This window comes from Lunatimonas lonarensis (assembly GCF_000390185.1).
Classification (GTDB): Bacteria; Bacteroidota; Bacteroidia; order Cytophagales; family Cyclobacteriaceae; genus Lunatimonas; species Lunatimonas lonarensis.
On record NZ_AQHR01000022.1, the window covers coordinates 1 to 57,671 of the forward strand.

Here is a 57,671-nt window from a genome sequence, read left to right on the forward strand (position 1 = left end):
AATATAGGCAGATTTTGATCATTTACAAAATGCCTAATTCAATTCTTTTATTTGCTTCATCTACGGTAAATGCACTGATTGGGGTGTTCAGGTTAAACAGTGCCAGGGCTTCCCCATATTGATCAAACACGAAGATTTCGGTTTATCCTCTTCCCAATTTCATTATTTCCTGGTCTGTGTTTCCGGAATATAACCCAAAGACCAAATCATCCCCCAGAAGCGCGTCCATATAAGCCAGAGGCTGATCCGACTGAACAATGGGAGATTGGTTTCCTGGTGAACCTACAACTATGAATTGAGGTATATGATTTGGAGGCCCGTCGATGGAAATAATGTCTCCAGTCTTTTTGTCAAAAATTTCCAGACGATCCCTAAGAATACATGCTTTCAGATATTTGTTGGTTTTTGGGTTTCCCATTAACTTCCCTTGGTGCAAGGAAGCTATAATTTCGGAAGAGTAATTTCCCGGTATTGGTTTTTCCCATTTCCATTTAATTTTGTGCCATCTATTTTATATTCCACAAATTTGTCCTCACCCCTTACCAAATAGGTCATCAGTGTACTATCTGAGCTCCATGTCAATCCCATGGCCAGAAAAAAAACTTCTTTTTATTTTATTTGACGAACGGATAGCTTTTCAGATGTTTCCTACAAAGGGAATTGGGATAAGGTCTTCGCTGAAAGCCCGTAAGTCCAAAAGTAGTCCGGTTCAAGACCACTTTCCATCGTCCAGACCAAAGGCGTCTCCCCAGGCCCATATCCAACCATCCCCATAGGATAGAGGCATTCCCAACTATCTGTGCCGATAATATGAGTAAGGTATCCAATCTCCGATTCATCAGAAATCACCAACTTGTTTTGTTTAAACAGTATGCTTCCCGGCGTTACTATTTCTTCAAAAACATGCTTTACTCCCGTAAGGGAAGAGACTGTGGTAATACTGGGTCTGTCAATTTTTTTTTTGTGGAACCCTGATCTGAATTTGGTTCCGAGCAGGCAGAAATCAAGAAAAAACAACCTATCCAGGTAAGCCGATTTTTGCCAAAACTAGCACAGCATTTATTCTTTAAATAAAAATAATTGCTGTGCTTAAAGGTTTCAATCCCATTCATGACAGGTACAGGTTGTGACTCCATCGATTTTTTTTGATTTCTCCCAAGCATTTCCATCTTTATCTTCACAGAAAATGGTATAATTTCTAGCGCAACAAACAAATTGACATCCTCCATCTGCTTCGGCATCAAACGAACTGAACAACCCAATACTCATGGCCACCACACCCGCAACTCCCGTGGATTTCTTAAAAACTTGGCACGGCTCTTTGACTCAAAGCAAAATGTCCCCAAGATCAAATTCCACCAAAGGGCGTTCTTCCAAGTAGTTAATGCCATATATTCGGTTTGCCTTACGATCCACACTAATATCAGTGACCCCAACTTCGAGTTTTATTTTTTTTAGAGGGTTGCCCAGGTGGTCGAATACATGAATCTCATCACAGATAGTTGCCCTATGAACATTTTTTGAGGGGTCCTTCCCGTAAAACAAACCATATACATATTTCTCATCACTGCTCAGCCTGACATACATTGAGTTTCGGGGGCCCTTAATCATTCTGCCATCTTCAAATGTGACCTTACCTTCATAGTTGGTCTCCAGGTCCAATCTATTGGTATTTAGTTCATTGCCAAGCGTATCGTAGACGCTTATCATCCCAAAATCCCTGTATACCTTGAAGATTCTATCTTGCCTAGGGCTGATGGTATAAATTCCAGTGTAATAGTCGCCATACGACATATTGGAAACCTGTTTCAATAGGGGATTTTCGGGAAAAACACCTAACTCGGCAACTGGACTTCCGCTGTGGTCGATTTTGATAAAATGCCTTTTTTTGTTGAAGGTAGTCAAGATATAACCGGATGGAACGGGCAAAAAGTACCAAAGGAACTCTTGTACCCTAGGGTGCTTGATAGAGGCTATGGGGTGAAAGGCCCGTTGCATTAGGATGGAATCCAGGCTGTATTTTACCATTTTTGTGGATCCATCCACGATGTAGATGTCTCTATTATGGGTATGTAATGAAATAGGCGTCATGATTTCTTCAGGTCCCTCCCCTAAAGGTATTCCATCAATGACATAAGAAAAATCGCGTTTGTTGTAAATAGATAAATTGGATTTACTGTTTATCGAAGACAAAACGATTAGATAATCGTCAATATGGCTTAATCTAAGGTCATCACGGATTTCAAAGGTTGGATGATTTGACAGTACAACTAAAGAGACTTCTTCGGGGAATTGGATAAGCTGTTCCTTGGGGTCTCCACGCGCGCATGACCATAAAATCAAAATGGCAAAGATATTAATAATGATTGCTCTAGAATTGAGCTTAGGGAAAATCCCTACGGGATTTTCCCTAAGACGGGCTTGATGCAAGGCATCCGCTCGGTCATCAAGCACCCCGCTGTTAACAATTGGGGGAAATACTGTTTTGTTCATTCTTTATTTTCTTCTATAATTCCAGAAACTCACAGGGTGTCCGCCTTGCTCCACATCGCACCGATCACTATCATCAAATTCACAATAACTACTTTTACATTCTTCAAAGCCCATGTGGCTGCAGTTGGGTAAGCTTCCGCCAAACAATTCGGTTTGGAAGGTGCTAAATAACCCGACACTCATAGCTGCCACCCCTGTCGCCATGGCGGCTTTTTTCAATGTCATTTTCTTTTTCATGGTTTTAATTATTTAAAGTTAACATGTGATAAACCTACACATAAAAAACAAAAACAAAAATAGGTTTAAGGCTATTTCCCGCGAACTGACCGCTTTTTCCCGTGAACTGACCGTTTTACCTTTTAAACGAAAGGGCTACTACAGTTACCTCCCTTGATAAATAAGGGAATCGATATGCGACCGCTTATGTCTCCTGTTTTGTCTTGGCAATCCGTAGCCCGAGGGGCTACCACCACCATACCCCGGGGCTGCCGCCTCGGAAAAGCCATCTATTACCTCCCTCCCAACCCCAAAGTAGGTTGAATGGATGCCTACCCAGGAGGAAAATGCTTCGAATAGGGAGTCCCATTCACACGACCGTTGTGTATGGAAAACTGCGAACGGTACTGCAGAAGGGTTCAACCCCGCACGGGGTTGGGGGGCGCTGTGCCTGTTATTGCCGTGGGTTGGCACCCACGGTTATTGTTGGAACGGCCCTTCGGGCCTGTAGTGAACGGGAATACTTGGCGTATAGGTATTGCCTAACTTGAAAATTTTAAACCAGATGGTCTTCCACTCCTCGGGTACTGCACCTTTTGTTAAGCCTATGGGTTTATCTAGGAAATCTATGGTAATCTGTGTAAACCTGTGGTTAACAAAAAATATCCAACCTGGAGATCAAAAATCAAATAGTATAGATACCGCATAGATATCCTTTTTTTAATTTTTAATTCAATATTTGGTACTTCATTTACGCTGTTAACGCGATCCGGAATGATGGCCGCTTATCTGATGAACTTGATGAAGTTTAGGACTTGGGTTATACTAAGAGCCTCTAACGGAGATAAAAGGATTTGCTTCGTCTTAATATTTCCATCAACGACACGCTAAAGAACCCCCAGAATTGTGTCAGTTGATTGGTAAAGGCATTACGGTTACCCCTCTTCCCTCGTTACGCAGTATGGCAATTGTAATGCTTTGTTGCCTGTTTTCACGAATAATGTGTCCCATATTCGAAATCAATTCGGCGGGATCAATGATCCGCAATTGCTCAAAGATAATGGCTTCAAAGTTCTCGGGAGCGATCTTGGTGATTTTCCCATCTTTTTCAATTATGTTGTTGCGTCCAAAGAATACCTGTACCTTGTGAGCACTCGGATATTCAGCTTGGACAGCTGTAATTTTTTTCACTGCCTTAAAAAATTTTCCATGAAAATATTCATGGGTCATCAGTGATACATTGTAGGCCGCTTTTTTTAGAAAACCTCTTTTCTCCGTTTCACGAACTAGAAACATGGCAAAATCTTCCGGTTGGTAATTGGTCAACTCCGACACCTCTTTTTCTATATGATCAATGGTCAATGAGATATTCTTTGTTTTTTTCCACTCTTCGAAAACCTCCTTTTTGATTTCCTTTTTTTCGGGGGACCTTTCATATAAAATGCTCGTTTTTACCTTGGGATAAGCTTGCTGCAACGCTACCATCTTCTCAAATGCCAATTCGTCAAAAAACGGAAACTCTGTACCGGTAAACTTTTCATTTTCATCCAAAGCAAAATAGGCCTCCCGGAGTGCATACAAGTCCAATTTATTCAGATCCAATTCATACTGATCTCCGTCTTTAAATCCCTCGGATAGCAATTGCTCAAAATTGTTTGAGTATTGAGATGGCGTGGATTGAAATGGGGTGGATTGAAATGACGGGGATTCAAATTGTCGGCTGGATGATAAAAAAACGGTCAAGAGAGCAGCTATCAGCATACTGACCGATTTGAGTACACTGGATTTTAGAGGTGAACTGATTTTGCCCATCATAATTATCCTGCTTTTGGTGGCGGAAAAATTGAATGGACTGCTCATGGACATCGCACCCTGCTTGCCGGAAGTTTTATTTAACAAAAGCCACTGGTATGCTGCTTTTTCCCGGAAGGTGGCATTAACAGCCTCATCTGCCAGAAACTCGTGATTAAGCTGGATCGCCTGCTTATAAAGTAGGTATAGAGGATTAAACCAGAAAACAATTTTAAGACATTCCACCAGCAAAATATCCCAACTGTGTTTCTGGCGAATATGGGTCAGTTCATGGCATAGGATCTCTTTTTCAATCCGTTGGAAAGATTCCTTTTCAACAAACAGAAAGTTCAAAAATGTATAGGGTATGGTTTTATCGGCTAGCAGCACATAGGTGCATTCAGTATCCTTTCGGGTCGGATTAGTTCGTATTAACCGAATGAGTTGGGCCAGTTGTAGCATAAAGCGGATTGAAAAGAAGATTAATCCGATTAAATACATGCCCAAGAATATAGCATTCCAGTTTAAGGTAGTTACGGTTGGAACTTGGGAGTTCACCTCATTTCCCCCCTGATCCAAGCCGTATGGCTGTGTTTGAATTTCAGCGGGACTCTCCTCTATCTCCACAGAGGTGAATGGCGCAGCAGGCTCAAAAAGTAAGCTTTCCGTGATTTGGACACCAAATGGCAATTCAAGAAACGGAACAATCAGTGAAAAGCTGAGCGCAAATAGCAGGTAGAATCTATTGAACCGGAACATGCTTTCTTTGGCCAAAAAGGCCCGGTAGAAAACATAGAAGATAACCAAGGCAATACTGGCCTTAACGATATACGCTATCATGGCTTTTGGGATTTAAGTTGTTCTTCGATTATTTTTTTCAGTGCTTCCAACTCTCTCATATCCAATTCCGTCTCTTGGGTGAAAAAGGAAGCAAATTGGGCTGGGGAATCGTTAAAGAAGTCTTTGATCATGGTGTTTACCTTTTTGGAGAAATAATCGTTTTTTTCTACCAATGGGAAGTACGCCCTGGAGTTGCCGTACAGTTCAAAGTAGATGGCGCCTTTCTCTTGCAGCCGCTTCAGTAATGTGGCCACAGTCGTATTGGCTGGTTTGGGATCGGGATAGGATTCCAAAATATCCTTCATAAAGACTCTGCCTTTTTTTTCCCAAATCAAATTCATAAGTTGCTCTTCAGCGTTTGAAAGATTCATTCTCTATTTTTATAGAATTCGTTCTACAAATATAGAACATAAAATAAGAATTAAAAATTACGGACTAAAAATTTCGCAACTAACTGAGGGGAATTTGATTCATGCGCTATTTTCACTCCGTTTAGTTTGTTTAGTTTGCTATTGGCAAAGAGTAACGGGTACGGTTTTGCCGGAATGGGGCTGCAACTTCAATCAATGCCGCTGCCAACACAAAAAGGTTAAATACATCCGATAAACCAAGGGCTTCGCCCTCGCTAGATTTTTGACTCTTGTATCCAATTCCTTTATTGACTTTGTATGGAGCGTGGTGATAAAGGCAGGTTTAAGGGGCGTGGTGTCTGTCAGTGAAAATTCGTTAAAAATCTAAAAGCTATTATATTGAATTTACTCATTATATTGAGTATTTTTACTCAATATAATGAGTAAAATATTATGACCTATCAAAGGACAGAAAAAGCAGGTTTGTTAAAACGGCTGAAAGACGAACCCAGGAGATTTATACAGGTCATCTACGGACCTCGACAGGTAGGTAAGACTACCTTAGTAAGGCAGGTGATGGAAGATCTTGATTTCCCTCACTTGTCGGTGGCCGCCGATGCAGTTCCTGCCGGAGATGGTATGTGGATTGCAATGCATTGGGAAACCGTCCGGATCCGACAGCAACAGCAAGCTGACAAACCTTTTCTTTTGGTAATCGATGAGGTTCAGAAAATCAACAATTGGTCCGAGCAGGTCAAAGCCGAATGGGACAAAGACACCGCAGATGGCAGGGATATCAGGGTTGTCCTGTTGGGTTCATCCAGGTTGATGCTACAGCAGGAACTCACCGAGTCTTTGGCAGGTAGGTTCGAATCCACTTACTTGGGGCATTGGTCCTACAAGGAAATGAAGGATGCATTTGGTCTCACAGCTGAGGAGTTTGTGTGGTTTGGAGGATATCCGGGTGCAATTACGCTAAAAGAAGATGAAGACCGATGGAAAAGCTATGTCCGTGACGCACTTTTGGAAACGAGTATATCAAAAGACATCCTTATGCTAACCCGGGTGGATAAGCCTGCCTTGATGAAGCGTTTGTTTGAGTTGGGCTCAGCCTATTCCGGACAGATCCTGAGCTATACCAAAATCATGGGACAACTAACCGAGGCAGGCAACACCACCACCTTGGCCAATTACCTGGAATTACTCCATGATGCCGGCCTACTGGGAGGCATTGAAAAGTATAGTCCCAATATGATCAGGAAACGCGCTTCCAGCCCCAAGTTTCAGGTTCACAATACAGCGATCATGTCAGCGATTTCCAGCGAAAGTCTTGACACCATCCTTAAAAACCAAGAAGCCTGGGGAAGGTGGGTGGAATCTGCCGTAGGTGCTCACCTGATCAATCAGGCATTTAAAAACAAAAAACTAACTATCCACTATTGGCGGGAAGGCAATGACGAGGTGGATTTTGTAGTTGCCTACAAAAACCAAGTGATTGCCCTTGAAGTGAAATCCGGAAAAACAGGAAAGCTATCCGGTTTGGGCGCTTTTGATGAAAAATTCAAACCTGCAAAATCCCTCTTGATCGGGGAGACGGGGATTCAATGGCAGGAATTTTTGCAAATGGACGTGTTGGATTTGTTTTAAAAGGCAGACCTTGTGGCTGTAACTATCGGGTGTATCAGGGATAAAAATATTTTGTACCCACTTGGTAATCATTACTTAAAGGGATATTTTAAAATTTTACTCAATATACTGAGTAAAATTACGCAAGGGAAGGTCATAGGTATTACCGAAAATCTAAACCAGGCATTTCGTTTCTGTAAAAACACCTAGATGGCTGGGTAATCCATTGACGGAAAGTAACATACCGGGAGATATTGATCCGTTTCACTGCAAAAAAGAACGTCCACTATTTCTGGGATAGTATCCGGTAAAACAGGATCATTGGATTTCTTTCCTCTTCCCCATCATGAACCCTCAAAATAGAATAATACAGGTCCCCCTTCATCGGCTTTGGAATGATTTCTTCTGTCAACTCCCGATCAAATAGCTGCCTTAAATGAATCAGGGGACGGTTGTTCTCCAAATCAATTACCACGTAATAAGAACGATTTTCATATACAACACGTAAAAATGCATAGCTATCGGAGATGACTACATGGTTTATCGCCAACTGATGTATTTTGTCAAATCCAGTCAAATGAAGCAGGTATTCCGGAACCAAGTAATCCTCCTCCTTTCTAAAAATAGTATCGCTGTTATTGTGCGATGATATATCTTCCCGTATGATTGGCAAATAAAACAAGTTCGCGTTTTTTACCCGACTTAATATCCTAGGGACTGGATGGATAATGGTGTAATTTGAGTGATAACCGTAAAGCGGCCTTTCCCAGTGTGTGACTTCAAGGGTTTTTGGTTCAATTGAGCTTACCAGTACCTGACGAGGTTTTTCCTTGGTACCATGGAGCGTCTCCTGAACGACCAATAGGGTGTCATCGTCCTTAAAAAAAGAAATTGGATGTCCAGGCAGCCTTTGGCTTGAGGAATAGTAATCACCATCCAGGTCATAGGAAATCACCATCCTTTTTTGCCAATCTGCCACAAATACAAAATTTTCCTTTTCATCCAAGTGAATCGCATAGGGCATACTGTATTCGGCGGGACCTTCTCCCGTCTCTCCGATTGTTTGGAGAATACTACCGGTGTAGTCAAATTTCAAAAGTCCCTGTTTATTGTCTAACAGGAGAAAGAAGTTCTCTGAGAAGGCTATATCCTGGACTCCTGTAAGTGGAGGATTTCCCGGAGCCTCAAGGTTTATGGTGTCTAGAATTTCGATTTGCAATTCCGGTGAATCGCCCAACAAAAAATCCTTCTGGATCGCTATGGCTTGAGGAGACAGCACGGCATCTGACATGTCTTTATCTCGACAGCTTTCCAGTAGAAAAACGAGCAACAAAAATCTGGTATGCCTCATGTTAAATTATTGAAATCGTAGGTTGCCGCTGTTTCTTTCAGGTGGCGTTTCCAAAGGATTTACAAACTACTTGAATGACACTGCTTTTGTATGCTAGATTGTGTACGTTGGCAATCCCCAGCCCGAAGGGCTGCCACCACCATAACCCGGGGCTGCCGCCCCGGAAAAATCCTCTCCCCCCACCCTCCCAACCCCGAAGTGGGTTGATTGAATGCCTGCCACCGAGGAAAATGCTTCGAATAGGGAGTCCCTTTCACCCGAACGTTGTGTATGGAAACCTGCGAACGGTCCTGCGGAAGCGTCCAACCCCGCACGGGGTTGGGGGGCGCTGTGTCTGTTTGTACCGTGGGTTGAATAGAGCTCATTGTTGTTAAGATGGTAAAGGAATGCGGATACACACCTATGCCTTTGGTGGATTCAAATACATACTTTTATTTTGGAATTAAGGAGTGAAAGAGGCGTTGTTTGTGGATAAAATTAGATAGAAAGGTTTTATATTTTTCATAATGAAACATCACTCTATTAAAGGTAAATTAAAAACTGCAATTCCAGGATTTTCATCTGTTGTGAGGCCATACAATTGGTTTGTCGTTTCATTTACTACAATTCCCTCAATCGAACGGTCTAGGTTTAGTTGCACCAAGGGCTTTCCAGTATGAGTGAATACATATATTTTTTTGGCCAATACACTAGTTTCCCGGAATTCAAATTCACCGATACCACCATATAAGGCAAAAATATAACTTGACGTGATTGTCAGATCTCTGTATCGATACCTATTTTCCTCTAGTGGAATATATAGACTAGCTGAATTATCCTTCCCCATCATTTTGAATGTAGGCAGCTCTAGGTCTGGCCCGTCGACGGTGATAAATTCTTTAGTCTGATAATCGAAGATTTCAAGTCTGTCTCTAAAAATACATGCGTGCGCATAAATTTTATATCTTGAATTGCCCTTGAACCATCCATCATTCAATCTAAAAAGGTCGAAAAAATCAAGGTAGGGATGTTGACTCACTTTTTCCCATTCTCCATAGCTATTCAATTCTACTCCATCTTTAGAAAATTCAATTAGTCTATGCTTATTTTCCACAGAAATCCCCAAATAACTTGTGTCTGATAAAGGTGAGATTCTAACTACTTTAAACATAGATGATGGTTGCCTATATTCATTATTGGCTAGTCTACTCGAATCGTGCAAATTGAATTCCAAAAACTTCTTATCTTGCGAGCTATATGCCCAAAAGCTATCTGAGCTTTTTCCCTCAAAAAGAACTTGTGCTCCAGCTAGTTCAAGTGGGCCAGTTCCTCTGATCCCTTTCGCTCGGTAATAGGACCAACTTTTTGTATCAATTACATGTATGGGTGGGTTTTCCAATGACCCTCTATTACTTTCAAGAATAAAAAGGTAGTTTTCAATTATTTCTACTTTACTTGGGTTTAATATTTCGTCAAAGCTTTTTTTGGTTGAAGATATATTTATTGATTCGAGGTCTGTTTCTTTAAATATTTTATAATTATGACTCTCTTTTTTTTCTGAACAGGATATAAGAAATAAAAATGTAATTGTGTATATATGATACTTGTTCATATTTTTAAATTTTAATAGCTGAATTATTTAAACTTGGGTTAAACGCTCTTATCTTATTAAATTCGAAGATCAACCAAATGCTATCGTATGACTGATGTTCGAATCTGTAATTACGGACAAAACGTACAGTAACAGACATTTTCAATCTGAAATTCTGCACTAGAACGAGCTACACAGCCAGTACTTTTGATGTGACAACAAACATACGAGCATCCTTCATCCGCCTCCACGTAAAAGGGATTAAACACCCCTATATTCATAGCCAACACACCTGCACTCAATGTGGGTTTTTAAATGTCATTCTCCTTTTCATGTGTCTATAATTGATTTTCAAAGGTCACATGGAATCTCGCATTGCGGATAGTCATCCCAGTGTGTGTCGCTTGCGTCATGCTCGATTTCATGTGTTTATAATTTGCTCTTTAGCGGTCACAACTTAGTCCCGGTTCGTCGGAATGCATGCCTAAAGGTCGGCAGGCAGGGAATCTCTGTATGCCGGCAGGTCGCGTGGTTGCCCCGTGTAGCTATCGGAGCATCCCAGTGTGTGACGGCTACGTCATGCCTGCTAGTCTGGTAGGCAGGCTCGATTTCATGAATTTAATAATTTTGGTTTAACAAATAAATAACTCCCAAAAAAAAATACTAAAAATTTAATAGGTTTGAGGAAGATTAATGTAAACTGACCAAATTCTCCCGTGAATTGAGCGTTTTACCTTGTGAACGAAAGGGTACCTAAATCTAACTCCTTAATGATGTGGGAAAAAATATGTAACAACTTATGTCTACTGTTTTGTCTTGGCAATCCCCAGCCCGAAGGGCTGCCACCACCATAACCCGGGGCTGCCGCCCCGGAAAAATCCTCTCCCAAAGATTACAGGGGCCTTATTTCCAACGTTATGGTATCTTTGAGGCGGTTCGGCAAATAGGTAAAGGCAATTCGATAAAGCGTATCGCCATGGTTGCTCGCCAACCTAGGGTCACTTATCGGGATGGTTTCTTTCTCAAAGTGGAGTTGTTTAGGATCATAAAAAAGCATAAGATCAGCACTTTCGGTTTTGATGACCACTCTACCAGGTTCAGATACTTCACATGGTAGGCCGGTCATTAGATGCAGGATGATTTCCCCCTTTCTGCTTTTCAATTCAAACGCATCAGAAACAGTGACTTTCTTCCCCGGCACTAATTCATAGCTTCGCAGCCAATGCGTTATTTCAGCTTCCGGGGGATATGCCCCTGAGATATCCGATTGAAAAACGGGATATTTTCCACTCTTGGTAAACCTCGTGTCCCGCGCCTTAAACTGACTTCCCGCCTTTTGAGCCATTCCGTTGATCAGAGGAAGGTTGTGATAATTGGACTGCATGGTCCAAATGGAATACCTATGTTCGCTAAAGGTCTCCCTTGTATAGGTTCCCACCCCTACATCCAAGAAAACCGGATACCCATCATAATAAAGCATAAAGGATCCCACGTCGTTGTGGTTGTGCTGTTCATTGTTGTTCCCCCCTTTTGCGGCAAGGTAAAATCCATCGGTACTGCCTTCGTTTTCCCGCACCAGAAAGGCCTCCAGGTTTTCGAAATAATGATGGGCAATTAAGGGCTCATTAGCAGGGGTGGACTCCCACTCTCCCAAATAAAATAAGTTGAGCAGCGCTTCACCCAGCCTGCTTTCTCTAATACTTTCACCATGGGACTGCTCTTTCAGCAAAAAGGCTCCAAATTGCTCCATGGTCTCGTCCTCGATGGCTTTTCCAAATCGAAAAATCCTTCCTGCATCGTGATTGATTTTCAGTTGGGAATCGGCAAAGTTGAGATAATAGTTGCCATTGGAGATATAGGCCCTATAAATATAGCGTCCCATATCTTTGATGATAGGATGGTCAAAGATGGAAATTTCACCACCGGAGAAAAGGCTCAAAATCTCCAGAAAGTCAAACATCTTTCCACCCGCATGAGACCAATACCCCGGCCCTTCACTACAGGCCCCATCATCAGGATACGAATTGATGAATAAATCCAATGACTGCATCGCCTTGTAGATTCCATCCAGCTTTTGCCGGGGATCTTCTTCCATTATCAAAATCGTGACCAGCATGTTGTAGCTGCACCAAGGTGTCCAGTTGTTCACACGCCCTTCATCCCATCCGGTGATCCACCAGAAATCATTTCTATTGTAGTAGGGAGTTAGTACTTTCCGATAAATCTCACTTTTCAATCTATTGGCAATTACAGGACTAATTTCATCAAAAGCTTCTTTGAAAAAATAGTAAACCCATGCCAAGTCGGTACCCATATCACCTACCATAAGGTCAATGATGGGATTATCCATATCAGGAACCACGGTGGTGGGGTTGGATATATTACCTTCAAACCCATAGAGGTAAAAATGGGCTGAACTCCCCCAGTAGGTCTGCTCACAAAGTGCAAATACACCGTTGACAAGGTCATCCAAAAACCTGCCATTGCCCTCTATCAACTCAGCCATTGCCAAGCTGAACAGGGCTCTTCTTCGCTGACCCATGGTACCGGCATCCTGGCTTCGGTCTCCAGACCTTGTAAACTCCAGGTATTGAGTAGCCTTGACGGTAGGCCAGTTAAACCCCATGTATTGCTCGGCTTGTTGGATGGTGTGTTCACGAAGCCCTTTTGGCAACGATTCCCACACCTCTCTTTCTTGATATGCCGGAAATGGCCGCCAACTTTGGCTTCTGTCAATTACAGTGCTTATTTTCTTCCGGGTGAAGTTTGACGCCAGTAAATCCCTCTTGGCCTGGGCACTTACATCTATGTACACCAATAGGAAAACGCAAACCATCAAGACTCTCATAGTAACCATTTATCATCATTGCAACTAGTGCAATGTACCAATTTGATCCTAGAGTTAAAAGGGGAAAAAACCTTCGCCTACCTTAACTCATAAACAAAATAGACAAAGTCTTCCTGTTCTACATCGCCCGTGTACTGCTCCCTGAGTAAAAGCCTCCCTCCCGGCAGGAGAAGTTTCTCTTCCCTTACGTCGCAGTTCACCGGAAATGGCACTTCCCTTTCTTGGGGTTCACCGTTTTGGAGTAGGACAAAATAAAACAGGGATGGGTCCATAAAGGGAAAGTAACCCGAATCGGACTCCTTGCGCAGGGCTACCGTCGGTTCGGGAAGTCCACGGAAGTACAGTATGCCGATACTCTCCTCGTCAAATTGGAACAGGCCCACATTCTTGGCATTGTTGGCCGCCGAAAAGGAATGGTGCGAAAACTCCATCCGCTCCAACAATGAAAAATCCCGGATAAGATCGTATACGCCTACCTGATTAGACCGGTGAAAGGTAAGGTAAAGCCTTCCCGCTTCGCTATTCAAGTGGTACACTGGGACCGGACGGACATCCTTGCGCGTGTCATCCACTTCGAAATGGGGCAGCAGGTCGGTATCGTAGGGCATTACCCACTCCAACTCACCTTTTTCAGGGTTGAATTGCTCCACCAATTTTGTGGCAATTTCTTCAGGGAGTGCTTCGCCCAACCCAACACCGACCCCTGAGAAGAAACTGGTGAAAAAATAGAGATCTGCTGCGGACGGAAGCCGGTAATACGGAACGGCATACCTAGGACCGGTATAAAAATTGATCCCAGCATAGGAAGAGAAACGGATGCGATGCTCCACCTCCCAAGCCTCATTGTAGCGAATTTGCTCCCTGGAACTCTGTGCAAGAAAGCCCTCTTGTTCCCGATTAAAGGAAAGTGCCACCAGATTGGAGCTGTATTCATGGGGGCCTTCACCCCGCCTGTTTACGGCTTGCAGCAGGTTGCCTCCTTGATCCAGCAGCAAAAACTCCCCGGTTACCTTATCGACGGCCAAGAACTGCTTTTTTTCTGGATGATAGTCCAACATACGTAGGTCTGTCTCCCGATGTACCGTAAACGAATCCACCTTCTCCAGTACATAAAATCCCCGCTCACTGGATCCGGAACTGTCCCTAGGTTCGCAGCCAACACCCGCCCATATGAATGCGAGTAGCGAAAAAATAAGAAGGAGCTGCTCCCTGTGTCGATGTGAATCTTTAACCATTGGGTTGGCTATGTTTGGATAGAAATTCTCCTAAACTACTAGTTTTAAATAGCCCGTGCAACCATTTATATAAATTATATAAAAAACATAGGGTTTTTAGGAAAACACCCCCTCTATTGGCCTAAAATGGCAGGAACTTTCCGCCCGCCTGAATACCTCCTCTAAAAAACGTTACCCATTCTCAATACCCGTATTTCTTCCCCCATAACTTTTGGAGGTGCCTTCGAAGCTCATTTTCCCGGGGATTGGCACCGGGATCGTACAATTTGGCGTTTTTCAGCTCATCGGGCATGTATTCTTGGCTGATGAAGTTGTTTTCATAGTCATGGGAGTACTTGTATTCCTTGCCATAGTTAAGGTCCTTCATCAGCTTGGTGGGCGCGTTGCGCAAGTGCAGGGGAACCGGCAGGTCACCCTGCTGTCGGACGAGGGACTGGGCCTGATTGATGGCCAGGTAGCTGGCGTTTGACTTTGGCGAGGAGGCCAGGTAGGTCACACATTGGGACAAAATAATCCGGGCTTCCGGATAGCCGATCACATTGACCGCCTGAAAGCAATTGGTCGCCAGGAGAAGGGCATTGGGATTGGCGTTGCCAATATCTTCCGAGGCCAGAATAATCAGGCGCCTCGCAATAAACTTCACGTCTTCCCCCCCTTCTATCATCCTTGCCAGCCAATAAACCGCCGCATTGGGATCGGATCCACGTATGGATTTGATAAAAGCCGATATGATATCGTAGTGCTGCTCGCCGGATTTATCGTACAGGGCTACCTTCTGTTGGGCAATGGCCATTACTTTTTCGTCGGTAACCACCACCGGATCCTCCCCTATGCCCTCCAGCACAATCTCCAGTAGGTTGAGGAGTTTTCTCCCGTCTCCACCCGAAATACGCAGCAGGGCATCGGTTTCCCGCAGATCTACCCGCAGCTTCTTCAGTGCCGCATCGTTGGACAGCGCCTGTTGGATCATTTTCTCCAGCTCCGCCTTACCAAGTGCATTCAGCGTAAACACCTGGCAACGGGACAGCAGGGCAGCGTTTACCTCAAAGGACGGGTTTTCGGTAGTAGCTCCGATAAGGCGGATAACCCCCTTCTCCACCGCTCCCAGAAGCGCGTCCTGTTGGGATTTATTGAACCGGTGGATTTCATCGATAAAAAGCACTACGCCCTGCTGAAACCGGGCTTTTTCGATCACCTCCCGGATGTCTTTGACTCCCGCGCTGACCGCACTCAAGGTATAAAAAGGAGCCTTGACTTCGTTGGCAATGATATTGGCTATGGTCGTTTTGCCTACCCCCGGAGGACCCCAGAGGATCAGGGACGGTACATTCCCGGCTTTAATCGCCCTGTAAAGGAAGGACTTGGGAGAGGAAAGGTGATCTTGGCCAATGAGCTCCTCCAACTTGGAAGGCCTCATGCGCTCGGCAAGTGGCATAGCGTTCATCCTGCCAATTTACGACAAAATGGGCATGGATAACAAAACACCCGCCAATGACCCATGGTAAGATGTTAGAAAAGGATGGCGGTACTGCGTGTCCCTCCAACAACACCTCCAGGTATCCCTCGAGGGAAAGTATAGCGGAAGCCTTGCCATCCACTGTTGGTTACTTACCCAGTCCGGAAACCAATCCGGGATCAAAATCTCCCGTAGCCTCAATCACCATCAATTCCCCCTTTTCATCCCTGACGATAAGCACGATATCTTTGATTCGTGTTCCCCCTTTTCCATAGATCAGCACGCCTTCGCTACGTTTGCCTGCCTCCATCATCAACTCGAAACGCTCTCTCTCCAGCGATTTCTTCAGGGCATTGAACTCGGTGGACAATACGGTCGCTGAACCCGGAATTTTAATTAGTCGGATCTTTTCCATGGACTGACTGATCTTCTTTTTATCAGCTTCATTCAGGCTGACATTAAATGACTTGGCAAGGCCCAGAAAATTGCCTCCGAGATCCAGGTGGAAAAAATCTTCGGACGATTTATATTTTTGGTAGAGGGCTTCCACACTTTTACTTTGGCCAAATCCGGATTGTAGGTAGGAAACGGCGAGCAATAACAAAATCAGCTTCTTCATTTTTGGTTTTTTTTAAAGGTCAACAGCTTGTAGGCATTGGTACCGTCGCTCAGGCGACGATAATTTTCTTTGGTTTATTTCTTGGGGTTCTTCCCTTTTCCGTACTGGTCCATGCCCGGCATATTGGTTTTTTCGGCCAGCATATTCAGGTCCTTGTAAGTAAAACTCCCCAACATGCTTAGCAGGGTAAAGCTTTCCTTGCTTCCGGTCAGCATCAATAGCTCCTTTACCAAACCGTTTTCTTCCCGGATCATAAACTTGGTGCTGGAGGTTTTATCCGCCACGTCCATCAAGTCCTCGTAGCGGTTTTTGCTGAGGGTATTCATGGCTTCGGTAAAGAGCTTCTGCCCCTCCACGTTTTCTCCACTTAGAATCCGAATGCCCCGGACCTTGGAGATAAGCTCTCCCAAATCCTTTGCTTCGGGATCGCTTGCAGTTGCTCCGGATTTCAAAAAACCGCCTGCCATCTGCATCATTTTGGGACTAATAAAGACCCGCGAAAACCGGTCGTCTTCCATGTACTTCCCAAAGAACCGCTCAATCGCATCATCCTGTGCCTGCACATAGGTCAGCACCATAAAACATCCTAGAAGTGCCAGTAACTTTTTCATTTTTCTTCTCCCGTTTCCGTAATATTGAACAATTGCCCGGCGGTATTCAAATGGCGAAAATCCGCCATCAATTCCAGCTCGGCAGTACCCTTTGCCATGTTAAATTGGATCAACTGAAAAGCCTCCACCACCTGAAGGTAGGCTGCTTCCTGCTGCCGCTGCTTCTCTACAGTGTACCAGTATGCAAGCAGTAAAACCCCTCCCAGAAAGACCGCTGCAACGCGCATGAATACGATCCATGAAAAACCTTTTCCTCTGCGCTTTGGCTGTTCCATCGCTGTCTCGAGCTTGGCAAGCTGGTCAGCTCCGGCGAGGAAATCGCGCAGCTCAGGGTATTGGTCTGTCATGCCCAAGAGCCGCTTCAACTCCCCTTCCTCCTCTAAGGAAGTATCTCCCCCCCAGTACTTTTCGACTAAATACTTCAGCCTATCATCCATGTCATTTCTCTTTTAGGTATTCCCGAAGTGCCTTTCTGGCGCGGTGCAGGTTCACCTTCACCTGCTCAACCGAGACCTCCAAATAGTCGGCTATCTCAGAATAGGTCAATCCCTCTATTTCCCGTAGGTGGAAAATCTCCCTTTGCTTTTCCGGCAATGACCTGACAAAGCGCATTACCCACTGGGTACGGTGGTCAGGAGAATCTTCTTCCGAAGGTTCCTCGAACATCTCAAGCCCCTCCAATCCGGAAGTCCGCCGCTGAATCTTTACTTGATGGAGCGATTCGTTCTTGAGGGTGCGAACCATCCACCCGGCCGGGTTCTGAACCTGTTTTAGAATATCCTCTTTGTTCAACGCTTTTTCGAAAACCGTCTGCAAGATATCCTGTGCCAAGGCCCGGTCTTTTACCCAAAGGTAAGCGAGTCGGTAAAGCCTATTGCGGAGTGGCCAGATCTGGTTTTCGAAAAATGAGTTCATTTACGAGGATGAGGATCAGGTTGGCGAAATGTTACAGGAAACGAAAAAAATTCCCAAAAAAAGTAAAATCTGCTGCCATGATGTAGGAAGCCTTCGCGTGCTAAGGCGTAGGTTCCCAAGACGGGGGCACCGTTGACCTATACAGCCTTTGACCTATTGCCAAAGCTAGCCGGATGCTCAGCCCCGCATGCTCCCTAGCCGTCGGGTAAACTGCTCCAACATGTCGTCTGTGAAGTCCAAGTGGGTAACAAACCGAACCAGGTCCTTACCAAACTTCACAGCCTTGATCTGCGACTCAGCCAAGCGAGCTACCAGCTCCTCCGGCTTCATCCCCCTTAGGCGTGCTATGACGATATTGGTCTTAACCGGCATTACTTCCTCGAAAAACGGATGATCCACCATTGCGTCCGAGAGAATCAGCGCGCGACGATGGTCGTCCGCGAGGCGGGAAACATGGTGATCGAGTGCGTACAGCCCGGCCGCAGCCAATATCCCAGCCTGACGCATGCCTCCCCCCAAGGCCTTTCGGATCTTACGTCCCTGTTTGATGGCCTCTTTGGTACCCAAAAGCACCGAGCCAATCGGGCAGCCGAGCCCCTTGCTCAAACACACGGAAACCGTATCGAACTGCTCCCCCCAAGCCTCGGGTTGATCCCCTGTTACCGTGAGCGCATTAAAAATCCTGGCGCCATCCAAGTGAAGCTTTAGCCCCTTATCGCGGCATAGCTTTCGGATAGGCCGTACCTCGTCCAACGTATACACACTCCCGCCACCCTTATTCATGGTGTTTTCCAGTGAAACCAGCACAGACTCCGGCGCATGGTCATCGTCCGGATTGATGGCGTCTGCTACCGACTGCGCATCGATTTTCCCATAGTCCCCGTCCAACAGCCGAACAGACGCATGGGAATTGGCCATGATACCCCCTCCCTCATAGAGGTAGATATGCGAATTTTTATGACAGATAACCTCCGTCTGGGGACGCGTATGGAGGCGGATGGCGATTTGGTTGGTCATTGTGCCCGAGGGGCAAAACAGACCGGCCTCTTTTCCAAACAGCTGGGCCAGGCGATCTTCCAGCCGCTTCACAGTAGGGTCTTCCCCAAACACATCGTCACCCAAAGGAGCCTGCATCATCGCCTCCCGCATTCCCAGTGTAGGCTGGGTCAGCGTATCACTTCGTAAGTCTATTACCATAACATTGTTAGCATGTTCCTACTTCTTATCAAAATCGGGATGATTTATCGGCCTTTTTACTTAGCACATCCACCATATCGGAGAGTTCAAGGTTGAGCGCATTGGTGGAGATATGAATCTCGGACAGGCTGATAGCCAAGGATACCAATAGGCTTAGCATGCTGCCCATAAAGGTGATGTTTGCCGCTTGGTTGATTTCCTGGTAGAGCAAAAACATGCAGGCTACGCAAAGCAAAAAACTCAATACACCAAAAATCTGCATGTTTTTGATCATATTCACCCTCTTTTTTAGGTTTTTGATCTGTTCAATGATGACTTTCTCATCCGGTGCTTTCAAATACTGCTTATGCAGACCCCTAATTAAATTTGCCATCGCCAAAAACCGGTTGGTGTATGCCAGCATGAGCAGCGTAATGGCAGAAAACAACAGGGCCGGCGTAGATAATTGGAGTTCCATGGATTAAAAGTAATAAGATAAGCAAACAAACGCGCACAACTTTAGCTGAAAAGGTCGGCTTCCGGCTGCGGATAATTTATTGCACAGGGCCGATAAAAGCAGTCCATTGGAGTGAATACGCTAAACTTCCCCTAAGACCACCAGCTTTTCCAGCGTAGGACTTGGGCTTCCGCCCTTAGGCTCGATGGTGATGGCGAATGCTCCGGCTTCGGCGGTTGCCTGCATTTGCTGGAGGGAAAGCTTTTCTCCTGCGTTTACCAATCCTATACCGACAGGCCCATCTGAACCGATCGCCCAAAGCTGGTAGTCGCTGTCCGGCCCTATGGCTGCCAGGTTGTTTACAGAGACAAATACTGCTTGGCTGCCTTTGTCCCAAAATACGTCCACACGTGCATTTTCCTGCATGGGAAGGCCCTCACCACGCATAAAAATGCGCTCAAAATTACCGGACAGCAATTGGTCCATCTGCTGATCCAATGACTCCAACCGAACCTGATTGGACCGCAGATCCTCTGCTAATTGGGACTGCTGGGCTACCAAGGTGTCGTACTTTTGCTCTGCGTCGAAATACCGAAAGGCGTAGAACAGGGCCACCGCAAAGGCCAGTACCGCGATCAACGATGCAGCTGCGGCATATTGTTTCCAGGGGTTTAGCGGTCTGACCGGTGTCTCAGTTGGAACCGCTGTTTCTCCGGTCTCTGATTCTTGATCCGAAAAAAATTGCTCGTCCAGCGTCTGAAATATCCTGTCCTTGATCTCATTTGAAGGTGGTTGATGACCGGAAAGCAGATCAAACTCAAACATGGTCTGTTCGAGCTGATCAAGTTCCTCCTGCACCTCAGGGTATTGCTTGGCCATAGACAGCACTTCCTCCCGCTCCTTTTCAGAGAGTTCCCCGAGCAAAAAGAGCTCTAATTTTCCTGACGATATGTAGGCCTGTACATCCACTAGATTCTGTCCACTTTCTTTTTCAACACATTAATAGCCGCACGGATCCTGGATTTCACTGTACCTAGGGGTATGTTGAATTCCTCCGAGATTTCTGTGTGGGTGTACCCCTTGAAATAAACGCAGTCTACTATAAACCTATATTCGTCGTTCAGCGAGCCCATCAGCTCCCGCACACCAATACCATCCACCGCCTCCACGGTACCAGACTGGCTCTCCAAACCATATACGAAGTCATCAATGGTGTTGGTTTTGTGCTTCTCAGAAAACTCTTTGGAACGGGTTTTATCAATAGCTGCATTCCGACAAATATTTGCCATCCAGGTATACAACCTTCCTTTACTTTCGTCATAGCTATCAATCTTACCCGTAATCTTTATAAACGCATCGTGAAAAACCTCTTCCGCGAGGTCTCTATCGGAGATTATCCGTGTGATCACCGCAAACAACGCTTTCGAATACTTGGCATACAAGTACTCTACCGTCTTTCGGTTTCTGGCTTTCAGCCCTGCTATGATCTCCTGTTCTTCCAATCGGTTAGGGTAAAAAAAACACAGGCTATGGAATGTAGCCTGTGCTGTAAATATAGAAAAGATTTTTCACTTTACAAGTGGATCACCTCGTCATAGGCTGCGGCAGCCGCCTCCATGATGGCTTCCGACATGGTAGGGTGAGGATGTACCGTCTTGATCAGCTCATGTCCGGTAGTTTCCAGCTTACGGATGGCAACGATCTCAGCGATCATTTCCGTCACGTTGGCCCCTATCATGTGAGCACCTAACAGTTCTCCATACTTGGCATCAAAGATCAATTTAACAAAACCGTCCTTGGCTCCCGCCGCAGAAGCTTTTCCAGAGGCTGAAAAGGGGAATTTACCTACTTTGATGTCGTATCCGGCTTCTTTGGCCTTAGCCTCCGTCAGACCCACAGATGAAATCTCCGGGATACAGTAGGTGCAGCCCGGGATATTGCCATAATCCAGGGGCTCGGGATGTTGTCCGGCAATTTTTTCCACGCAAATGATTCCCTCCGCAGAGGCTACATGGGCCAACGCCGGTCCGGGAACCACGTCACCGATCGCATAATATCCGGGCATATTGGTGCGGTAATACTCATCTACCTTTATTTTTCCTTTATCTACCAGGATTCCCACATCTTCCAGCCCACAATTCTCCACGTTGGACGCCACTCCTACGGCAGAAAGAACGATATCGCATTCAATTTGCTCTTCCTTGCCATCCTTGGACTTCACGGTGACCTTGCAGCCTTTGCCCTTTGTGTCCACATTGGTCACTTCGGTAGAAGTCATGATTTTAAGCCCTTTTTTCTTATAGAGTTTCTCTAGGGTCTTGGATACTTCTTCGTCCTCATTGGGAACGATGCGGTCCATGAACTCCACGATCGTCACCTCCACACCAATCGAACTGTACACGTAGGCAAACTCTACCCCGATGGCACCGGATCCTACCACCACCATGCTCGCAGGCTTCTTGTCCAGCGTCATGGCCTTTCGGTAACCTACTACTTTTTCGTTGTCGATTTTCAGGTTGGGCAGCTCTCTCGCCCTACCGCCTGTCGCAATGATGATGTGGTCTGCACTGTAAACGGTTTTCTTTCCGTCCTGATCCTCCACTTCGACCTTTTTGCCAGGCTGTACCTTTCCCCAGCCCATGAGCTTTTCGATTTTATTCTTTTTAAAGAGAAACTGAATCCCCTTACTCATGCCATCTGCGACACCGCGGCTTCGGGAAATCATATCCGAAAAGCTCACTTCGGCGTTCTCTACCTTGATGCCGTATTCTTCGGCGTGATTGATATATTCAAATACTTGAGCACTCTTAATCAGCGCCTTGGTGGGGATACAGCCCCAGTTGAGACAGATTCCTCCGAGGGATTCCGCTTCCACCACCGCGGTTTTCAGACCGAGCTGCGACGCCCGGATGGCCGCCACGTATCCGCCCGGACCACTGCCCACTACGATCACATCAAATTTAGTTGAAGACATATTGTTTATGTTTGGATTACTTTTTTGCTATGCAAATTTATAATAATAATATTCAGAAAAAAATTTGGTTTTGAATAAGAAAGCTGGAATAAACGATATTTAACCCAAGGCATCCGATGCAATACCTAAATATCCAACCAGCCGGCAACTATCCGCCACTTCGAGGTTTTTAAGAATAATTACCTATTTTTGCCAAAAAACCAAGCTAAAATTTTGATATGGGATTACTTCAAGGAAAAACGGCTCTGATCACCGGAGCCTCCAAAGGAATAGGGAGGGCCATTGCCCTGCGCTTCGCTGAAGAAGGTGCCGATGTGGCTTTCACTTATTTATCCAGCGTAGAAAAAGGACAGGCGTTGGAATCGGAACTTCAGGCCTTTGGAGTCAAAGCCAAAGGATACCGCTCAGATGCCTCCGATTTCAGCGCCGCTGATCAACTTATCAATGACGTAGTGGCCGAATTTGGTCGCTTGGACATACTGATCAACAACGCCGGCATCACGCGGGACAACCTGCTGATGCGCATGAGCGAAGAAAACTGGGATGAGGTAATCAACACCAACCTAAAATCCTGCTTCAATACCGTAAAAGCCGCCACCCGAACCATGATGAAAGCCAAGACGGGCTCCATCATCAACATCACCTCGGTGGTAGGGGTAAAGGGCAATGCCGGGCAGGCAAACTACGCAGCCTCCAAGGCCGGTATTATCGGATTTACCAAATCGGTGGCACTGGAACTGGGATCCCGCAATATCCGCTGCAACGCTGTAGCCCCCGGATTTATCGAAACGGAAATGACCGCCGTACTGGACGAAAAGACCGTACAGGGATGGAGGGACGGCATTCCCATGAAGCGGGGCGGAAGACCCGAGGAGGTGGCAGACGCCTGTGTATTCCTAGGTTCAGACATGAGCAGCTATATTTCGGGACAGGTGCTACAGGTAAACGGTGCCATGGCCACCTAAGAGTCGACTTACGTCTTTTCTCCAAAAAAGCTCCCTCACGACCGGTCGTGAGGGAGCTTTTTTTAATGAACACAGATATTCTGGCATAAATACAAAAATATTACTTGAAATAAATCAATTATTATTGTTTAAACAATTTTATATTAACAATAAATTATTTTTCATTAATGACAACTTCCTTATATTGCTACTGAAATATATTTTTCTCAAATTACCGAATGTTTCATTGAATCAGGAAGAATCAACACCCAATTCCTTCGTCAGTGAATACATCGATTTAGTTTTGGAGCAACCCCAGATTCTAACTACAAAGAAAAGTGGTTTGTCATGGCATTCTCCGGCTTTGAAAACTTGAAAAAAAATCTTTTCCCTCTAACACTATACAAGATGCCTATGCCAAATCAGTGAAAAATAGGTTCCAAGACGGTTTTTTCGAGATGAAAAAACCCTGACTAACGCTCATCCTATCGACTTTATGCTAAAAAACATCTACCAAAAGAACACATGAACGGAATTTCATTTGAATTTCGAAAATCTATCCGCATTCTTTACGGATTGGTTTTCATTGTTTGTTTCTCTTTCACCGCGAGTGCATGGGGATCAAACAAAGAAGGGGCTGACCATGAATTAGCCCTTGACAGAGGTATCTCAGGAACCATCACGAATGAGCTTGACGAACCTTTGCCCGGCGCAACGATCACCGTACAGGGGGCCTCTATCGGTACGGTTTCTGACATCGACGGACGCTTCTCATTGACGGTGCCCGACAATGCCACCCTCGTAATCTCCTATATTGGGTATAAAACCCAGTTGATACCAGTGGGCGTGCAATCCATCTTTTCCATTCGAATGGAACAGGATGAATCCTCCCTTTCTGAAGTATTGATCGTAGGATACGGCACTCAGGAAAAGAAGGATGTCACCGGTGCGGTGTCGTCTGTAAAAGGTGCCGCGATCCAGAACCTACCCGCTTCGGGATCCTCACAGCTGTTGCAGGGTAGGGCCGCCGGCGTAAACGTGGTCAGAAACGGAGGAGCTCCCGGAAATCAGGGCTCCATACGTATACGGGGTACAGGCACGCTTAATAATGCAGATCCGCTTGTCATCGTAGACGGTGTGCCAGGGGGAAACCTGAACGATATCAATCCCAACGACATTGAGTCCATCGAAATCCTAAAAGATGCGTCCGCATCGGCAATCTACGGTACCAGGGCCGCCAATGGCGTGGTTCTCGTCACAACCAAACGGGGGGATTTTGAGAAACCGCTACAGTTCTCTGTCAATGGATACACCGGTGTGTCCAACGCCATAAAGACCATCGACGTGTTGGATGCACCGACCTTGGCCATGCTAAAGCGTGAACGGTTCACAAATGACGGACTGCCCATCAATCCAATCTGGGAGAACCCGGCCTATCAAACCCAGCTAACCAATTGGCAGCAGGAACTCCTCGGCCAGGGAACCATCAATAACATGGACATCTCCTTGGTAGGCGGCAACAGGAATTCTTCCTTTATGTTGTCGGGAGGTTTCTTTGAGGAAAAAGGGATGATCCAAAATTCCGGGTTTAGGAGAATCAGCTTCCGTATGAACTCGGATCACAAGATAAACGACCGGTTGAAAATAGGACAAAGCCTGCAATTGATCAGCATCAATGAGGTAACCCCCAACACCCTTTCTGCCCAAACCGGGGTGTTGTGGAGTGCCATCCGCTTCCATCCGGGCCTTCCTGTCCGAAATGCAGATGGATCCTTCAGTTCCTCACAGATTTCGGGTGAGTTTGGTGACATCAACAATCCTATTTTTACCCAGGAAACGATGGATTCCAGAAGTACGACCCACAAGATTCTTGGAAACGTAACCGCGGAATACCAGATTTTGGATGGATTAAAATTGAGGGCGAATGTGGGAATAGACGGTGCGATAGCGGATGGTTATAACTTTAACATCATCGTAGCCGATCAAATCAGAGCCAACACCCGAAATAACCTTTCCCGCAGCTACAACGAATTCTATTCTATCCTGTCTGAGTACTTCCTGACCTACGACAAAAAAATCAACAATAAGAGTACGGTTGGGTTTGTCGGGGGATATACCACCCAAACGTTTAATTCGGAGGGATTCAATGCCAGCAAGCTTGACTTCCCGGACGAATCGTTTGACCAGCGCTTTTTGGATGTGGGCCAAACCCTCAATAACATCGGCGGTGGTAAGTCCTACGATGCGTTGGCGTCTTGGTTTGGAAGGGCGACCTATAACTACGGAGACAAGTACCTCGCCACGCTCACCTTTCGGGGGGACGGTTCGTCCAAGTTTGCCCCGGAAAGAAGATGGGGGTATTTCCCCGCCTTTTCACTGGGCTGGAGGGTATCTGAGGAGGATTTCTTCAGAAATATCAATTTCATCAGTAACCTGAAGCTGACAGGTGGCTGGGGCCAACTCGGAAACCAAAACGTTCCGGGTTTACAGTACCTGGCATTGATAAGTTCGGGAAGACGCTATTCGTTCGGAGGCAATCAGACCGTAGGTGCAGCCCAGTCACGGATACCAAACCAGTTTATTACCTGGGAATCTGCGGTAATGACCAACTTTGGTATGGACATTGGCTTCCTTGAGAACCGCCTTTTGGCCAACATCAATTATTTTATCAAAGACACAAGGGATATGTTGATTGCCCCTCCCACCATTGGAACGGTCGGCCTTGCACAAATTCCCAACCAAAACCTTGGCGAGTTACGAAACCGAGGTCTTGAGATAGAGCTGGTGTACAGGCAGTCAAGAGGGGACTTCTCCTACTCGATTAGCGGCAATGCCTCGTTTATCGACAACGAGGTCACCAGACTGGTAGATGGAAATTTCATTGGATCCCAACTTTATGGCAGGTCCAGCCAGGAGATTTCCCGTACCTATGCAGGACATCCGATGGCTACTTTTTTTGGATGGAGAGCGGATGGATTGTACCAAACAAACGAAGAAATCCAAAATGATCCGAATATTGCCAACGACCCCCGACGAACCAATGGTCTAATCCGACCGGGAGATGTAAGGTTCAAAGACCTTAACGGGGATGGGATCGTTGACGAGCGAGACAGAGAAATTCTGGGCAGCCCCCATCCAAAAGTCGTGTACGGATTAAATGCCGAATTTGGGTACAAGCAATTTGACCTTAGCCTGTTTTTCTTGGGAAATGCCGGCGTGGAAATATTCAATGCCGATAGGATGCAGGGACTTGATCCCACCTATCCATTCAATATGTATGCGGAAACCGAAAACCGATGGACAGGCCCAAATACAAGCAATACCATTCCGCGAATGACCACCCGACGGGACAACCTCAATCACCGAACATCCGATCTATTCATCGAAAGAGGTGATTTCATGAGGTTAAAAAACCTAATGCTCGGATACACGTTACCGACAGCTTTGACCCAAAAGGCGGGCATAAGCAGGGCAAGGTTTTATGTGGCAGGACAAAACCTCTTGCTGTTCACCAATTATTCGGGAATGGATCCTGAGTTGGGCTACATCAACAACAACCTGCAGCTGAACGTGGATTATGCCCAATATCCTCAGGCCAGGACGTGGACACTGGGAGCAACCATTACTTTCTAATCGCCGAATCAATCGAGAAATGAAAAAACTGTCAAAATATACCCTAGCTATATTGGTTACTTGGGTAGCCTTCGCCTGTGATGATAGCATTTTGGATACCATTCCCTATGGTCAATCCACCTCGTCACAGTTTTGGCGAAACGCGGATGATGCAATCGCCGCCTCCAACGCCATGTACGAACCCTTGATTCTCCATGACTTCTATGGACATGCCGAGCACACCTTTGACATCCCCTCTGATGACCAATGGCGGGCAGGCGACCACGCTGAAGACCAAGCGATTGAATCGTTTACCTTCGACCCGGGAAATCCACAGTTGAACTACGGATGGAGACCAAAATACGAGGTGATTTCGAGAGCAAACGCGGTACTGCTCAACGTTCCAAGAATACAAATGGACCAAACCCTAAAGGATCGGGTTCTGGGTGAAGCCCATTTCCTAAGGGGTTTTGTCTTTTGGAGATTGTCTGTCATCTATGGAGGGATACCTTTAATCCTTGAAGATGATGTGATCAACAACAATTATAACAAGCCTCGTGCTTCCCTTACCGAAACCAGGGCGCAGATCGAGTCTGATTTGCTGAAAGCGGCACAATTGCTTCCCGTTGCTCACCCTGCGGAGGAGTTTGGCAGGGCGCATCGAGGATCTGCCAACGGCCTTTTGGCAAAGCTCTACCTTTACATGGAAGATTTTCCCAAGGTAATCGAGTTTGGCCAGCGTGTACTGGATGGCCCCTATGGTCTGGCACCTAGCTTTGACAACAACTTCCGAATCAACCTGCAACGGAATGCTGAAATGCTGTTTGCCGTACAGGCACTAGACGGATGGAGGGGAAACAACCACGTGATCTACACCACGCCAAGACCTTGGGGAGGATGGGATTTTCATCAGCCAATCGACGACTTGGTCGACACCTTTGACGAAAACGACCCCAGGCTGGATTATACCGTCTACAAGGTAGGAGACATCGTTGACCTGGGCGGTACCCGTGGACCGACCGAGTATACCGCTAATCTTTCTGCCTCCGGTTTTCACTTTAGAAAATATTCCTCTTGGAGACCGACTGGCGGGCTGAATGAGGGCCACCACAACCCCATTCTCAGAACCGCCGATGTCTACCTCATGGTCGCCGAGGCAAAGATTCGTTCCGGACAAAACGGTGATGCCGAGATCAATGTGGTCAGAGCGCGAGCTGGAAGAACGCCTCTTAGCAATGCCACCATGGAAGACCTAATCAAAGAACGCAGGGTAGAATTGGCTGGGGAAAACGAACGCCACCAAGATCTTATGCGATGGGACAAAGCAGGCATCGTAGACATCGTGGCAATGTATGCAAAGGATCTTGGTCCTCTGAAACCCGGCCGCACCTTTGTTCGTCCAAAGCACTATTACTTTGCCATTCCGCAACGGGAGATCGATCTAAGCAACGGTGTATTGACTCAAAACCCCGGTTATTGATTTATGGAAAAATGGTTGTTTGTAGTGCTGGTTGTATGGATAAACGTAAGCTGCCAAGCCCCGAACCAAGAGTACCTGGTGGGAAAATGGAAACTGGACTCCGTCCACTATCACTACAACAACTTTAGCCATAGCAGCACCGGATGGTACCAGGAAGAAATCTATGAGTATCTACCCACTGACGAGCTTATCGTCCGTGCGGTAGATGCTTATATTAAAATCCCTATCTCCATCAACGGTAGAGAGATCCACCACCTAGATGGGCAAGGCAAACCGGAAGAGACCTACCGTATCATCAAACTTGAAAAATCCAATTTGGTGCTTAAGGTAGAAAACACCCCCCTATTCAGCGGCAAAAACCAAACCAGGTACGAGATCCGGTATTTTTCCAAAGTACCATAGACAAATTTCCCTTCCCAGACCGAGGAACGTGACCGACCCTATCATGAAGAAAGGTGGATGGCTGACCACAAGACCTATGGACTTGATCCAATCAATCTCCCGGTCGAATCGAAAAAATCAATACGCAGCAGGGAATCAGAGGCTGTCAGCCGATTGGAGAATTGGGTAAGGTACCCGGATCCCCTGTAAAATTCACGCTTTCGATCCGTTCCATTTACGTGGTGCATCACCGCATAGCCTCCTTCGCTACCCTTTGGGAAACTATATGGACGCTCCAGTATTGATCCCGCCCTAAGATCAAGCTTGCCGTCCGTATTGGTAAACAGGTACATGGGCCGCCTGCTGTTTTCATGGTACAGGGAAGCCACCGCCTTTGCATCCCCCTCCAAAAAGAGATTGGAGGGAAGATATCTAAAGTTACCTTGACCATCACCTTTTAACACAGCCCCATACGAGGCATCGTATTGACCTGTAAGTACCTCTACGCCCAGATTGTTTCCGGAAAGAATGAGATCAACCGCACCATCTTCGTCCAAATCATCTACATGAATACCAAATATAGGTGAGATTTGGGCTTCATAGGGCAGTGCCCGAAAGGAGAATGTCCTGCCCGATTCATTGATCAATACGCCCGAACGAAATGTATCTACCGAAAGGGTTGTGATCTTTTCCTTCTTCATCCCATCCATCAGGTCATCCATGGTAGCCAGGGCATAGGAATGATAATCGGGGAACTGCCGTTTGAATGACGGAATAATGGAAAACAGGTCGTCCCTCGGGTGTATGGGATACCGCACACCATCTATCACATGGGAAATGATTCCCTCCTCCGTACCATTGTTATCAAAATCCGCTATGTGCACCTGCAAGGGCGCGTCAGAAGAAGTTGTATACCTGCTATTCAGTCCGAGGTTGCCCAGTATGAAATCCGTGTAGCCATTATTGGTGACATCCGCTCCCTGAATGGTATTCCACCAGCCACGGGTATGGGTTAAGCCCAGCTCGTCCGTAATATTCCGTAAATAGCCCTGATCATTTTTGAACACCGAGACGGGCATCCATTCGCCCACCACTACCAAATCCTTCCACCCGTCGTTGTCGATATCGCTCCAAATGGCGGAAGTTACCATGCCTATCTCTTTCAGACCGGGTGCCCTTTCATCCGTAACATCCACCAATTTCCCTTTTCGGTTTTCAAGCAACTTACTGATACCCGGTCGGGGATAGTTTTGGGGACTTTGTCGCCCACCTACAAAAAGGTCCACGTCACCGTCCTGATCAAAGTCAGCCGCAACTACGCAGGACCCACTCACAAGGCTAACGGGAAGCACTTCCGCATCCAAACGGAAGACCCCGCCCTCGTTTACATAGAGGCGATCTTGATAATAAGGTGACCCAGCCTGAAACTCATTGCCCCCTGAAACCACATAAAGGTCCAGGTCTCCATCCCCGTCCACATCAAAAAACAGTGCCCCCATATCTTCTTCAAAGGCATCCCCGCTGTCCAGTGTTTGCTTCGTAAAAGTACCGTCCCACTGTTGAAAATAAATCTCTCCTGACTGCCTAAAGGCACCCCCGACAAAGAAATCCTCCAGACCGTTGCCATCCACATCCGCTACACATACCCCCGGTCCAAGTTGGGATAGCTTATGCGGCAGCAACGGCTGGACATTGAAATCCGAAAAGTGGGTCTCTTTATGCCGATACTGAACACCCAACAAGCTATCCACAAGCGGCTCAAACACATATCCCCAATTTCGGTTCACTTGGAACGGATTGATCGTCGTGTTTGGAGCGTAGTCAATACCTACCAGTTGGTTGATTGTCGGATCTTTAACAACCTGAACTTGTCGGTCAGGCCAAACAACCACCACGGAATCCACCTTGGAATCTCCCCCCAATCCAAAATGAACAGTCGGAGAAACAGAGGATTGATAGCCTCGGGTTAGGTAGTGCTCGTGGTACTGAACCCCCAATCCCGAATACAAAAACACCTTAGTACCTATTCCATCCAAGTTGTTTTCCGGCCCTTTTAGTCGAATTTTGATGAAATTACCGGGATACGAATCCGATTGGCTGTTCCTGTAGATAAAAGCAGCACTGCCTGTATTGGCAATTACCAAATCCAGGTGGCCATCGTTGTCCAAATCCGCATAGACCGCTCCGCTGGAGTAGGCACTCTCAGCAAGGCCCCATTTGGCGGAAACGTCGTTGAACCGTAGACCTTGTTGGTTTTGGAAAAGGAAATTGGAAACAAACGCTCCCTCCAGATCCTTTATAGCCTCCCCTAACAGCACCCGCCAGTTTTCCGTATCAACACCGGCTCCGGCCAATAAACCCGACTTATAATCCACAAAATCCCGGTTGGTAATATCTTTTGGGTAACCATTGGTGATCAATAAATCCTTCCAACCATCGTTGTCTAGATCCACCCATAGCGAACTCCAACTCCAATCGGTCGCGCCAATTCCTGCCAGAAAGGCAATTTCGCTGAACCTTGGCAGGCTGTCCGCGTTCAACCCACGATTCCATTGGAGGGTGTTTCGCATAAACTGGGGAGCGTATCCATACAAGACCTCTGATCGAAAGCGCTCATGAAGAGTCTTTCCGAACATCATTTTCTGACGATAATTATCCGGAGGAAGCATGTCTAGGGTAACCACATCCAACCGGCCATCATTATCAAAATCCCCTACATCGTTACCCATGGCAGAATAACTGGTATGCTTAAACACGGTTGCGGCCACGTCCCTAAAGGTTCCGTCGCGTTGGTTGATGTAGAGCAGGTCATTGGACAGGTAATCGTTGGAAACGTAGATGTCCGGCCATCCGTCCTCATTAAAGTCGCCGATCGACACCCCAAGACCATAGCCCTCAATCGTGATCCCAGCCGCTGCCGACACGTCCGTAAAGGTATTATCCCCATTATTCCTGTAAAGCTTATCCGTATTCAACATTTGGCCGTCCACCCGCTTCCGTCGAATCACATTTGGCCCGGTGTCATCGGTCATATTGTTCAAGAGGTACATGTCCAGGTATCCATCCAAATCAAAGTCAAAAAAAGCCGCCTGAACGCTGTGGGAGGTATCCGCCAACCCATAGGCCTCGGCCATCTCCGTAAAAGTTCCGTCCCCATTATTGATGTACAGCTCATTGACCCTCCTTTCACTGGCATAGGGCCCCGAAAAACACACATAGATATCCTGATGGCCATCTTGATTGATATCGATTATCGAAACACCGTTTGCCCATTTCCCTTCGGTAGCTATCCCGGATTGATCGGTGATATCATCAAACCGGAAATCTCCCCTATTGAGGTAAATTCGGCTGCTCCCCATATTGGAGGTAAAAAACAAATCCTCCAGGCCGTCATTGTTGAAATCTCCCACGCCAACGCCGGATCCGTTATAAAAATACTCGTAGGTCAACACGTTGAGCTCGCTGCTTTCCAGCAAGGTGTTTTGGAAAAAAACACCCGAATGGGCAGAAGATATCTTTTCAAAAGTACTCCTCTCGCGACAACCGGCCTGCAGAAGGAGAGCCAGAACCAAATTAGCACCTAGAAATCGCATCGGGATACAGAGACTGTTGGACGTTTCCCCGAAAGATAATCATATAAACGATTTGACGCAGAAGCTGCCAAGTAAAATTAAGGTTACCATTTCGTGCATTTGGCTGCCCCGACCTATCGGAGGTATGCCTTTGGGTGGGTTTATGATATTGGCGGTGACTATATCCTTGTGGGGATAGCCGAAGAAAATGGGAGACCTGTTCTGCCACCTGCCGGACTCAACGAGGAAGAGATTGATGGCATCCAAAAGGATATGGTAAAAATGAACAACCTGATCAATCCGGCCTATCATCCCAAAATCAGTATTGAAGAAATAGAGGGTGAAAAAATCCTGGTGATTTGGGTATTTGCAGGAGATAACAGACCGTATGAAGTTCCTGACGAAATCAAAGCCAAGGAAAAGAAGTACCATTACTACATCCGTTATGGTTCCAGTTCGATCAAAGTCAACAAAAGTCAAAAGGAAGATTTGATTGCCCTTAGCGGAAAGACTCCTTTCGATGATCGGCCCAATACCCAGGTAAGCTTTGATGAGATTTCGCTTACCTTGGTTCGGGATTACCTGAGAAAGGTGGAGAGCAAGCTTTTGGACTCCATGGATTCCTTGACAAAGGAACAGCTACTTTCCCAAATGCAGCTCCTCTATGGCCCACCGGAAAGACGGCATCCAAGGAATGTAGCCTTGATGATGTTTACCGATAATCCCGAGAAATACTTTCCCTATTCCCGAGTGGAGATTGTCCATTTCCCAAACGGAGAGGCAGATCCTGAGTTCTTTGAGGCCCCGAATATTTCCGGAGCTGTGGATTATATGATCGGTCGAACGCTCGACTACCTGCGGATCAATGTATCAAAGCAAATGACCCGAAAAATCAAAGGTCAAGCAGAGTCAGTACGTGTTTGGAACTATCCCTATGAAGCTTTGGAAGAAGTCATCGCCAATGCGCTGTATCATCGGGACTACTTGACCCGCGAACCGGTTGAGATCAGGGTTTATCCCGATAAGTTGATCATACTGAATTATGGTGGCCCGGATCGTAGCATCAAACTAACTGAGTTTCAAAAGGGCAGTGTATTTCCAAGAAGATATCGAAACAGAAGACTGGGTGATTTTCTGAAAGAGCTTGATCTCACCGAAGGGAAAGCCACGGGAATTCCGACCATCCGAAGGGTAATGGAAACGAATGGTTCACCCATGCCGGAATTCCTAACCGATGAGGAACGGAGTTTCTTTCAGGCAACCCTCCCTGTCCACCCATGGTTTTTGGAAGACAAGTTGGAGATCAAAGATGAAATCGAACAGGAATCTGACCAAACAATAGGTGGTCCAATAGGTAGTCCAAAAGGTGGTCCAATCCACTTGACTGAACGGCAGGCACAGATACTGGATTTGTTGAAAAACGATCCTGGCCTGACCAAACGAAGGATTGCTGTGCTGCTCGATGTCAACGTTTCAACGGTGCAGGAGCACCTCAATATCTTAAAAAGATTAGGGTTTATAGCGCGTATTGGTGGAAAAAGGGGCTTTTGGCAAATCATAGAGCTATCGGTGCAGCGCCAAGAGGATGCCAAAGGCGGGGAAGGCCCTTATCCAAAACTCACCCAATCAGGTGATGAACCCGGCATAATACCCCATACAATACCCCATACAATCGGGCTGTCAGAAAAACAATTGGAGGTCCTTTCTCTCCTTCAGGCGGAGCCACGGATTTCGATTTGTAAGATGGCGGAAATACTTGGATTAAATAATTCAACGGTGGTCGAACACCTTGATTCTCTCAAAGAAAAGGGAGTCTTGGAAAGGATTGGTAAGACACGTGGATATTGGAAAATAAATAGTTGGAAAGGTGAGTGAGTTCGGAAGAAATCATATTCAGGTTCGGAAGAAATAGTCAAAAAGTTCGGAGAAAAGTTCGGAGAAAAAAATTTAACAAGAAGCAACGCAAAAGGAATTCATGACCTTCCCAAGCATAACCATACAAGGAAATATTGTTTCAGGCGAGATACTGGACAAGCTCGCTACAGAGGATATCAAATACCAGAATCCAGCTGATTTTGGGCTGGGCAAAAATATCAAAGTACGGGACGAGATCGGTTTGGCCTGGGCTTCGGCGCGGGGTTACTGGCAGGCATTTAAGATGCGTAGAGAACGGATAGCCGAAGATGAAAGCGGTACTTTCGAAACCCGTAACTTCTGGATGCTTCCTTTCCTGATGACCTTGGGCTATGAGGTGGATAAATCCAATGCAGAAGTCCTGGATGGCAAGACATACGCCATCAGTCATCGTGCTTCCAACCTTTCAGGTTTTCCAGTGCATATCATGGGCATCAACGATAGCTTGGATAAGCGCAGGGAAACAGGTGGTCCAAGACTTTCTCCCCATGCCTTAGTACAGGAATACCTGAACAAAACCGATAATTTCCTCTATGCCATGGTCACCAATGGCAAGCACCTGAGACTGCTCCGCGATGCTACCAGATTGGTGAGGCTGACCTATCTGGAATTTGATTTGGAGAAGATGATGGAGGAAGAGCTCTTTGCGGATTTTGCAGTGCTTTATCGTATCCTTCATGCTTCCCGTATGCCCAAAGAGAAGGGGGAAGGAGAAACATCCTTCATGGAGTATTACCATCAGGAGTCCTTGGCATCGGGAACCCGTATCCGTGAAAAGCTCTCTGAAGCAGTGGAAAGCTCCATCAAACGGTTGGGCAACGGCTTCTTAAAACATCCCGATAACCATGAATTACGGGCCATGGTGCAGTCCGGGGAGCTGACGGGTAAACAATATTACCTCTACCTGCTGCGCCTGATCTACCGATTCCTGTTTCTGCTCGTGACGGAAGACCGCAGTCTGGTCTATCCGGAAAAGCGGGATGCCGAACTCACCCGACTGCGCAAGATCTATTATGACTTCTACAGCATGGATCGGGTTCGCAAGCTCGCCATTCGCAAGATCTTTGTGGAAGGGTACAAACATGACCTCTGGGAAAATATCAAGATTACTTTCCGTTTGTTTGAGACTGCAAAATATGGGGAAAAACTGGGAATCAAACCACTCGGTTCGGGGATTTTCCATCCCTCGGCATTAGGTGCTTTGGGAGATAGCAAACTGAAAAATGAAGATCTGCTTTTCGTTATCCATAGGCTTTGCTACTTTATGGATGAGGAACGCAAGCAATTGGTAAAAGTAAACTTCGGTAACTTAGACGTGGAAGAATTTGGTTCTGTGTATCAGGGACTCCTGGAGTTCGAGCCGGTATTTTCCGAATTGGAAACCTCCCCAAGCTTTGGTTTTATGGCAGGTACGGAACGTTCCACTTCAGGATCCCACTATACACCCGAGGAACTGGTTCGTCCGCTGATCCAGCATTCCTTGGAGTACATCATTCAGGACTGTCTCGAGAAGCCCGAGGAAAGGCTGAAACTTACTGCCCCAAACGCCACTAAACCCACCCTTCAGGAACGTGCCCTCTTGGCCATCAAAGTCTGTGATATTTCCTGTGGAAGTGGGCATATCCTCCTTTCTGCAGCTCGTAGGATAGGTACAGAATTGGCGAAGGTCCGAACCGGTGAAGATCAGCCCACTCCCACAGCCATCCGTCAGGCCGTGCGTGATGTGATACGGGAGTGTATCTATGGCGTGGATAAGAATCCACTGGCTGTAGAACTCTGTAAAGTAGCGTTATGGCTGGAAGCACATAACCCGGGAGAACCACTGAACTTCCTCGATCATAAAATCAAATGTGGAGATGCCATCGTAGGACTGGCCCATAAAGAAGAACTGGAGCGAGGTATCGCAGATGATGCCTTCAAAGCCCTGCCGGGAGATGACAAAAACATTGCTTCCCAATTCAGGAAAAGGAACAAAGAAGAGCGTGAGCGTAAAGATCAGCTCTCCATGGACTATTCTATGGATGTGAATGAAGCGGTCAATAAGGCCATCGAGCAGTTCCAACTCTTCAAAAACTTACCTGAACGAACTCCTGAGGAGATCGAAGCTAAGCAGAAGAAGTTTATGGAACTGAACAAGGGGACAACCTATGCCCGGCTGAAAAGCTTGGCGGATATGCAGGTCGCGCAGTTCTTTATCCCCAAGACAGCTGATCAAAAAGGCTATATCTGTACAGATGCCACCTATCGGAAGTACCTTCGTGAAAAGACGATCCCTACAGGAATGCCACCGGCCAAAGCAGAGACCTTAGCTCAGGAAAAAGGCTTTTTCCATTACTTTCTGGAGTACCCGGAGGTTTTCCAGGAGGGAGGATTTGATTGTATTTTGGGAAATCCTCCCTTTTTGGGGAGAAGAAAAATTACTGGAACTTTTGGAAACAATTTTCTTGAGTTCTTGAAACATCAATATCACCCTATAGGTGCAGAGGATTTAGTTACATATTTTTTCAGAAGGATTTTCTCAATCTGTAAGTTAAATGGATTTTTATCATTGATATCAACAAATACAATATCTCAAGGTGGTGCCAGAGAGTTTGGACTTGATGTAATAATTTCCAAAGGAGGAAAAATTAACCATGCTGTTTCAAGCATGAAATGGCCTGGCATTGCCGCAGTTGAGGTTTCGCTGGTTACAATTTATAGTGGTGTGTGGAAAGGAAATTACATACTTAATGGTAAGCAAGTTATTGGAATTTCAACTTATTTGGATAGCAGTGAGTCTCAAGTTCATCCCTTTACACTTATTAAGAATGTTGATTTAAGTTTTAAGGGTTCCGAACCTGCTGGAATGGGTTTTATTTTAACTAAGGAGGAAGCTGAAGAATTATGTTCAAGAGATAAAAGAAATTTTGATGTTATTTTTCCATACTTAAATGGAGATGATTTAAATAGCCAAATCGGATCTCTTGCAAGTAGGTATATTATTAATTTTTTTGACTGGGAGCTGGAAAAAGCAAAAATGTATCCAGATTGTTTTCAAATTATTGATTCAAAAGTTAGACCAGAAAGGCAAAGAAAGAAGAAAAATAAGGATGGATCTGAATCTACTGATTATCAACTTAGGTATCCGTTACCCCAAAAATATTGGATTTATGGAGAGAAAAGACCGAAATTATATTCTGTTATTAAGGATTTTAAAGAGGTTATAGTTACTGCGAGAACAAGTAATACTAATGCAATTGAGATTGTTCAAAATAATCAGGTTTTGAACGCCAATTTGACAATTTTTGGAATTCAAGGGTTTGATAATTTTTCAATTCTTCAAAGTAGCCTTCATTTTGCCTGGGCTTATAAATTCTCCACTAAACTTGAAACAAGGTTGATTTATCAGCCATCAGACGTTTTCGAGACATTTCCGTTCCCGGAAAATTCGAATATTAAATACAAGGATTATTTAAATGAAATAGGAGAACGGTATTACAAGGAAAGAAAGAAGTTGATGTTTGATATAAAGCTTGGATTGACTAAGTTTTATAATTTATTCAATTTAAGAGAGATTGATTACAGTGTTATAAAAAATGATTCAAAAAAATTCGAAAAGGACGTTTTGAGTTTTTGGACTCATTTTGAAAAGATGAATTTTAATTTTTCATGGGAAGAGTCAATAAAAAGGATTCTAATGCTTCGACAACTCCACGAACAAATGGACGAAGCCGTATTGGAAGCTTATGGCTGGACTGATATTCAACTTCGCCATGATTTTTATGAAGTGGATTATCTTCCTGAGAATGACCGGGTGCGTTACACTATCCATCCCGATGCTCGTAAGGAAATCCTTAAGCGACTGTTGGAACTGAACCATCAATACTTCGAGGAAGAAGCCAAGCAAGGCCTGCATAAGCAGAAAAATGTAGAAGCCTTCTACGAACAGAAAGGACAGCCTGTACCTGAGGAAGTGGCAAAGTGGTTTCAGAAGGGCAAAGGGAAGTCCAAAGGTTCCTCTTCAAAACCACCGAAAAAGAAGACAGCCGATAACCAACCGGACCTGTTTGCTGCCACCACACCCTTATTTGCCCAAGGCAGTAACCAGAAAATAGCCATCGGTTCCAAGGTCACAATCCGTAACGAGGAAGCCAAGGAAATGAAATACATTATCCAATCCACCGGAGAAAAAGGCAGCTTCACAGCAGATGGCTACAAAGTCATTTTAGCTGACTCTGGGCTTGCACAGGCTATGATGGGTAAGATGGAAGGGGACAAGTTTGAGTTTGGGGGTGTGGGGTATAGGGTATTGAAGATTAACTAATATGCCGGGTCGGAATTTTCTAGCTCACAAGGGTTCATTAACCGGTTTGGAAGGATGGGGCTGATATGCAGAAAAAATTGATGGATAAGATTGAGATGCTTGTTACCTTTTAATTATAAACTTAAATTTCAAAAATTATGGATTGGTCAAAGTACCCAAGCAGAATTAATAAGAATGGAGAAAAGGAATACTTTTTCGATGGTGATTGGTGTAAACCAGTAGACATGAATAACCTATCTCCTGCTGACATATTTTCTATTATTAAAATCCCAAATTGGATAAATGATTCTAATTACACGTATCTTGCTTCAGATGAAGCGATGATTGAAGGATGTTATAGGTTTGTGGAAATTGAGGAAGCCAAGCCAAAAGTGGCAGGTGATGTTCCAGGAAGATTTTTAGCAAAGGCTTTCTATAAAGAAAAACCAAGTGACTCTTACATAGATTCGCAGAATAGATATGCCTTGGTTACAGTCAGAATTAATCCTCTGCTAAATCGGGCTGCGAAAGGAAGTTTCATGGATTATGCAGCATCAGAAGGTAAAGTAATTAAAAAAAGTATTGATAGTTTCAAAATACTCTTTCACAAAAAAGAAATTCACCTCGAAAAAATCGAACTCGTAGAAAACTTACAATATAAAAACAAATCATATGTATACACTTGGCATTTCATAAAAAGCGATTCTTAAATCATACTGTTTAAAAGACCGGACATATCCATAAAAACACAGTCTACATACATGAATCCTTGGTAAATCATATCGAGTAAGCCATATCTATTCAGAAAATCCTGAATGAATATTAAGTATTAAACCGAAAGAAATATATTAATAGTAAATAGATACAACCCAATGGTAATCTGGAGAATAGGCATAGAATCAGAAAAAAAGAGTTCCCCTTCGCTACCGGAAGTGACTATCAAAGGAATACGAGAAGGTATTCAAGATCGGAATCACCATTCCTATTCAAACACCACCTTAGAATGGAAACAATCCAACGCTCAAAATTGACGGTCCTAACCTCGAGAACTACCATGAAAACCTACAAAGAACAAATCATTGACTGCATCAACGAGCTTTGGGAAGCAAGGGTAAAGGCGTTTGGCTGTATGGTCAGCTTGGCCATGGGAACCCATTTAAAGGAAATCAACGATGCGTTTGCAATCGGGGAGGTGTTCGAGTTTCAGTATGCGCACTTCGAAGACATCGACGACACCAATATCCAACGCCTGATCGCCCTTTGCAAAGAAATGGACGAAACCATTTCCAGCCGGATAACCATCACCGGTAATCCTTCGGATGTCCCCCAAAGTACTTTTTAAACGCCGCCGAAAAATGGGTGGCATGCTTATAGCCAAGCTGCTCCGATATATCCGCTATTTTCAGGTCTTTATCTTTGAGTAACGCCAACGCCTTTTCCATACGCTTGTCCATGACAAATCCATAAACCGTCTGCTGAAAAGCTTCTTTAAAATGACGCTTCAAATGGGATTCGTTGGTGCCTACCTCCAATGCCAATTTCCGCAAGCTGGGAGGGTTGGCTAGCTGACTTAGCAATATTTCTCTTGCCCTATGCATCTGCTGAAGTGCCTTCTCATCCATTAGCGAAGGCTCTCCCGAAACATCCACTTCCTGCTCCCTGTGTTGCATCAACATCAACAACAAAAATTCCAGCACCTTCATTTCCACCAAGTGCCGTTTAAAGCAGCCTTCGTATTCGTTAAATGCCAAGTTGCGCACAATCTGCAGCATCACTTCACCTAACTTGGTCTCCAAGTAGATCTGATAGCCCTGCTGATGGGAAGCTAACTTTTCCCAGCCCTGAAACCCATCTATTCCCCGCGCGACTTTCTCCAGGAGTTCCGGAGATAAAGAAATCAGCATCGCATCCACCGAGCTCCCCGGTAAGGACCCCGCCGAAAACTCCTCTCCGGCTAAGACCAATACGCAGCGACCTTCCAGCAATTCAAATGGCTGATCAGATTCCGAATAATGCAGCGCTATGCCCCCTTTGAGTACCACCCACAACTGGTAACAGCCCGCTCCGATCTGGATTTCCATCTGCTGAAACTTTCCCACTTCTCCTGTAAAATACACCAAGGAAACGCCCTCAGAACAGTACACGGTATGAGGAGAAAATTGCCCCGCACCTGAAAGAAAAGGTGGTTGGTCCCCTTCCGAAGAGCCGTTGTACACCAATTGAAGCCTGCTATGTGGATGTTCCCTTGTCACTTGGTCAGATAAATTTCCCTTTTCGTCATTTTAATTCCTCCTGCCGTCATTTTCATTTCCAGCCCACCGCTAGATTTGCAGCCGTAAAGTTAATCGTTTTTAGATTAAATCTAAATAATAATAATTTCGGTAAGATTATTTTAATCCACACAATCTCATGACACACACATACACGCTTTTTTGTGGGCTATGCGCCATAGTGCTGTTTGCTATGGCAAGTCCCGCGGCGGCCCAACGGGTACACGTCAACGGTCAGGTCAAAGACGCCTATACACGCGAGGCCCTTCCCGGAGCAACCATCCAATTGAAATCCAACCCTACCACTTCTGTTACAGACGCCGAAGGATACTTTCGCATGTACGCAAATGAGGGAGATACACTGATTGTCCGGTTCTTGGGGTATAAAGAAACCTACTTCATCGCCCCTTCTGACGAACAACTCCTGCAGCTTCGATTGGAAGAGGATGTTAACCAGCTCGCAGAGGTGCAGGTGACAGGAGCCTTGGGATTTTCCCGATCCTCCAAAGAGCTGGGGTCTTCTGCACAAGTCATAGACTCCGAAAACCTCAATCAGGGCCGTACGATAAACCCGCTATTTGGATTGGCATCCAAAGTGGCCGGATTGCGGATCAACCAATACGACAGCAAGGTAGATCCAGCAGCCATGATCGTGCTGCGTGGCACACGTTCCCTCCAGCGGGGTACAGGCATAGATGGACGATCAAACAACGAGCCCATCTACGTGGTGGATGGAGTACCCATCCCAAACATCAATCGCCTAAACCCGAACGACATTGAGAGCATCACCGTCCTGAAAGGGGCCAATGCAGCGGCACTTTACGGCTCAGAAGGTGTCAATGGTGCCATTATGATTACCACAAAAAGAGGCAAGGCAGGGCAAGGGGAGGTGAGCATCTCCAATACCACCACGTTTTCAAATGTGTACTTCCTGCCCGAAGCGCAGAAGATCTACGGCCAAGGCCAAAACGGCGTCTACAGTCCGACGGAGTACGAGTCCTGGGGTCCAAGATTTGACGGTACGCAACAGCCGTTTGGCCTTCCCCTACCCGACGGGAGCCAACCAATGATAAATTATGCCGCCCCAGCTCGGGACAACCGGCTAGACCTGTTTCAGACTGGCGTAAATGTGCAGAATGACATTTCTTTTTCCGGAGGGGACGAGGTAAGTACGTATTTCCTATCCGCACAGCTCGTAAACCAAAAAGGGATCATTCCAAAGGATGAGAACAACCGGATCAACTTGCGCTTTAACGGAAGCCGGCAATTCTCCAAGCTGAGCACATCCTATAACATCAACTTTATCCAAAACAAGAGCGATGTTACACCGGACGGTCCTTGGATAGCCAGCTACCGCATGCCTGCCAACTACAATTATGACTTGGTCCGCAACTGGGAACAGCCAAACAATCCCGGCAATCCCCTGAACTATTTTATCCCCAACGGTAGCTGGCTCCGAAGTCCCTACTTCCTGATAGACAACCTGCGTAACCAAAGCAACCAACAGATCCTAAACGGAAAGGTCGAGCTAAACTACCGCCTAGCGGACTGGATCGACGTCATGTACCGGGCAGGATATTATGGAAACACGGAAAGCAACCGGAACTACACCAATAAATTCGAAGCACCAGGTACACGAAACACGCCCGGGTCTGTAAACGATCAGAGTGTGAACTTTCAGCGGTTTAACGGGGACTTTATCCTAAGCATGAAAAAGGAACTGGGAGCCGTGAAAAGCCGCCTGCTGCTAGGACAAAACATACGCATGGATCACAGCAAGGCACACAATATCTCCTCCAACAACCTGCTGTACCGAGACATCATCAATCCCGGCAGTCGGGCGGGAGAGCTATCCGGAGGTTCCACCATCATGGAACAACGTTCGCTTGCGGTCTATGGTGAATGGATGACGGGTTACCGCGACCACCTGTTTGTGACGATTACTGGTAGAAATGACTGGAATTCCACGCTAAGCAGGGAAAACCGCTCCTACTTCTACCCAGGTATCAGCAGCTCCTTCATCGCCTCTGAAGCGCTCCCCTTTCTACGGCAAAACCGGCAAGTATCCTATGCCAAGCTGTATGCCTCTTGGAACAAAACCGGAAACGTAACCCTAAACCCCTATCAACTCAACAACCCCTACTCCCAGGCAAACGGATTTCCCTTTGGCAGCACCATCGGGTTTCTCCCCAGTCTGACAAACCCCAATCCGGCCATTCGACCCGAGTTTGTCACTTCTTACGAGGCGGGCATGCAGGTGGGGCTTTTCAATCACCGGGTGTACCTGGAAGCCGCCTACGTGTACGCCGATTCAGACGGACAAATCTCAAACGCCAACGTATCCCGAGCTACCGGCTATAATGCTATGCTAGTAAACTCCGGCCGTATGACCAACAACATCATTGAGCTCAGCATAAACGGGGACATCCTGCGCACGCTGGACACCAAATGGAACCTCGGCTTCAACTACACCTATACCAACAATGTAGTGAGGGAACTCTACGGTGGGGCGGAATTTCGGCAGAACTTCCGGCAGTCCTATGCCTTCGTGGGAGAGCAATTCCCATCCCTCTGGGTCAGTGACTACGCCCGGGATGAGCAAGGCCGGGTGATTGTAGATGCGCAGACCGGAGACCCCAAGGTAGCGGAGGAAAACGTGCTGCTGGGCCCCATGGTCCCACCCCATATGTTAGGTATCAACTCCTTATTCGAGTACAGGGGATTTTCCTTGGGATTGCAATTTGACTGGCGTATGGGAGCCTACTTCTACTCGGAAACGATTCCGCCCATGTACACCGCCGGTACGCACCCCACCACTGCTGCCTACGGAAGAGAACCCTTTGTCTGGCCAAATTCCGTCATCGAAACTGATCAGGGCACCTATATTCCTAATGAGAGCCTGATGACCTCGGGAGGCGGAAAGGAATTCTGGACCGCTCAAGGAGCCGTGCAAAGCAATACAGCCGCAAAAGCCGATTTCTTCAAACTTAGGGAATTGAACATCAGCTATCAGCTACCTACCGGGTGGTTTTTAGGGGGATCTTTTATCCGATCTGCTTCGGTGGGGCTTGTAGCCACCAACCTATTTATCATCACCCATGCCAGCAACAACATTGGAGATCCCGAATACCTGTACAATGCCACTGACGGCTACTACAGCTTTCGGCAGATACCACCTATGAGAAATTACGGTTTCACGGCAAATGTTACATTCTAATTCAGTTCTACCGATGCAAACTATCCGAATAAACGCGAAAATATACGTATTCCTTTTCCTGATCGTCCTTAACATCGGCTGCGATTCATTTTTGGACGTAAACGAAAATCCCAACGCACCCATTTCTGAAAACCTACCCCTTAGCGCCAAACTCCCGGCGGCACTGGTAGCAACCGTAAATCAGGAGGTGGGATCAATCAACCAAATTGGTGGATTTTGGGGAGGGTATTGGGGCACTAACAACGAGGGCGCCAACCTATTCTTTGACCTAAAAACCTACAACGGACTGGACATTCGGGACCAACGGGGCGGGATTCCCATTTGGGAAAACGGGTACAACAACATCCTTTACTTCAAACTCATCCAAGAGGAGGCCGAAGCAGAAGGAGACCTTTTCTACGTAGGCTCCTCCAAAATCATGCAGGGGTGGCTGTTCCTGAGACTAGTGGACTTTTACAACAATATACCTTTTGACGAAGCCGGAAGAGGGAATACCTACCTCAATCCTACCTACGAACCGGGGGAGCAGGTATATAGAAAGGCGGTCCAGTTGATCTCTGAGGGCATACAGGATGTAAAAAGCTCGGGCGTTATCCCTTCCCAAACCCATGGTGACGTGCTGTTTGGAGGACAAAAAAGCCTCTGGGCAAAGTTTGGCAACACGATCAAGCTCAGGGCACTGATCCGCCAAAGCGAAAAAGGAGACCCCAATTACATCAACTCCGAAATACAAGCCATTCAGCAAGAGGGCAGCGGGTTTCTACAACCGGGTGAATCCGCCAACGTGAATCCAGGCTACCTGAATACTCCGGGCAAGCTGAATCCTTTTTGGGCCAGCAATTACCGGGATGCCCAAGGCGCTTTTACCAGCAATCACCAGCATATTCGACCTACGGTCTATCTAATCAGTCAGTACGAATCCTTGAATGACCCACGGCTGCAACGGCTTTACACTGATGTAAATGGCACCTACCGCGGCGTCTTGTTTGGAAATCCGGATGCGGGGAATCCTGCCTATGCAAGAATAAACACCTCCGCATTCCGAGGCCCCGCAGAAAACGGCGGAAGCCCCACAGGAATATTTCATAGCTTCAACCAAAGCAGCGTGCTCCTTTCCGACACCGAAAGCTTGTTCCTTCAGGCGGAAGCGGTGTTACGGGGTTGGCTAAGCGGCGATCTCACTAGTTTACTACAGGAAGCCATAGCGTCATCCTTGGATTACATGAAGGTAGATGCACCAGGAAAATCAGCCTACCTGCTCCAAGAAGCCGCACGCTTAGACAGTGCGGAAAACAAACTGGAGTACCTGATCCTTCAAAAATGGCTAGCACTGAACAGCATAAGCAGCATAGAAGCTTGGAACGACCACCGACGGCTGGGCTTGCCCGAATTCCCGGCAACGATTGCCTCCGGTGTGGAGGGACGCCCGCTGCGACTTATGTACCCTGAGACAGAACGTGGCACCAATTACGAGCAGGTACTCGCACAAGGCAGCGACTTTACCCTTCGGGACAAGGTATGGTGGATGCCTTAGCCTAGCAGAAAAGTTTAAGACCACTGATAAAAATTACAAACAGATGAATTCGAAACAGATCAACCCTGGCATTTGGCCAAAAACCCGGAAATTTTTCAACGACGTCCATCTGTGGCTGGGACTGATAAGCGGTTTGGTACTGCTAGTCGTTTGCTTCACAGGCACTGTCTATGTGTACCACAACGAAATACGGGAAATGGGCGCTCCTCATTTGTATCACGTCAAGGCTTCCGCCGCTACGGCCAAGCTACCTTTGGACGAAGTCTTGGAAAAGGTTATCAAGCAACTTCCAGGAGAGCTCACGGCCGTTCAGGTTCCCCACGATCCCAAACGAACCCTGCAACTTTCCATACGGGAACAGAACGACAATAGCCGAGGTGGAACCACCTACTTTGTCAACCCCTACACGGCGGAGATCCTGGGCACATCAAAGGATCCCAACCGAGCTAATGAGTGGTTGCGTACGATGTTTAGTCTACATCGTTGGCTGATGCTTGACCGGATAGAAAAACCGCTGATTGGCGAGCTCCCCAACCGGACACTGGGAAGCTATATCACCGGTGCGGCGACTATCCTGTTCACGCTCGGTGTATTGACAGGAATCGTCATTTGGGTCCCCCGAAAGGTGAAAAACTGGAAACAGGGACTGAAAGTTAAATTGGGCGGTAGCTGGAAGCGGACCAATCACGACCTGCACAATACCCTCGCCTTCTACAGCGCAATCATTCTATTTATTATGGGTGTAACCGGCCCCTTTTGGTCGTTTCCCTGGTACAGGGAGGGTCTGCAAAAATCCCTCGGAACCTACCAGGAAGCCCCTGCCGGTGGACGGCCGGGCGGACGTAGCGAGAAAAGCGCCAATGACAGCCCACAGGCACCCCTGCTATCGCTAAATGCCTACCTCGCCGAAGCCGACAAACACCTCCCTTACCCGGGAGATTACCGCATCAATCTCCCCCGACCCGGAGCAGCAGAAATCAGCCTGACCAAGTCGAAAGTGGGATTCTTTGCGCCGGCCGCAGCAGACCGGATTACATTACAAACCAGCGATGCCGGTCTGAAAACACTGGATCTATTTTCAGAAAAGCCGTTCAACGAACGCGTATCCTCATCAATCAAAGCACTGCATATGGGTGACGTCTATGGAGGATTCAGCAAGATCATCTATTTTATCTCCTGCCTCATTGCCACCAGCCTGCCCATTACCGGGACACTGATTTGGATCAATAAAATGAAAAAGAAAAAACCGGGGACAAAACCACAGAGCCCCAAAAAAGGCAATACCGAGACCGCTCCAGATAACCAACCCACCTGGCATCGTGTGGCCAGAGTCCAATAGCCAACACGCTGACATTTTTTGAACTACTTTTCCCAAGGGGCTGTCGCTAACTGGCAGCCCCCCTTTGCTTTCAGTTCTCTACTTCCTGATTTCTAAAAATTATTTCTCTTTCTTTATTAGTGGACTTAATCATCTCGCCCAACACCTCCATTTTCAATTCATACTCATTGGCGTGTCTTTCGGGTGTCCCTTCTACGCCTAGGTAGTTATCTTTCATGTGTCTATAATTGTTTTTCAAAGGTCGGCAGACAGGGAATCCCGCCCTTCCGGCAAGGGGATTGCCGCGGCTTGATATTGATTCATCAAAAAAAAACCGCTAGTGCGGTGAAAACAGGAAAAAACCACTCACTGACATTCAGCTCTTTAGAATACGCTTGACAAAAATAAACATAGAAACCTTGGAAAATTGGGGTGGATGGGTTGAAGCCCGATAACTCAGCTGTAATCATTTTTTAATGGCATTCGCCATGCCCCGCTCTATTTATTCTTCCAGTTGGGCAGCCAGGGTCTGCTTTTCGTATAGCTCCGCATAGGATCCCTTCTGGGCTATCAACTCCTCGTGCGTGCCATATTCCAGCACCCTGCCCTCGTCCAACACCACGATGGCGTCCGCCAACTTGGCCGAAGAAACGCGATGCGAAATAATGATGGAGGTTCTTCCCTGCATGATCTTGCCCAGCGAATTGAGGATGGCATTTTCTGTCTTGGTATCTACCGCCGACAGGCAATCGTCGAGCAGCAATACGGCAGGTTCCTTCGCGATGGCCCGGGCAATGCTCACCCGTTGCTTTTGCCCTCCGGAGAGGGTAATTCCCCGTTCTCCCAACCGGGTGTTGAATCCCAGCGGAAAATCGACTATATTTTGGTACACATCTGCATCTTTGGCCGCCTTTTCCACCAGCCGACTGGTCACATCGGCTTGTTCCAGGCCAAACCCGATATTATTGGTAATGGTGTCACTAAACAAAAAAACATCCTGTGGCACATAGCCTATCTGCTGCCTTAACGAGGCTATATCGTAGCTCTCTATAGGTCTACCATCAACAAGGATTTCCCCATCCGTGACGTCGTACATGCGCATAAGCAAATTGGCAATGGTGGATTTTCCCGAGCCGGTGGTACCGATGATGGCCAATGATTTCCCTTCTCCTATATTGAAACTGACCCGATCCAGTGCTTTTATGCCTGAGTCGGGATATACAAAAGAAACATCTCTGAACGCGATACCCCCCTCAATCTGAGTAGCCAAGCATTCCTTACTCACGATGGGGTTTGTTTCATCCAGAAACTCATTGATACGCGTTTGGGAGGCGGCGGCACGCTGCACGATGCTGGTCACCCAGCCCAAGGAAGTAACGGGCCAAGTAAGCATGTTCACATACAGAATAAACTCTGCGATAACCCCGTAGCCGATCGCCCCGGACATCACCTGTTGTCCTCCAACAAATACGGTTATGATCGTACTGAGACCAATCAAGCCCAGGATCAGCGGGTAGAACAAGGACTCTACCTTGGTCAACCGAATCGACTTTTCCTTATATTCTTCACTTGCTTTTTGAAACTCATGGGCACTGTCCTCTTCCCTGACAAAGGCCTTGATCACCCGTATTCCTGAAAAGGCCTCCTGAACAAAGGTGCTTAGATTGGAGAGACTCCGCTGAATCTTCTCCGAACGCTCGTTGATCATGTTGTTCACCACATAGATACTGATGGAGAGCACGGGAAGCGGCAACAGGGAGTAAATGGTCAGAGGTACGTTTACCGTCAGCATATAGGCAATAACCATGGGAAAAAGTACCACTAGGTTAATTCCATACATCAATGCGGGGCCCACGTACATTCGGACACGACTGACATCCTCGGTAATGCGGGCCATCAAGTCGCCGGTGCTGTTACGGCGGTAAAAGGCAAGTGGAAGGGATTGGTATTTTTCGTAAATTTCATTCTTCAGGTCATACTCCACCAACCTGGACATCGCGATGATGGTCTGCCGAATAAGAAAAAGGAAAAATCCCCTCAGCAGTGCCATCCCAAGAATCAGGCTACCAAAAACCACGATAAACTTCAAAAAAACCGCCCGGGCCTCCCCTGCAAGCTGACTTTGATCAAACAATTGGTAATACGAAAAGCTCTCAACCACATAATCTATGGCAATGCGTACCAACTGCGCAGGAATAATTACAAATACATTGGAAATGATCGTAAAAACGAAACCCAACAATAGGTACCACTTGTACTTGAGCAAATACTTATTTAATCGCCAAAGAGGTTTCACAAAACAAAAATCTAGTTTTTAAGCATAATTATTCATTTGGTTCCATTCGACAAACTCACATTACAGTCAAAAAACACATAATTTCACAACCGTTTTTGGGCTGTTCGAGGGCTTAAATATAACACAATCCAAAAACCAAAGTTCACACATCCCAAATTAAAACCCAAGGTGCCCACCCCTATTTGCCTCGTTGCAATGGGCACACGCAAAAATACGGAGTCGCGCCCAAGGTGGACGATGTAGCTCTGCTTTTTGGCGTTTCCTTTATCGATGGAGTAAGTTGGGTTATTGCCAACCGGCGGAAAGCCCCTTGTATACGGAATTATCCAGCTTCGGACGATTTCTATCCGAAAATAACTTAAATTTGCGATCATTAACGTCCTGTAATGCTAAATCGAAGAATACTAAGAGTAAAGGCTTTTCAATCTTTGTACGCCTACCATCAGTGCAAAGCATCCAATTTCAACCTTTCGGTAGATCTGATTAAAGAATCCTTTCAGCCTGACCTCAACAGCATGGAAGTACAGGATAAGGTGCAGTTAAAGAAGGACGCAGAGCTTTGCGTAGCCCTTTTCACCAGAAGCCAAGATTCTCGATCACTTGTTGGCGAAGAAAATCTCGACCTCAAAATCAAAAATGTCGCACTAACGGCACTGGGCCAGTACCATAAGCGATGTGAAACCGACTTGTCCTTCTTAAGGACCAACATGGTGACAGCGGCGGAACGGATCCCTGGCCTATACCTCTACGCGATCGGAATCCTTCTGGCATTCAGAAGGCACGTAGAAAAAGACGTTGAGAAACGCCGGAAACTTTCCGTAGACCGGGAGACAACGGTGGCACCGGGTGAAGATAACCTCGCGAAAAACCAACTTCTTGCCTATCTGGAAAACGATTCGCCGATCCGAAGCGAGTTTATACGTCACCATGTCAAGCTCGATGATTGGAAGGAGGAGATCAAACAGTGGTTTAGGGATTATGTAAAGCCCCAAGAGGATTATGTAGCTTATACCCGTTTGATGGCACCTACGATCGAGGAGGATCGGGCCATTAGCGAGGCATTGCTCAAAAAGGTCATCTTTAAAAACGATGCCATATTGAGCGTATTTCAAGAGCTGGATCTGAATTGGACAGAAAACAAGTCAGTGGTCAGAAGTTTGGCATTAAAAGTGCTGAAAAATGTGGACATGGATCAGGAAGACTCGTCGGCCATATTACCGGAACTAGCGATTAATTGGGACGAGGACAAGGAATTCTTTCAGAATATATTTAACTTGACCGTGGATTCTGAAAAGGACTACAGTGAACTAATTGCCCAAAAGGCCCAGAACTGGGATATTGAACGGATAGCTCTCACGGACAAGATCATCATTACCATGGCCCTTACCGAAATGGTCAACTTCCCGAGCATCCCCGTCAAGGTCTCGATCAATGAGTACATCGACATCTCCAAGACGTACAGCACGCCAAAAAGCAAACAGTTTGTAAACGGGCTTTTGGACGTGTTGGCAAAAGAACTAACCGAATCTGGCAAAATACGTAAAAGCGGTAGAGGGCTTATCGACAATAAATAAGAAAACTATGAGCAATAAGGGAAATTCATTTTTCGCATTCCTGCTGGGAGCGGGAATCGGTGCCACTTTGGGAATATTATTCGCACCCGACGCCGGGAACAATACGCGTGACAAATTGAGTTATCAGTTGACAAAGTACAAAGACGAATTGGAGAAACTCGTCAAAGAACTGGTGGAGGGAAAAACCCTGGCGTCAAGTGAGGCAAAGTCAGAAGGGCACAAGGTAATTTCGGAAGCGAAAACAAAAGCCGAAAACCTGTTGAACGATGTCAATAAATTGATTGACCAAATTAATCAGGAAAACAACAACTAATTCATATCATGTACAGAAACGTCTATCTAGCTTTTGCACTAATGGCTGTCTCGCTGGCAGCTTTCAGTTGCAACAGCAAAAGCACGGAAGAATCCGAACGAATCAAAGCACTGGAAGAAAAAATCTCCCAGCTGGAGCAAACTTCCATAGCTACCCCCACAAGTGCCCAGAACGTACAGCCTGCGGATCCCAGTACCGTAGGTGCGTTTGATTTCCAAACCATGGAGTACGATTTCGGTACCATCCCGGAGGGCGAAGTTATAGAGCATGTCTTCTCTTTCAAAAACAGCGGCCAGGCACCCTTGGTGATTTCAAACATACAGGCTTCCTGTGGCTGTACCAGCCCTGATTGGACCAAGACCCCCATCAAACCCGGGGACGAAGGCTTTGTAAAGGTGGTGTTCAACTCAGCCGGCAAAACAGGGGTACAAAGCCCAACTGTGACGATTCAGGCAAATACAACGCCAAATGTAACCCGTCTTCGACTCAAGGGCACCGTAAACCAGCGGACTGCCTCTGCCGAAAAACCATCCCTAGGACCTGTTAAACGATAGAAATGTTAAACGTAATTTTATTGCAGGCCGGCGGTGCCGGTGGCGGCATCATGGGGCAGGTTTTCCTGTTCGGCAGTATCATACTGATCATGTATTTCTTTATGATCAGACCCCAGCAGAAAAAGCAAAAGGAAACCACCCTGTTCATCAACGAAGTCAAAAAAGGTGATCAGGTCGTAACCGTCGGTGGCATTCACGGTAAAGTCTACTCCGTGGAAGGTGACACCATTTTGCTTGAATTGGACAAAGGCTTGAAACTGAAGATTGAAAAATCCGCACTTTCGCTGGATTACACGAAAAAGATCAAAGAAGAAAAATAAGGGGTCACGGTGGGCAAGTTTGGCAAGTTTTTGGAAAAACTGAAACCGGAGGCATCTTCAAACCTAAAAGTGGTGGTATTGTGCGTGGTCACAGCTACCACTTTTTGGCTTTTGAATGCCCTTAACAAAGACGACTATACCACGATAGTTCGTCAACCCATCGCTTTGTCCTATGACCAAACGGAGTACATGGCAGTGGCACCACTACCGGAACAGGTATCCATTGAGATCAATGGAAATGGATGGGATCTGCTCCGAAAATACTTCAAATTCAAATCCACGCCATTCACCATCCAAATAGAAGACCCCTCCAAGAACGGCTATGTCCTGGCCAGAACCTTTCAACGGGAGTTGGCCGAAAACCTGGCTCCCACCCAGCTTGTGAGCATCATCCAGGATACCATTGCCTTTAGAATTGACAAAATCATATCAAGAAAAGTAACCATCGTACCCGATACCTCTGAAAACATCCTTTCAAAAAACATCCGGTTTGGTTCCCGATTTTCCATTGACCCCCAACAGGTAACGGTCAGAGGGCCTATTTCCAAAATCCAGGATTTGGAGGGGGTTTGGAAGGTTGATCTGGGTGAGCAAAACATAAACCAAAACTTCTCTAAGCTACTTCCCCTTACCGTGCCACGAAGCCTCCGAGATTACTTATCCCTAGATGAAGAGTCGGTCTTGGTGGCATTCGACGTAATCGAATTCACCGAAGGAGACCGGGTGCTGGAAGTACAGAAAACCTTCTTTCCCGCCAACGTAAAAACCAAGCCTGAAAACGGAAAGGTGAAGCTAAACTACTTGGTAGAAGCAACAAAACAGGAGGACTTTGAAAAATTGGATCTGAAAGCAGTGCTCAACTACAATAACCGAAACCGGGAAGACAGCACCGTGTCGGTAACGCTAAGCAGCAACCCTGCCTACCTCGAAATTATCAGCTTTGATCCTCCTGAATTCAAACTAGTCTATGATTGACAATAAACCCCGAATGGTCGGGATTACCGGGGGCATAGGTGCGGGCAAAACCCTTGTAACCAAACTTTTCGCGCTATTGGGTGTGCCTGTATACCGAGCCGACGACCGGGCAAAGTGGCTTATGACAAACCATCCCCCGCTGAAGCAACAGATCTTGGCTGCCTTCGGAGCGGAGTCCTTCCTGTCAGACGGAAGTCTAAACCGACCATTTTTGGCATCACGCGTTTTCAGCGACCCCTCCAATACAGAGGTAATCAACAAGCTGGTGCATCCTTGTGTCGAAGAAGACTTCAAAAAATGGACAGAAAGCCAGCCTTATCCGTACGTACTGAAAGAAGCTGCCCTTCTTTTCGAATCCGGATCATACCGTAGCCTGGATAAAATCATCACGGTAACCGCCCCTGAAAGCTTGCGGGTATTCCGAGTATTAATTAGGGATCCGCACCGAAGCAAATCTGACATAGAAAAAATCATGGAGAGGCAGTGGCCTGAGCAGCAAAAAAAGGAAAATGCCGACTTTATTATCGAAAACGATGAGCGGATAATGGTCATCCCCCAGGTACTGAAAATTCATCAGCTCCTGATGCAGCCATGAGCTATCAGGCTATTTTTTCAAGGGAAATTTGGTCCAGATAAAACTTCATTCGGGTATGACGATGATTCAGGAAATCGATTTTGTCAATCCGGTCATGCTTATGGTTATAAAATACCTCCACATATTCCTGTCCCAATAGATACAGGTTTACTTTGTACGCATAGTACCGTATAGCCACCACAAAGGTGCCCTCCTCGTAGAGTTTTTGGATTTTCCGTTGCAACGACAATCTTTTAAAGTCCTCCCTACTCATATGAATTGTCCAAGAGCTTTTTCAGGTGCTTTAGGTTCCAATGGGCATACACTGGAAGCAGCCTACATATGTTTTGTGCTAAATTAACTAATTTTCCCCTATAGTTCCTAACCCTCCATCCCAGGCCGACCATTTTTTGGCAAATCCCCACCCATACTATTTTGGACATTTACTCTTGCTTTGATTTTGTAAAAAAGGTTCTAACCACTATACTTGACCCAAAATCAAAATTCACCCCATGCGTCTACACACCGGTCGAATAGGCCCGCTCCTGATCAAGCTGATAATCCTGGGCTCGCTGGCAGGGTCTTTCTCCTGTTCTTCTACCAAAAAAATACGGAATCAAAACATTCAACAAGTGGTAGATACCGCAAAGTCCTATCGCGGCACTCCCTACCGGTATGGCGGCACTACCCGTGCTGGAATGGATTGCTCCGCACTGGTGTACCTATCTTTCCGAAGCGTTGGCGTGACCCTGCCGCGTACTACGGAGGAACAGAGCAAAGTAGGGAAAAATGTACCGAAGAGCAAATTGGAAAAAGGGGATGTGGTGTTTTTTGCCACGGGCAACCGAAGAGGGAAGGTAACCCATGCCGGGATAGTGACCCAAACAGGGCGGGGAAACGTGCAGTTTATCCATTCCTCCACCTCCCTGGGAGTCACCGAGGACAACGTCTTTTCAAATTACTGGTCCCGACGATTTATTCGCGCCAGAAGGGTTTTTTAATCCCTGGAATGCCTGCTTAAAAAAATAATCTTACCGTAAAATCAGGGATATACGATGACTTATAAAAAATTGAGGTAAAGTGGATTAATTTTTAAAACATCCTTTGGTATTAATCTTTATTAACTAATTTTGCATCCTAATAAAAAAGTTCAGTTCCTTTTCATCTTAAAATATCAAAATGGCGAATACTGGTAAGATAACTCAAGTCATTGGACCTGTGGTCGATGTTTCCTTTGAGGGAAGCGCTCTGCCGAATATTTTGGACGCACTTGAGATTACTAAAGAAAACGGTGTCAAAGTAGTTTTGGAGGTTCAACAGCATCTTGGTCAAGACCGTGTCCGAACCATATCCATGGACTCTACCGAGGGTATGGTTAGAGGAATGGAAGTGAGCGACCTAGGGGCTCCTATCTCCGTTCCAACGGGGGAGGGCATCAAGGGTCGTTTGTTCAATGTAATCGGTGAAGCAATCGATGGACTTCCTCAGCCGGAAAGTGGCAAACGTCTTCCTATCCACCGTTCCGCTCCCAAATTCGAAGACCTTTCCACTTCTACCGAAGTTCTTTATACCGGTATAAAAGTAATTGACCTCATCGAACCCTATGCCAAAGGCGGTAAAATCGGACTTTTTGGTGGTGCCGGTGTGGGCAAGACCGTTTTGATCCAGGAACTGATCAACAACATTGCCAAAGCTTATTCGGGTCTTTCCGTTTTTGCCGGAGTTGGTGAGAGAACCCGGGAAGGAAACGACCTTCTTAGAGAAATGATTGAATCTGGCATCGTTACCTACGGAGAAGATTTTATCCACTCCCTGGAAGAACATGGTGGATGGGACCTATCCAAAGTAGACGTGAAAAAATTGGAGGACTCCAAAGCAACATTCGTGTTTGGACAGATGAACGAGCCTCCAGGGGCCCGTGCCCGAGTAGCCCTAACTGGCTTGACCTTGGCGGAGTACTACCGTGATGGAGATGGAGAAGGTGCTGGCCGTGACATCCTTTTCTTTATTGACAATATTTTCCGCTTTACCCAAGCAGGGTCTGAAGTATCTGCACTTTTGGGAAGGATGCCTTCCGCGGTGGGTTATCAGCCTACCTTGGCCACAGAGATGGGTGCGATGCAGGAGCGGATCACTTCCACTAAAAACGGATCCATTACCTCCGTACAGGCCGTTTACGTACCTGCGGATGACTTGACTGACCCGGCTCCGGCTACGACCTTTGCCCACTTGGACGCCACTACGGTACTTTCCCGAAAAATCGCCGAGTTGGGAATCTATCCTGCCGTGGATCCCTTGGATTCTACCTCCCGAATCTTGGAGCCAAGCATCTTGGGTGATGAACACTACAACTGTGCTACCCGCGTGAAGGAAATACTACAGCGCTACAAGGAACTTCAGGATATCATTGCCATCTTGGGTATGGAAGAATTGTCCGAAGATGACAAGCTCGTTGTGCACCGAGCCAGGAGGGTGCAGCGTTTCCTTTCCCAACCTTTCCACGTTGCCGAGCAGTTTACCGGCCTGAAAGGTGTTTTGGTTGATATCAAAGATACCATCAGAGGCTTTAACATGATCATGGATGGTGAATTGGATCACCTGCCAGAGGCTGCGTTCAACCTTGTGGGAAGTATTGAAGATGCCATCGCCAAAGGCGAAAAGATGATGGCGGAAGTAAAATAAATAAGTTGCCCATGGGGGGTCTCCGTAACGACACCCCATTTTAACAATATGCTATGCACCTAGAAATCATTACTCCCGATAAAAAAATATTCGAAGGAGAAGTTTCCGAAGCTTCGTTTCCCGGAGCGGACGGATCGTTTCAGGTATTGAAAAACCACGCGCCCATCGTATCAGCGTTGGCAAAAGGTTCTGTTTCCTTTTCCACTTCAGAGGGGACACGTACCCTCCAAGTAGATGGAGGTGTGGTAGAAGTAAACGACAACAAAATCATCGTATTGGCGGAGAAGGTGTTGGTATAACCTACCCTTCCTATTATCAAAAAGGGCGGCCCATTGATTGGCCGCCCTTTTTTCGTTTAAGAGCTTGGTAAAATTGATCAAGAAACATCTCCAAAAATCCCCGTTTCAAAACCGTCTAAACTTTTGGTGTTTTTCTCCGACCAATAGGCTTCTATTCCTTCCGGTCCTTGCTTCTCAGCCCAAGCAGCAAGCATAGGGCGTTCTTCTTTAAAATCCATCAATGGAACCGCGAACCCACAGGAAGTCTGCACCAGCTCGATAGCTAGCTCCACCACCTGTCTGGCGCCTGAAATAGTCGGGAACAGTCCCACCAACTCCCGAAACTCATTGTCTTTGGGATGAAATACCTTGGCGGTACCATACAACCTCAAAATCATTGGCTTCCCTTCAAAGGCACAAAATAGGATAGTCATCCGAGGAAGTTGGCGCAGATGCGCAGCCGTCTCATTGCCGCTTCCGGTAAGATTGAGCCAGACAACCCGGTTATCGTCCAAAACCCGCAGCGTATCCATCCCTTTCGGGGAAACGTTGACCCTGCCCTCGGCCGCTGCCGTGCCGACAAAAAAGATCTTTTGAATCCGTATAAAGTCAATCAACTCTTCGGTCAATATCGGCATCCTTTTTCCCATAAGTTCGAATTAAATCCCCGTTTCAAAAACAATTATACCATCCCCCAGAGCCCCAACAACAAATAAATCCCCGCCGCGATGGAAGCCCCCAATATGGGCCCTACGATGGGCACCCAGCTATAGGCCCAATCGCTGCCGCCCTTGCCTTTGATGGGCAGGATGGCATGCATAATACGCGGCCCCAAATCCCTCGCAGGATTGATGGCATATCCCGTGGTACCACCCAGCGAAAGACCGATCACCCAAACCAAAAAGGCTACCGGCAAGGCGCCTAAAGAACCCAGACCTATGGGCGTATTGTTACCGTCGTTGATGACAGGATCCGTAGAATACAGGATGACAATGATCAGCACGGAAGTGCCCACGATCTCGGAAACAAGGTTTGAACCGTAATTTCTGATGG

48 protein-coding genes (1 of these 48 running past the window's edge) are annotated in these 57,671 nt (G+C 46.4%); 22 read left to right on the forward strand and 26 right to left on the reverse strand.

Going from position 1 to position 57,671, the window contains the following annotated elements; genetic code table 11:
- Positions 1–1,326: 1,326 nt before the first annotated feature.
- Positions 1,327–2,493, reverse strand: a complete 1,167-nt coding sequence (locus tag ADIS_RS02700; RefSeq protein ID WP_010852754.1) for a BF3164 family lipoprotein — start codon at positions 2,491–2,493, stop codon at positions 1,327–1,329.
- 3 nt (positions 2,494–2,496) lie between these two features.
- Entirely contained in the window at positions 2,497–2,730 is a 234-nt protein-coding gene (locus ADIS_RS02705) for a hypothetical protein (RefSeq protein WP_035804445.1), read from the reverse strand.
- 174 nt (positions 2,731–2,904) lie between these two features.
- Between ADIS_RS02705 and ADIS_RS23540 the strand changes: the two genes are divergently transcribed.
- The gene (locus ADIS_RS23540) at positions 2,905–3,033 is read left to right on the forward strand and encodes a hypothetical protein (RefSeq protein WP_262493029.1); all 129 of its coding nucleotides are present in this window, start codon (positions 2,905–2,907) and stop codon (positions 3,031–3,033) included.
- Between the two features lie 585 nt (positions 3,034–3,618).
- Here the strand turns inward: ADIS_RS23540 and ADIS_RS02710 are convergent.
- Together ADIS_RS02710 and ADIS_RS02715 are read right to left on the reverse strand one after the other, a co-directional pair.
- A complete protein-coding gene (locus ADIS_RS02710) occupies positions 3,619–5,340 on the reverse strand; it encodes a M56 family metallopeptidase (protein WP_010852759.1) in 1,722 nt (573 codons plus the stop codon).
- Positions 5,337–5,711, reverse strand: coding sequence for a BlaI/MecI/CopY family transcriptional regulator (locus ADIS_RS02715; RefSeq protein WP_010852760.1), 375 nt, complete (start codon positions 5,709–5,711; stop codon positions 5,337–5,339). The genes ADIS_RS02710 and ADIS_RS02715 overlap by 4 nt, the downstream gene beginning before the upstream one ends.
- Before the next feature lie 432 nt (positions 5,712–6,143).
- Between ADIS_RS02715 and ADIS_RS02720 the strand changes: the two genes are divergently transcribed.
- Positions 6,144–7,337, forward strand: a complete 1,194-nt coding sequence (locus ADIS_RS02720; RefSeq protein ID WP_010852761.1) for an ATP-binding protein — start codon at positions 6,144–6,146, stop codon at positions 7,335–7,337.
- A 265-nt stretch (positions 7,338–7,602) separates the two neighbouring features.
- Here the strand turns inward: ADIS_RS02720 and ADIS_RS02725 are convergent, their stop codons facing one another.
- The 14 genes from ADIS_RS02725 to lpdA form a co-directional block, all read right to left on the reverse strand.
- Entirely contained in the window at positions 7,603–8,667 is a 1,065-nt protein-coding gene (locus tag ADIS_RS02725; protein WP_155907084.1) for a 6-bladed beta-propeller, read from the reverse strand.
- Between the two features lie 514 nt (positions 8,668–9,181).
- Entirely contained in the window at positions 9,182–10,258 is a 1,077-nt protein-coding gene (locus ADIS_RS02735) for a BF3164 family lipoprotein (RefSeq protein ID WP_010852765.1), read from the reverse strand.
- 871 nt (positions 10,259–11,129) lie between these two features.
- Positions 11,130–13,085 (reverse strand): heparinase II/III domain-containing protein, encoded by a 1,956-nt coding sequence (locus tag ADIS_RS02740; protein WP_010852767.1) that lies wholly within the window; start codon positions 13,083–13,085, stop codon positions 11,130–11,132.
- A 77-nt stretch (positions 13,086–13,162) separates the two neighbouring features.
- A complete protein-coding gene (locus ADIS_RS02745; RefSeq protein WP_035804451.1) occupies positions 13,163–14,320 on the reverse strand; it encodes a hypothetical protein in 1,158 nt (385 codons plus the stop codon).
- Between the two features lie 181 nt (positions 14,321–14,501).
- The gene (locus tag ADIS_RS02750) at positions 14,502–15,764 is read right to left on the reverse strand and encodes a replication-associated recombination protein A (RefSeq protein WP_010852769.1); all 1,263 of its coding nucleotides are present in this window, start codon (positions 15,762–15,764) and stop codon (positions 14,502–14,504) included.
- 160 nt (positions 15,765–15,924) lie between these two features.
- Positions 15,925–16,395 carry a DUF4252 domain-containing protein gene (locus ADIS_RS02755; protein WP_010852770.1) on the reverse strand — a complete coding sequence of 157 codons (471 nt, stop codon included), beginning with the start codon at positions 16,393–16,395 and terminating at the stop codon, positions 15,925–15,927.
- Positions 16,396–16,469: 74 nt separating this feature from the next.
- Complete coding sequence (locus ADIS_RS02760) at positions 16,470–17,006, reverse strand: DUF4252 domain-containing protein (protein WP_010852771.1); 537 nt, start codon at positions 17,004–17,006, stop codon at positions 16,470–16,472.
- Positions 17,003–17,443 (reverse strand): hypothetical protein, encoded by a 441-nt coding sequence (locus tag ADIS_RS02765; protein ID WP_010852772.1) that lies wholly within the window; start codon positions 17,441–17,443, stop codon positions 17,003–17,005. Before ADIS_RS02765 ends, ADIS_RS02760 begins: the two co-directional genes overlap by 4 nt.
- Before the next feature lies 1 nt (position 17,444).
- Entirely contained in the window at positions 17,445–17,921 is a 477-nt protein-coding gene (locus ADIS_RS02770) for an RNA polymerase sigma factor (RefSeq protein WP_010852773.1), read from the reverse strand.
- Positions 17,922–18,098: 177 nt separating this feature from the next.
- Positions 18,099–19,118 (reverse strand): threonine aldolase family protein, encoded by a 1,020-nt coding sequence (locus ADIS_RS02775; protein ID WP_010852774.1) that lies wholly within the window; start codon positions 19,116–19,118, stop codon positions 18,099–18,101.
- 28 nt (positions 19,119–19,146) lie between these two features.
- Complete coding sequence (locus ADIS_RS02780; protein ID WP_010852775.1) at positions 19,147–19,575, reverse strand: DUF2721 domain-containing protein; 429 nt, start codon at positions 19,573–19,575, stop codon at positions 19,147–19,149.
- 120 nt (positions 19,576–19,695) lie between these two features.
- Positions 19,696–20,523, reverse strand: a complete 828-nt coding sequence (locus ADIS_RS02785; protein WP_010852776.1) for an anti-sigma factor — start codon at positions 20,521–20,523, stop codon at positions 19,696–19,698.
- Complete coding sequence (locus ADIS_RS02790; protein ID WP_010852777.1) at positions 20,523–21,056, reverse strand: RNA polymerase sigma factor; 534 nt, start codon at positions 21,054–21,056, stop codon at positions 20,523–20,525. The genes ADIS_RS02785 and ADIS_RS02790 overlap by 1 nt, the downstream gene beginning before the upstream one ends.
- Before the next feature lie 71 nt (positions 21,057–21,127).
- Positions 21,128–22,528: a dihydrolipoyl dehydrogenase gene (gene lpdA / locus ADIS_RS02795; protein WP_010852778.1), complete on the reverse strand. Its 1,401-nt coding sequence runs from the start codon at positions 22,526–22,528 to the stop codon at positions 21,128–21,130.
- 218 nt (positions 22,529–22,746) lie between these two features.
- Between lpdA and fabG the strand changes: the two genes are divergently transcribed.
- The 4 genes from fabG to ADIS_RS02815 all read left to right on the forward strand — a co-directional run bounded on the left by fabG (position 22,747) and on the right by ADIS_RS02815 (position 28,966).
- Positions 22,747–23,493 carry a 3-oxoacyl-[acyl-carrier-protein] reductase gene (gene fabG, locus ADIS_RS02800; RefSeq protein WP_010852779.1) on the forward strand — a complete coding sequence of 249 codons (747 nt, stop codon included), beginning with the start codon at positions 22,747–22,749 and terminating at the stop codon, positions 23,491–23,493.
- 504 nt (positions 23,494–23,997) lie between these two features.
- Positions 23,998–27,105 (forward strand): SusC/RagA family TonB-linked outer membrane protein, encoded by a 3,108-nt coding sequence (locus ADIS_RS02805; RefSeq protein WP_010852780.1) that lies wholly within the window; start codon positions 23,998–24,000, stop codon positions 27,103–27,105.
- Positions 27,106–27,124: 19 nt separating this feature from the next.
- On the forward strand, positions 27,125–28,564 hold the full coding sequence (locus ADIS_RS02810) for a RagB/SusD family nutrient uptake outer membrane protein (RefSeq protein ID WP_010852781.1): 1,440 nt from the start codon (positions 27,125–27,127) through the stop codon (positions 28,562–28,564).
- A gap of 3 nt (positions 28,565–28,567) precedes the next feature.
- Complete coding sequence (locus ADIS_RS02815; RefSeq protein ID WP_010852782.1) at positions 28,568–28,966, forward strand: hypothetical protein; 399 nt, start codon at positions 28,568–28,570, stop codon at positions 28,964–28,966.
- Positions 28,967–29,040: 74 nt separating this feature from the next.
- On the opposite strand, the gene ADIS_RS02820 is transcribed toward ADIS_RS02815, so the two are convergent.
- Complete coding sequence (locus ADIS_RS02820) at positions 29,041–32,538, reverse strand: VCBS repeat-containing protein (RefSeq protein WP_035804454.1); 3,498 nt, start codon at positions 32,536–32,538, stop codon at positions 29,041–29,043.
- Positions 32,539–32,631: 93 nt separating this feature from the next.
- Between ADIS_RS02820 and ADIS_RS02825 the strand changes: the two genes are divergently transcribed.
- Positions 32,632–34,392 carry a winged helix-turn-helix transcriptional regulator gene (locus tag ADIS_RS02825; protein ID WP_010852784.1) on the forward strand — a complete coding sequence of 587 codons (1,761 nt, stop codon included), beginning with the start codon at positions 32,632–32,634 and terminating at the stop codon, positions 34,390–34,392.
- Positions 34,393–34,924: 532 nt separating this feature from the next.
- On the opposite strand, the gene ADIS_RS23325 is transcribed toward ADIS_RS02825, so the two are convergent.
- Positions 34,925–35,110, reverse strand: a complete 186-nt coding sequence (locus ADIS_RS23325) for a hypothetical protein (protein ID WP_238325361.1) — start codon at positions 35,108–35,110, stop codon at positions 34,925–34,927.
- A 45-nt stretch (positions 35,111–35,155) separates the two neighbouring features.
- Between ADIS_RS23325 and ADIS_RS02830 the strand changes: the two genes are divergently transcribed.
- From ADIS_RS02830 to ADIS_RS02840, 3 genes are all read left to right on the forward strand, one after another.
- Positions 35,156–38,734 carry an Eco57I restriction-modification methylase domain-containing protein gene (locus ADIS_RS02830; protein ID WP_238325362.1) on the forward strand — a complete coding sequence of 1,193 codons (3,579 nt, stop codon included), beginning with the start codon at positions 35,156–35,158 and terminating at the stop codon, positions 38,732–38,734.
- Between the two features lie 137 nt (positions 38,735–38,871).
- On the forward strand, positions 38,872–39,423 hold the full coding sequence (locus ADIS_RS02835; protein WP_035804457.1) for a hypothetical protein: 552 nt from the start codon (positions 38,872–38,874) through the stop codon (positions 39,421–39,423).
- A gap of 344 nt (positions 39,424–39,767) precedes the next feature.
- Positions 39,768–40,055 (forward strand): hypothetical protein, encoded by a 288-nt coding sequence (locus tag ADIS_RS02840; RefSeq protein WP_010852789.1) that lies wholly within the window; start codon positions 39,768–39,770, stop codon positions 40,053–40,055.
- Here ADIS_RS02840 and ADIS_RS22155 read toward each other — a convergent pair.
- Positions 40,015–40,965: an AraC family transcriptional regulator gene (locus ADIS_RS22155; protein ID WP_051113246.1), complete on the reverse strand. Its 951-nt coding sequence runs from the start codon at positions 40,963–40,965 to the stop codon at positions 40,015–40,017. The two genes, ADIS_RS02840 and ADIS_RS22155, sit on opposite strands and share 41 nt — an antisense overlap.
- 157 nt (positions 40,966–41,122) lie before the next feature.
- Here ADIS_RS22155 and ADIS_RS02850 point away from each other — a divergent pair, with 157 nt between their 5' ends.
- From ADIS_RS02850 to ADIS_RS02860, 3 genes are read left to right on the forward strand one after another with little or no spacing between them, the layout of a single operon-like run.
- Positions 41,123–44,200, forward strand: a complete 3,078-nt coding sequence (locus tag ADIS_RS02850; RefSeq protein WP_010852791.1) for a SusC/RagA family TonB-linked outer membrane protein — start codon at positions 41,123–41,125, stop codon at positions 44,198–44,200.
- 13 nt (positions 44,201–44,213) lie between these two features.
- Complete coding sequence (locus ADIS_RS02855) at positions 44,214–45,734, forward strand: SusD/RagB family nutrient-binding outer membrane lipoprotein (protein WP_010852792.1); 1,521 nt, start codon at positions 44,214–44,216, stop codon at positions 45,732–45,734.
- Positions 45,735–45,777: 43 nt separating this feature from the next.
- Positions 45,778–47,073, forward strand: a complete 1,296-nt coding sequence (locus ADIS_RS02860; protein ID WP_010852793.1) for a PepSY-associated TM helix domain-containing protein — start codon at positions 45,778–45,780, stop codon at positions 47,071–47,073.
- Positions 47,074–47,143: 70 nt separating this feature from the next.
- Here ADIS_RS02860 and ADIS_RS22885 read toward each other — a convergent pair whose 3' ends face one another.
- A complete protein-coding gene (locus tag ADIS_RS22885; protein ID WP_010852794.1) occupies positions 47,144–47,290 on the reverse strand; it encodes a hypothetical protein in 147 nt (48 codons plus the stop codon).
- Between the two features lie 264 nt (positions 47,291–47,554).
- A complete protein-coding gene (locus ADIS_RS02865; RefSeq protein WP_035804459.1) occupies positions 47,555–49,348 on the reverse strand; it encodes an ABC transporter ATP-binding protein in 1,794 nt (597 codons plus the stop codon).
- A gap of 386 nt (positions 49,349–49,734) precedes the next feature.
- Here ADIS_RS02865 and nusB point away from each other — a divergent pair, with 386 nt between their 5' ends.
- Genes nusB through coaE form a run of 6 tightly spaced genes read left to right on the forward strand, consistent with a single transcriptional unit; the run spans position 49,735 to position 53,679 of the window.
- Positions 49,735–50,922: a transcription antitermination factor NusB gene (nusB, locus tag ADIS_RS02875; RefSeq protein WP_010852798.1), complete on the forward strand. Its 1,188-nt coding sequence runs from the start codon at positions 49,735–49,737 to the stop codon at positions 50,920–50,922.
- A gap of 7 nt (positions 50,923–50,929) precedes the next feature.
- Positions 50,930–51,235 (forward strand): YtxH domain-containing protein, encoded by a 306-nt coding sequence (locus ADIS_RS02880; RefSeq protein ID WP_010852799.1) that lies wholly within the window; start codon positions 50,930–50,932, stop codon positions 51,233–51,235.
- Positions 51,236–51,243: 8 nt separating this feature from the next.
- A complete protein-coding gene (locus ADIS_RS02885) occupies positions 51,244–51,789 on the forward strand; it encodes a DUF1573 domain-containing protein (RefSeq protein ID WP_010852800.1) in 546 nt (181 codons plus the stop codon).
- 2 nt (positions 51,790–51,791) lie between these two features.
- The gene (gene yajC, locus ADIS_RS02890) at positions 51,792–52,109 is read left to right on the forward strand and encodes a preprotein translocase subunit YajC (RefSeq protein WP_010852801.1); all 318 of its coding nucleotides are present in this window, start codon (positions 51,792–51,794) and stop codon (positions 52,107–52,109) included.
- Between the two features lie 9 nt (positions 52,110–52,118).
- Positions 52,119–53,084: a YbbR-like domain-containing protein gene (locus ADIS_RS02895; protein ID WP_010852802.1), complete on the forward strand. Its 966-nt coding sequence runs from the start codon at positions 52,119–52,121 to the stop codon at positions 53,082–53,084.
- Positions 53,077–53,679 carry a dephospho-CoA kinase gene (coaE, locus tag ADIS_RS02900; RefSeq protein WP_035804463.1) on the forward strand — a complete coding sequence of 201 codons (603 nt, stop codon included), beginning with the start codon at positions 53,077–53,079 and terminating at the stop codon, positions 53,677–53,679. Before ADIS_RS02895 ends, coaE begins: the two co-directional genes overlap by 8 nt.
- 4 nt (positions 53,680–53,683) lie before the next feature.
- On the opposite strand, the gene ADIS_RS02905 is transcribed toward coaE, so the two are convergent.
- A complete protein-coding gene (locus ADIS_RS02905; protein ID WP_035804466.1) occupies positions 53,684–53,932 on the reverse strand; it encodes a hypothetical protein in 249 nt (82 codons plus the stop codon).
- A 238-nt stretch (positions 53,933–54,170) separates the two neighbouring features.
- On the opposite strand from ADIS_RS02905, the gene ADIS_RS02910 reads away from it, so the two are divergent.
- The 3 genes from ADIS_RS02910 (at position 54,171) to atpC (ending at position 56,639) form a co-directional block, all read left to right on the forward strand.
- The gene (locus ADIS_RS02910; protein ID WP_010852806.1) at positions 54,171–54,659 is read left to right on the forward strand and encodes a C40 family peptidase; all 489 of its coding nucleotides are present in this window, start codon (positions 54,171–54,173) and stop codon (positions 54,657–54,659) included.
- 178 nt (positions 54,660–54,837) lie between these two features.
- Entirely contained in the window at positions 54,838–56,340 is a 1,503-nt protein-coding gene (gene atpD / locus ADIS_RS02915; protein WP_035804468.1) for a F0F1 ATP synthase subunit beta, read from the forward strand.
- A 53-nt stretch (positions 56,341–56,393) separates the two neighbouring features.
- Positions 56,394–56,639 (forward strand): ATP synthase F1 subunit epsilon, encoded by a 246-nt coding sequence (gene atpC, locus ADIS_RS02920; RefSeq protein WP_010852808.1) that lies wholly within the window; start codon positions 56,394–56,396, stop codon positions 56,637–56,639.
- 77 nt (positions 56,640–56,716) lie between these two features.
- On the opposite strand, the gene ADIS_RS02925 is transcribed toward atpC, so the two are convergent.
- On the reverse strand, positions 56,717–57,268 hold the full coding sequence (locus tag ADIS_RS02925) for a pyridoxamine 5'-phosphate oxidase family protein (protein WP_010852809.1): 552 nt from the start codon (positions 57,266–57,268) through the stop codon (positions 56,717–56,719).
- Between the two features lie 32 nt (positions 57,269–57,300).
- Positions 57,301–57,671: the 3' end of an MIP/aquaporin family protein gene (locus tag ADIS_RS02930; RefSeq protein ID WP_010852810.1), read on the reverse strand. Its footprint extends 376 nt past the window's final position; 371 of the gene's 747 nt are visible here — the last part of the coding sequence; its start codon lies off the right edge, out of view — the gene reads right to left on this strand; the stop codon is at positions 57,301–57,303.

Bases quoted from the DNA above. Each gene is read 5' to 3' on its own strand.
- ADIS_RS02705 (WP_035804445.1), bottom strand. From the start codon at position 2,730: ATGAAAAAGAAAATGACATTGAAAAAAGCCGCCATGGCGACAGGGGTG.
- ADIS_RS02880 (WP_010852799.1), top strand. From the start codon at position 50,930: ATGAGCAATAAGGGAAATTCATTTTTCGCATTCCTGCTGGGAGCGGGA.
- ADIS_RS02725 (WP_155907084.1), bottom strand. From the start codon at position 8,667: ATGAGGCATACCAGATTTTTGTTGCTCGTTTTTCTACTGGAAAGCTGT.
- ADIS_RS02760 (WP_010852771.1), bottom strand. From the start codon at position 17,006: ATGAAAAAGTTACTGGCACTTCTAGGATGTTTTATGGTGCTGACCTAT.
- ADIS_RS02755 (WP_010852770.1), bottom strand. From the start codon at position 16,395: ATGAAGAAGCTGATTTTGTTATTGCTCGCCGTTTCCTACCTACAATCC.
- ADIS_RS02775 (WP_010852774.1), bottom strand. From the start codon at position 19,118: ATGGTAATAGACTTACGAAGTGATACGCTGACCCAGCCTACACTGGGA.
- ADIS_RS02840 (WP_010852789.1), top strand. From the start codon at position 39,768: ATGAAAACCTACAAAGAACAAATCATTGACTGCATCAACGAGCTTTGG.
- ADIS_RS02740 (WP_010852767.1), bottom strand. From the start codon at position 13,085: ATGAGAGTCTTGATGGTTTGCGTTTTCCTATTGGTGTACATAGATGTA.
- ADIS_RS02805 (WP_010852780.1), top strand. From the start codon at position 23,998: ATGAACGGAATTTCATTTGAATTTCGAAAATCTATCCGCATTCTTTAC.
- ADIS_RS22885 (WP_010852794.1), bottom strand. From the start codon at position 47,290: ATGAAAGATAACTACCTAGGCGTAGAAGGGACACCCGAAAGACACGCC.
- ADIS_RS02810 (WP_010852781.1), top strand. From the start codon at position 27,125: ATGAAAAAACTGTCAAAATATACCCTAGCTATATTGGTTACTTGGGTA.
- ADIS_RS02885 (WP_010852800.1), top strand. From the start codon at position 51,244: ATGTACAGAAACGTCTATCTAGCTTTTGCACTAATGGCTGTCTCGCTG.
- ADIS_RS02700 (WP_010852754.1), bottom strand. From the start codon at position 2,493: ATGAACAAAACAGTATTTCCCCCAATTGTTAACAGCGGGGTGCTTGAT.
- ADIS_RS02735 (WP_010852765.1), bottom strand. From the start codon at position 10,258: ATGAACAAGTATCATATATACACAATTACATTTTTATTTCTTATATCC.
- ADIS_RS02835 (WP_035804457.1), top strand. From the start codon at position 38,872: ATGGATTGGTCAAAGTACCCAAGCAGAATTAATAAGAATGGAGAAAAG.
- ADIS_RS02720 (WP_010852761.1), top strand. From the start codon at position 6,144: ATGACCTATCAAAGGACAGAAAAAGCAGGTTTGTTAAAACGGCTGAAA.
- ADIS_RS02830 (WP_238325362.1), top strand. From the start codon at position 35,156: ATGGAGTATTACCATCAGGAGTCCTTGGCATCGGGAACCCGTATCCGT.
- ADIS_RS02850 (WP_010852791.1), top strand. From the start codon at position 41,123: ATGACACACACATACACGCTTTTTTGTGGGCTATGCGCCATAGTGCTG.
- yajC (WP_010852801.1), top strand. From the start codon at position 51,792: ATGTTAAACGTAATTTTATTGCAGGCCGGCGGTGCCGGTGGCGGCATC.
- nusB (WP_010852798.1), top strand. From the start codon at position 49,735: ATGCTAAATCGAAGAATACTAAGAGTAAAGGCTTTTCAATCTTTGTAC.
- ADIS_RS02815 (WP_010852782.1), top strand. From the start codon at position 28,568: ATGGAAAAATGGTTGTTTGTAGTGCTGGTTGTATGGATAAACGTAAGC.
- ADIS_RS02860 (WP_010852793.1), top strand. From the start codon at position 45,778: ATGAATTCGAAACAGATCAACCCTGGCATTTGGCCAAAAACCCGGAAA.
- ADIS_RS02905 (WP_035804466.1), bottom strand. From the start codon at position 53,932: ATGAGTAGGGAGGACTTTAAAAGATTGTCGTTGCAACGGAAAATCCAA.
- coaE (WP_035804463.1), top strand. From the start codon at position 53,077: ATGATTGACAATAAACCCCGAATGGTCGGGATTACCGGGGGCATAGGT.
- ADIS_RS02715 (WP_010852760.1), bottom strand. From the start codon at position 5,711: ATGAATCTTTCAAACGCTGAAGAGCAACTTATGAATTTGATTTGGGAA.
- ADIS_RS02925 (WP_010852809.1), bottom strand. From the start codon at position 57,268: ATGGGAAAAAGGATGCCGATATTGACCGAAGAGTTGATTGACTTTATA.
- ADIS_RS02750 (WP_010852769.1), bottom strand. From the start codon at position 15,764: ATGAACGCTATGCCACTTGCCGAGCGCATGAGGCCTTCCAAGTTGGAG.
- atpC (WP_010852808.1), top strand. From the start codon at position 56,394: ATGCACCTAGAAATCATTACTCCCGATAAAAAAATATTCGAAGGAGAA.
- ADIS_RS02820 (WP_035804454.1), bottom strand. From the start codon at position 32,538: ATGCGATTTCTAGGTGCTAATTTGGTTCTGGCTCTCCTTCTGCAGGCC.
- ADIS_RS02745 (WP_035804451.1), bottom strand. From the start codon at position 14,320: ATGGTTAAAGATTCACATCGACACAGGGAGCAGCTCCTTCTTATTTTT.
- ADIS_RS02910 (WP_010852806.1), top strand. From the start codon at position 54,171: ATGCGTCTACACACCGGTCGAATAGGCCCGCTCCTGATCAAGCTGATA.
- atpD (WP_035804468.1), top strand. From the start codon at position 54,838: ATGGCGAATACTGGTAAGATAACTCAAGTCATTGGACCTGTGGTCGAT.
- ADIS_RS02710 (WP_010852759.1), bottom strand. From the start codon at position 5,340: ATGATAGCGTATATCGTTAAGGCCAGTATTGCCTTGGTTATCTTCTAT.
- ADIS_RS23325 (WP_238325361.1), bottom strand. From the start codon at position 35,110: ATGAAGGATACGATAAAGCACTGCAAAATCCGCAAAGAGCTCTTCCTC.
- ADIS_RS02780 (WP_010852775.1), bottom strand. From the start codon at position 19,575: ATGGAACTCCAATTATCTACGCCGGCCCTGTTGTTTTCTGCCATTACG.
- fabG (WP_010852779.1), top strand. From the start codon at position 22,747: ATGGGATTACTTCAAGGAAAAACGGCTCTGATCACCGGAGCCTCCAAA.
- ADIS_RS02770 (WP_010852773.1), bottom strand. From the start codon at position 17,921: ATGAACTCATTTTTCGAAAACCAGATCTGGCCACTCCGCAATAGGCTT.
- ADIS_RS02765 (WP_010852772.1), bottom strand. From the start codon at position 17,443: ATGGATGATAGGCTGAAGTATTTAGTCGAAAAGTACTGGGGGGGAGAT.
- lpdA (WP_010852778.1), bottom strand. From the start codon at position 22,528: ATGTCTTCAACTAAATTTGATGTGATCGTAGTGGGCAGTGGTCCGGGC.
- ADIS_RS23540 (WP_262493029.1), top strand. From the start codon at position 2,905: ATGCGACCGCTTATGTCTCCTGTTTTGTCTTGGCAATCCGTAGCCCGA.
- ADIS_RS02855 (WP_010852792.1), top strand. From the start codon at position 44,214: ATGCAAACTATCCGAATAAACGCGAAAATATACGTATTCCTTTTCCTG.